This window comes from Flavobacterium sp. FG19, assembly GCF_057809475.1.
The window spans coordinates 1-57,671 of record NZ_JBMDKA010000027.1 but is presented as its reverse complement, the minus strand read 5'-3'; the positions used below and the strand labels follow the sequence as shown (position 1 = coordinate 57,671).

At 36.0% G+C, this 57,671-nt stretch carries 37 protein-coding genes, 1 tRNA gene and 1 pseudogene; 30 read left to right on the top strand and 9 right to left on the bottom strand.

The annotated features are described in order from the left end of the window. The first annotated feature begins 375 nt into the window (after nucleotides 1–375). From ACODST_RS22230 to ACODST_RS22180, 11 genes are all read left to right on the top strand, one after another. The gene (locus ACODST_RS22230) at nucleotides 376–2,631 is read left to right on the top strand and encodes a TonB-dependent receptor (RefSeq protein WP_488934283.1); all 2,256 of its coding nucleotides are present in this window, start codon (nucleotides 376–378) and stop codon (nucleotides 2,629–2,631) included. Between the two features lie 10 nt (nucleotides 2,632–2,641). Then, nucleotides 2,642–4,954, top strand: coding sequence for a glycoside hydrolase family 3 protein (locus tag ACODST_RS22225; protein ID WP_488934282.1), 2,313 nt, complete (start codon nucleotides 2,642–2,644; stop codon nucleotides 4,952–4,954). Nucleotides 4,955–5,035: 81 nt separating this feature from the next. Beyond that, nucleotides 5,036–6,073: a nucleoside hydrolase gene (locus tag ACODST_RS22220; RefSeq protein WP_488934281.1), complete on the top strand. Its 1,038-nt coding sequence runs from the start codon at nucleotides 5,036–5,038 to the stop codon at nucleotides 6,071–6,073. 10 nt (nucleotides 6,074–6,083) lie between these two features. Continuing rightward, entirely contained in the window at nucleotides 6,084–6,974 is an 891-nt protein-coding gene (locus ACODST_RS22215; RefSeq protein ID WP_488934280.1) for an alpha/beta hydrolase, read from the top strand. Between the two features lie 325 nt (nucleotides 6,975–7,299). Continuing rightward, a complete protein-coding gene (locus ACODST_RS22210; RefSeq protein WP_488934279.1) occupies nucleotides 7,300–9,750 on the top strand; it encodes a beta-glucosidase in 2,451 nt (816 codons plus the stop codon). A gap of 393 nt (nucleotides 9,751–10,143) precedes the next feature. Further along, complete coding sequence (locus tag ACODST_RS22205) at nucleotides 10,144–11,862, top strand: alpha-keto acid decarboxylase family protein (RefSeq protein WP_488934278.1); 1,719 nt, start codon at nucleotides 10,144–10,146, stop codon at nucleotides 11,860–11,862. 31 nt (nucleotides 11,863–11,893) lie between these two features. After that, nucleotides 11,894–13,888, top strand: coding sequence for a flavin monoamine oxidase family protein (locus tag ACODST_RS22200; RefSeq protein WP_488934277.1), 1,995 nt, complete (start codon nucleotides 11,894–11,896; stop codon nucleotides 13,886–13,888). 20 nt (nucleotides 13,889–13,908) lie between these two features. After that, nucleotides 13,909–15,417 (top strand): ferritin-like domain-containing protein, encoded by a 1,509-nt coding sequence (locus ACODST_RS22195; protein ID WP_488934276.1) that lies wholly within the window; start codon nucleotides 13,909–13,911, stop codon nucleotides 15,415–15,417. Nucleotides 15,418–15,433: 16 nt separating this feature from the next. Further along, entirely contained in the window at nucleotides 15,434–16,021 is a 588-nt protein-coding gene (locus ACODST_RS22190) for a hypothetical protein (protein WP_488934275.1), read from the top strand. Beyond that, entirely contained in the window at nucleotides 16,011–16,922 is a 912-nt protein-coding gene (gene bufB, locus ACODST_RS22185) for an MNIO family bufferin maturase (protein WP_488934274.1), read from the top strand. Before ACODST_RS22190 ends, bufB begins: the two co-directional genes overlap by 11 nt. Nucleotides 16,923–16,934: 12 nt before the next feature. Beyond that, the gene (locus tag ACODST_RS22180; protein WP_488934273.1) at nucleotides 16,935–17,774 is read left to right on the top strand and encodes an HvfC/BufC family peptide modification chaperone; all 840 of its coding nucleotides are present in this window, start codon (nucleotides 16,935–16,937) and stop codon (nucleotides 17,772–17,774) included. 210 nt (nucleotides 17,775–17,984) lie between these two features. On the opposite strand, the gene ACODST_RS22175 is transcribed toward ACODST_RS22180, so the two are convergent. Beyond that, a complete protein-coding gene (locus ACODST_RS22175; RefSeq protein ID WP_488934272.1) occupies nucleotides 17,985–18,632 on the bottom strand; it encodes a hypothetical protein in 648 nt (215 codons plus the stop codon). 181 nt (nucleotides 18,633–18,813) lie between these two features. On the opposite strand from ACODST_RS22175, the gene ACODST_RS22170 reads away from it, so the two are divergent. The 9 genes from ACODST_RS22170 to ACODST_RS22130 all read left to right on the top strand — a co-directional run bounded on the left by ACODST_RS22170 (nucleotide 18,814) and on the right by ACODST_RS22130 (nucleotide 34,467). Continuing rightward, on the top strand, nucleotides 18,814–19,515 hold the full coding sequence (locus ACODST_RS22170; RefSeq protein ID WP_488934271.1) for an outer membrane beta-barrel protein: 702 nt from the start codon (nucleotides 18,814–18,816) through the stop codon (nucleotides 19,513–19,515). 11 nt (nucleotides 19,516–19,526) lie between these two features. Beyond that, complete coding sequence (locus ACODST_RS22165; protein ID WP_488934270.1) at nucleotides 19,527–20,258, top strand: outer membrane beta-barrel protein; 732 nt, start codon at nucleotides 19,527–19,529, stop codon at nucleotides 20,256–20,258. A gap of 31 nt (nucleotides 20,259–20,289) precedes the next feature. Next, nucleotides 20,290–22,257 carry a T9SS type A sorting domain-containing protein gene (locus ACODST_RS22160; RefSeq protein ID WP_488934269.1) on the top strand — a complete coding sequence of 656 codons (1,968 nt, stop codon included), beginning with the start codon at nucleotides 20,290–20,292 and terminating at the stop codon, nucleotides 22,255–22,257. A 68-nt stretch (nucleotides 22,258–22,325) separates the two neighbouring features. Further along, complete coding sequence (locus ACODST_RS22155; protein ID WP_488934268.1) at nucleotides 22,326–32,135, top strand: SpvB/TcaC N-terminal domain-containing protein; 9,810 nt, start codon at nucleotides 22,326–22,328, stop codon at nucleotides 32,133–32,135. A gap of 1 nt (nucleotide 32,136) precedes the next feature. Continuing rightward, on the top strand, nucleotides 32,137–32,655 hold the full coding sequence (locus ACODST_RS22150) for a hypothetical protein (protein ID WP_488934267.1): 519 nt from the start codon (nucleotides 32,137–32,139) through the stop codon (nucleotides 32,653–32,655). 246 nt (nucleotides 32,656–32,901) lie between these two features. Beyond that, nucleotides 32,902–33,117 (top strand): hypothetical protein, encoded by a 216-nt coding sequence (locus tag ACODST_RS22145; protein ID WP_488934266.1) that lies wholly within the window; start codon nucleotides 32,902–32,904, stop codon nucleotides 33,115–33,117. Nucleotides 33,118–33,351: 234 nt separating this feature from the next. Continuing rightward, nucleotides 33,352–33,576: a hypothetical protein gene (locus ACODST_RS22140; RefSeq protein ID WP_488934265.1), complete on the top strand. Its 225-nt coding sequence runs from the start codon at nucleotides 33,352–33,354 to the stop codon at nucleotides 33,574–33,576. Nucleotides 33,577–33,707: 131 nt separating this feature from the next. Continuing rightward, entirely contained in the window at nucleotides 33,708–33,875 is a 168-nt protein-coding gene (locus tag ACODST_RS22135; protein WP_488934264.1) for a hypothetical protein, read from the top strand. A gap of 10 nt (nucleotides 33,876–33,885) precedes the next feature. Continuing rightward, the gene (locus ACODST_RS22130) at nucleotides 33,886–34,467 is read left to right on the top strand and encodes a hypothetical protein (RefSeq protein ID WP_488934263.1); all 582 of its coding nucleotides are present in this window, start codon (nucleotides 33,886–33,888) and stop codon (nucleotides 34,465–34,467) included. A gap of 230 nt (nucleotides 34,468–34,697) precedes the next feature. On the opposite strand, the gene ACODST_RS22125 is transcribed toward ACODST_RS22130, so the two are convergent. Beyond that, nucleotides 34,698–36,308: a serine hydrolase gene (locus ACODST_RS22125; RefSeq protein WP_488934262.1), complete on the bottom strand. Its 1,611-nt coding sequence runs from the start codon at nucleotides 36,306–36,308 to the stop codon at nucleotides 34,698–34,700. A gap of 466 nt (nucleotides 36,309–36,774) precedes the next feature. After that, the gene (locus tag ACODST_RS22120) at nucleotides 36,775–37,677 is read right to left on the bottom strand and encodes a Fic family protein (protein WP_488934301.1); all 903 of its coding nucleotides are present in this window, start codon (nucleotides 37,675–37,677) and stop codon (nucleotides 36,775–36,777) included. 617 nt (nucleotides 37,678–38,294) lie between these two features. Here ACODST_RS22120 and sov point away from each other — a divergent pair. Next, on the top strand, nucleotides 38,295–45,404 hold the full coding sequence (gene sov, locus ACODST_RS22115; protein ID WP_488934261.1) for a T9SS outer membrane translocon Sov/SprA: 7,110 nt from the start codon (nucleotides 38,295–38,297) through the stop codon (nucleotides 45,402–45,404). 291 nt (nucleotides 45,405–45,695) lie between these two features. Here the strand turns inward: sov and ACODST_RS22110 are convergent, their stop codons facing one another. The 6 genes and pseudogenes from ACODST_RS22110 to ACODST_RS22085 form a co-directional block, all read right to left on the bottom strand. Then, nucleotides 45,696–45,860, bottom strand: coding sequence for a LytR/AlgR family response regulator transcription factor (locus tag ACODST_RS22110; protein ID WP_488934260.1), 165 nt, complete (start codon nucleotides 45,858–45,860; stop codon nucleotides 45,696–45,698). Nucleotides 45,861–45,983: 123 nt separating this feature from the next. Continuing rightward, nucleotides 45,984–46,064 (bottom strand) — tRNA-Tyr (locus tag ACODST_RS22105). Nucleotides 46,065–46,532: 468 nt separating this feature from the next. Next, nucleotides 46,533–46,919: pseudogene (locus ACODST_RS22100) on the bottom strand (peroxiredoxin family protein); the annotation flags it as partial. Between the two features lie 18 nt (nucleotides 46,920–46,937). Continuing rightward, entirely contained in the window at nucleotides 46,938–47,699 is a 762-nt protein-coding gene (locus tag ACODST_RS22095; protein WP_488934259.1) for a DUF4369 domain-containing protein, read from the bottom strand. A 259-nt stretch (nucleotides 47,700–47,958) separates the two neighbouring features. Continuing rightward, a complete protein-coding gene (locus ACODST_RS22090) occupies nucleotides 47,959–48,399 on the bottom strand; it encodes a KTSC domain-containing protein (protein ID WP_488934258.1) in 441 nt (146 codons plus the stop codon). Nucleotides 48,400–48,737: 338 nt separating this feature from the next. After that, nucleotides 48,738–48,983: a hypothetical protein gene (locus ACODST_RS22085; protein WP_488934257.1), complete on the bottom strand. Its 246-nt coding sequence runs from the start codon at nucleotides 48,981–48,983 to the stop codon at nucleotides 48,738–48,740. 84 nt (nucleotides 48,984–49,067) lie between these two features. Here ACODST_RS22085 and ACODST_RS22080 point away from each other — a divergent pair, with 84 nt between their 5' ends. From ACODST_RS22080 to ACODST_RS22040, 9 genes are all read left to right on the top strand, one after another. Beyond that, complete coding sequence (locus ACODST_RS22080) at nucleotides 49,068–49,610, top strand: hypothetical protein (protein ID WP_488934256.1); 543 nt, start codon at nucleotides 49,068–49,070, stop codon at nucleotides 49,608–49,610. After that, nucleotides 49,610–49,750: a hypothetical protein gene (locus ACODST_RS22075; protein WP_488934255.1), complete on the top strand. Its 141-nt coding sequence runs from the start codon at nucleotides 49,610–49,612 to the stop codon at nucleotides 49,748–49,750. Before ACODST_RS22080 ends, ACODST_RS22075 begins: the two co-directional genes overlap by 1 nt. A 117-nt stretch (nucleotides 49,751–49,867) precedes the next feature. Then, complete coding sequence (locus ACODST_RS22070; RefSeq protein ID WP_488934254.1) at nucleotides 49,868–50,101, top strand: hypothetical protein; 234 nt, start codon at nucleotides 49,868–49,870, stop codon at nucleotides 50,099–50,101. Further along, nucleotides 50,073–50,471, top strand: coding sequence for a YchJ family protein (locus ACODST_RS22065; RefSeq protein WP_488934253.1), 399 nt, complete (start codon nucleotides 50,073–50,075; stop codon nucleotides 50,469–50,471). Before ACODST_RS22070 ends, ACODST_RS22065 begins: the two co-directional genes overlap by 29 nt. Nucleotides 50,472–50,577: 106 nt before the next feature. Beyond that, on the top strand, nucleotides 50,578–51,696 hold the full coding sequence (locus tag ACODST_RS22060) for a vWA domain-containing protein (RefSeq protein WP_488934252.1): 1,119 nt from the start codon (nucleotides 50,578–50,580) through the stop codon (nucleotides 51,694–51,696). 126 nt (nucleotides 51,697–51,822) lie between these two features. Next, nucleotides 51,823–53,286, top strand: a complete 1,464-nt coding sequence (locus tag ACODST_RS22055; protein ID WP_488934251.1) for an AAA family ATPase — start codon at nucleotides 51,823–51,825, stop codon at nucleotides 53,284–53,286. 105 nt (nucleotides 53,287–53,391) lie between these two features. Beyond that, the gene (locus ACODST_RS22050) at nucleotides 53,392–54,243 is read left to right on the top strand and encodes an EamA family transporter (RefSeq protein WP_488934250.1); all 852 of its coding nucleotides are present in this window, start codon (nucleotides 53,392–53,394) and stop codon (nucleotides 54,241–54,243) included. Between the two features lie 443 nt (nucleotides 54,244–54,686). Then, a complete protein-coding gene (locus tag ACODST_RS22045) occupies nucleotides 54,687–55,973 on the top strand; it encodes a Glu/Leu/Phe/Val family dehydrogenase (RefSeq protein WP_488934249.1) in 1,287 nt (428 codons plus the stop codon). Between the two features lie 115 nt (nucleotides 55,974–56,088). Further along, nucleotides 56,089–57,312, top strand: a complete 1,224-nt coding sequence (locus ACODST_RS22040; protein WP_488934248.1) for a sterol desaturase family protein — start codon at nucleotides 56,089–56,091, stop codon at nucleotides 57,310–57,312. Nucleotides 57,313–57,671 lie beyond the last annotated feature (359 nt).

The window sequence follows — 57,671 nt, the reverse complement described above, 5'->3', positions numbered from 1 at the left end:
AAATTTAAACTTTTTAATCCGTACGAGTCAAATTGTCTAAGTTTTTTCTGTCTTTTTAAAACACATCACAAATTTAGCCTTTGATGTGTTTTTTTTATTTCTCCTTTCAAAACGTTTTTGCGTTTTTCTCATTTTCAAATCTATTTTTTTCAACAATTACAATGCTTTACGCAAACGAGGTAGTTTTTTTGAAGTGTTAATTTAACATTTTCAAGATAATAGCTTTTAGTTGTTTTTATGGAATTTATAAAGGCTATTTTATGCGAAAATGAAAATAATAACAGTAATAATTTGTTGAAATGAGAAATAGTAATTAATATTGCTTCATTATGAAGCAATGAAAAATTCATAATGACAACCTAACTTAAACTACTCATGAAAAAATTAATTATCACGACCATCTGCCTGGCTTTTTTTCCAGCTTTTGATGCCTTTTCGCAAGAAGATAAAAAACAACAAGCCACAGATTCAATTAAAAAAACTACCAAAATTGTAGAATCAGACACTAAAGAAGAAAAAAATAGAAATGTTATGCTTAATGCGGCCAACAACACTGGCCCGCGTGATGTAAATATCGGGTTGCCGTCAACTGTGGGCGGTATCACGATTCAGGAAAATGATTTACCAGTGGTTTATTATTTCTGGCCAGAACTGCCAAACCGTACTTGGAGACAAAGCACGAGTTTAGGACGCACCGGATTATTAAAAATTGGAGAAGCAGCCATTACCACCGGAGATTTGGGATTTGCTGTTAATTCTTATACCAAACTCGGAACAGACAAACTGGAAGTCGTGGGGAATTTTTCAGGTTCCAGTTTCGGATGGATGAAAGGCGACCTAAATGTTTCCGGGCCGTTAGCAAAAGGCTGGTCCTATACAATGGGCGCTTATGCCAATTTTGATCCAAACTCTTTCGATTTAAAATTTGCCAAATATTCAGATCGTACACAAATTTACAGAGCAGGTTTAACCAAGAAATTCAATAACGGAAAAGGACAAATCAGCTTTTTGTATAAATATGCCAATTCAGCTTCGTTAACAAATTATGCTGTTTTCAGATACAAAGAAGGCGGAAAAGTAGAAGAATACAACGACTTTAAAATTGGACGTGATTCGTACATTGTTAATGACGGAATCATGAAGTTTAAAGACATCATGACGGGTGAAACGAAATTTGCAGATATGAGCGGAAGCGATGCAGCATCGACTTCTCACACTTTTGATATCTTAGGAAATTATGATTTAGCGAATGACTGGAAATTCAATTTCACAACTCGTTTTCGTTATGCCGAAGCTTCTCAGTTAATCGCTATTCCACTTGGAATTTTTGAAGCAACCGCTGCTGATAATTTCACCTACAAATCGAATGGGAATGCTTACGTTGGTAATGTAAATTCTATGCTGGGATTATACACAGACGGAACACCGACGAAAACGGCAATGTCAAGATTTGAAATCACCAAAAACGAAGAAAAACATAAATGGAGATTTGGTTTAATGGAATACTATTATCAGGTAGATGATTTTACGTCAAGCCGTTCTTTCTTTAACCAAACAGTAAGTGCCAACCCTGATAAATTGGTTCGTAACACACCAGGCGGAACTTCTAACACAGATGCTGACGGATTTTACAACTACAATGTCGGAGGTGAATACCACAATGGTTTCGAAAACAAATTATCCGGATATTTCTCCGATAACTGGACCATTACAGACCGTTTGAGTTTAGCTTACGGAGTGAATTTAAGATACCACAAATTAAAAGGAGACTATTACTTAACGCCAAGAACGCCAGATTTAATATTTGATCCAGGTCAGAAAACCTATTTTGATAACAATTGGTTTCATTTGGGAGGTTCTATTAATGCGGTTTACAAAGTAACCAAAAGAGCCGGAGTTCTAGCCGACTTTACTTACACAGAAAAAAACGGACAGTTAGAAAGTTATTCAGGAGCGGTAGCGCCTAATAATGCGAAATCAAAAAGTCCATTGGCAGCGTTCGGATTGTATTTCAATCATGATAAATTCAGTATCGTTTCTCAGGCAACTTATTTAACTCGAAATAATTATTTAGCAAGATTAAATTTAGTGAATCCGGCAGATGCCACTCAGTCAGAAGTAGCGACTGTTTTCTATGATATCCAGACTTTAGGATGGACAACAGATATTGTGGCAACGCCATTTAAAGGATTTAATCTGCATTATTTAATTACGTTTCAGGATCCGGTTTACAAAAATTATGATTTTGCTGCTTTTGGAAACAACTATTCTTATAACGATAAAAACGTATTGGAAATTTCTAAGGTTTTAATGGAAATTGATCCAAGTTATACGTATAAAGATTTCAAATTTTGGGCAAGTTTCAGATACTTCAGCAAGCAGTATGCGAACCAGACCAATGCCTTATATTTTGCGCCAAGATGGGAAACCTTTGGAGGTGTAAACTACAAAATCAACAATCATTTTGATATCGGCTTGACCGCAGTAAACTTCTTGAATCAGACAGGAGCAAAAGGGACAATCAACGGAGCAGAATTAATTACAGACGCTTCAGGTTATTACGATCAGCTTTTGGTTGGATCATACATTCGTCCATTCACTTTAGAAGCTTCACTTAATTTCAGATTCTAAATTTCATTCTATGAAAAAAATAGTCATAACTGCCGCTTTCGCTTTTTTTCTAAGCGTAACGATGCAGGCACAACAAGGAAATTTTACTATTGTTAAAAATAATAAAGGTGCAGATTTGGGATATTCTCCTGAATCTGGCATCAAAATATTGACGGTTAACGGTAAAAAGTTTAAGGATTTAAACAAAAACGGAAAACTGGATAAATATGAAGATTGGCGCCTTTCGGCAGATGAAAGAGCCAAAGATTTAGCTTCCAAAATGTCGGTGGAGCAAATTGCGGGATTGATGCTTTACAGTCGTCATCAGGCTTTACCAGCTGGAGTTTCAGGTTATAATGCAGGAACTTACAACGGAAAAATTTTTCCGGAAAGCAATGCCAAAGCTTCTGACTTAACCGATCAGCAGAAAGCCTTTTTAAAAGAAGATAATCTGCGTCACGTTTTAATTACAAGTGTTCAGACTCCAGAAACGGCGGCTTTGTGGAATAATAATATGCAGGCTTTTGTAGAAGGAATTGGTTTAGGAATCCCAAGTAATACCAGTACAGATCCGCGTCATACTGCGAATGTGACATCTGAGTTTAATGCTGGGGCAGGAGGAACGATTTCCATGTGGCCAGACGGATTGGGAATGGCTTCGACTTTTGATCCAAAAATTGTAGAACAGTTTGGACAAATTGCAGCTAAAGAATATCGTGCCTTAGGAATTGCAACAGCACTTTCTCCACAGATAGATTTAGGTTCTGAGCCAAGATGGTACAGAATTTCAATGACTTTTGGCGAAAGCCCAGCTCTAACAAGAGATATGGGAAGAGCTTACATTGACGGATTCCAGACTTCTTACGGAAAAGACGAAATCAAAGAGGGTTGGGGTTACAAAAGTGTAAACGCCATGGTAAAACACTGGCCGAGTGGTGGTGCTGAAGAAGGCGGACGCGACGGACACTGGGCTTACGGAAAATTTGCGGTTTATCCGGGAAATAATCTACAGCAGCATATCGATCCGTTTATTAATGGGGCTTTTAAACTAAAAGGAAAAACAAGCAAAGCTTCGGCAGTGATGCCTTATTATACCATCACTTTTGATCAGGATAAAAAATACAACGAAAACGTAGCCAATGGTTACAGCAAATATATTATTACCGATTTACTGCGAGATAAATACGGTTATGATGGCGTAGTCTGCACCGATTGGTTGGTAACGGGTGACGAAGGAAAAACACCGAATCTTTTTGCAGGAAAACCTTGGGGAGTGGAGAATCTTTCTATAAATGACAGACATTACAAAGCGATTATTGCGGGAGTAGATCAGTTTGGAGGAAATAATGATAAAATGCCAGTTTTAGCAGCTTATGAAATGGGCGTAAAAGAATTTGGAGAATCTTTTATGAGAGCTCGTTTTGAAAGATCGGCTGTTCGATTATTAAAGAATATTTTCAGAGTGGGTCTTTTTGAAAATCCCTATTTGAATGTAGCAGAAACGAAAGCAGTTGTCGGAAATCCTGAATTTATGAAAGCAGGATATGAAGCACAATTGAAATCGGTTGTTTTATTGAAAAACAAAGCAGCGGTTCTGCCTGTAAAAGAAAAGAAAACCGTTTTTATTCCAAAGATTTATACCGCTTCAACCAAAGACTGGTGGGGCGTTGCGAGTCAGCCAAAACTAGAAAATCCTGTAAATCTGGAATTGGTTAAGAAATATTACAATGTTACCGAAGATCCATCAAAAGCAGATTTTGCGATTGTTTTTGTAACGAGTCCGTTGAGTTTAGAAGGCGGTTATGATTTAAAAGACAGACAAAACGGAAGCAATGGTTATGTACCGATTTCCCTTCAATACGGAACGTATACCGCAACGGAAGCCAGAGCAAAAAGTATCGCGGCCGGAGATCAGGTTATCGATCCAACGATTAAAGACAGAACCTATAAAAACAAAACCGTTACCGCTGCCAATACAATGGATTTGAGAACGATTCTCGATACCAAAGACATGATGAACGGCAAACCGGTTATTGTTTCGGTTACTGCTTCAAAACCAATGATTTTTAATGAATTCGAAAAACAGGTTGACGGAATTGTATTGAATTTTGGAGTTTCTTCTCAGGCTGTTTTGGATATTATTTCAGGAAAAACAGAACCTTCAGGATTGCTTCCGGTACAAATGCCAGCCAATATGGAAACGGTTGAAAAACAATTCGAAGATGTTCCTTACGATATGATTCCACACAAAGACAGCGAAGGAAATGTGTATGATTTTGCTTTTGGATTGAACTGGAAAGGAGTTATTAAAGATGCTAGAACGGAAACTTACAAGAAGCAGTAATTTTTTATACCATTTTATTAAACCTGACAGGTTTTAAAAACCTGTCAGGTTTGCTCAGTAAACAGTAAAACCACAAGTAACATGAAAATTAAATATCCAATACTATTTGCTTTCAGTTTGCTTTTAAGCATTTGTTCACAGGCACAATCCACATCTAAAAATTCATTTTCTAAAGATTTAGTTGTGCCTAGAATGCGTGTTATAGTCGACAATGATTTTAGCGGCGATCCGGATGGCTTGTTTCAATTGGTGCATCAGATTTTATCGCCTTCGGCAGAAATTCGAGGTATCATTGGGTCACATTTAAAACCGGGAGATGGTTTTGATTCTTCTTCAGAAACAGCAACCAATGCGGTGAAAAAAGTAAAAGAACTTTTGGAAGTCATGAAACTTCAGAATTCTTTTCCGGTTTATGAAGGCTCCAATTTACAATTAAAAGATGCAAAAACACCCAATATTTCAGAAGGAGCAAAAGTCATTGTAAAAGAAGCGATGCGTGATGATGTAAAAACACCACTTTATGTGGTTTGCGGTGCAGGTTTAACAGAAATAGCAAGTGCCTATTTGATGGAACCAAAAATTGCAGAGCGTCTTACTCTGGTTTGGATTGGCGGTCCTGAATATATTGATTTGGCAACACCGCCACCAGGATATACTTCGTTAGAATATAATCTGGGAATTGATATTACAGCAGGACAAGTCATTTTTAATGATTCAAAAATTCCAATCTGGCAAGTGCCGAGAAACGTCTATCGCCAGACTTTAATGTCTTATGCTGAATTGTTTTTAAAAGTAAAACCACAGGGGAAAACTGGAGAATACCTTGCTGAAAAAATAGAAAGCCTGATGAAAAGAGTACAGCAATTCAACCTTCATATTGGAGAAACTTACATTATGGGAGACAGTCCGCTGGTTTTGCTGACGGCGTTGCAATCTTCTTTTGAAGCCGATCCGAGTTCGAGTTCTTATGTTCTGAAATCTTCTCCTTTGATCAATGCGCAGGGACTTTATGAAACCAATCATAACGGAAGAAATATTCGGGTTTACAATCAATTGGATACTCGATTAATGTTTGAAGATTTCTTTGCCAAACTGCAATTGTTTAAAACAACTAAATAAAAATCAGATTATGAAAATTATATACACATTTTTAGCAACAGGATTTCTGTTGTTGGGAACTTCGGTTCAGGGGCAGGAAACGATAAAATTATATCAGGGAAAAGCACCGGGATCTGAAAACTGGACCCAAAAAGAAGCGGAGATGTATTCGGATTTATTTAAAACCGAAGTAGTCTACAATGTAACTGATCCGACTTTAATCGTTTACCAAGTTCCAAAAGGAGTTAAAAATACAGGAACAGCCATTGTAATTGCGCCGGGAGGAGGATTTCAGAGTTTATCGATTAACAGAGAAGGAAAAGAACTGGCTGCAATTTTAAGTAAAAAAGGAATTACTGTTTTTGTTTTAAAATACCGTTTGAACAAAACGGAAACAAACGATCCAGCAAGAGAAATGATGGATAAATTAAAAGACAGAGCGGCTTTTGAAAAAAACTCTCTGGCGACAATTCAGCTGGCAGCACAGGACGGAAAAAATGCTTTGAATTATGTTCGTGCTAATGCATCAAAATACGGAATTGATACTAAAAAAGTCGGAATCATTGGTTTTTCAGCTGGAAGTACTGTGGCAATGGAAACGGTTTTAGACAACAAACCAGAACAGCTTCCAGATTTTGTGGCGAATATTTACGGTGGCCCAAGACCAGAACTTTTAAGTGTTCCTGCACCAGATAAAAAGATTCCGATGTTCGTTTGTGCAGCAAGTGACGATCAGTTGAAATTGGCTCCAAGAAGCATTCAAATGTATAACAAATGGCTGGATGCTGGTCAGACAGTCGAATTGCACATGTACTCAAAAGGTGGACACGGTTTTGGAACTGGAAAACAAAATTTACCAGTTGATTCCTGGGAAACCCGTTTTGAAGAATGGCTTTCGTTAGAAGGATTTTTAACTAAATAAGCAGAAAAGGTTTCACGCAGATTTAAAGGATTTAAGCAGATAAACGCAGCTATATTTTACAAGTTGGGTGAAACTAAAAAATAAATTTAAACACATAGAAACATAGATTTCAGTACTGAAAAAAGAGATACAAAAGAAACAAGTTTCCACACATAGTCAAACTATGTGCATTTAAATTAGTGAAACGCCTTTTTCAGACCTTCAATAGACTATGTTTCTATGTGTTGAAAATAATTACACCAGGCAGGCATATTTTAATTAAATCTGCTCAAATCCTTTTGAATCTGCCTGAAAATTAAATAAGGACTTAATAAAACTATATATTATGAAACATACAATTATAAAAACAGCCAGAGTAACGCTTTTGACAGCGTTAGTGCTTTCTAATTTATCATGGAATACCATTCCGAATGATGAAACGAATCCGCCTCTTGTTACGATTAAAGGGTTTACGTTTGCCGATTTTAACAGAAACGGAAAACTAGATCCGTGGGAAGATACACGTCTTACTGTTAATCAGAGAATTGATGCCATCATCAAGGAAATGACCAATGCAGAAAAAGTAGAATTACTAATCGGAACAGGAATGCCTGGAATCGAAGTCTTAACAGGGCCAGTAGGTGATTCAAAACAGGGATTGGTTCCTGGAGCAGCGGGGGGAACTGCAGCCTTTGAACGATTTGGTATTCCTGCAACGGTTGTAGCCGATGGCCCAGCAGGTTTAAGAATTGCGCCAACCAGAGAAAATGATTCAAAGACCTATTATGCAACAGCATTTCCGGTTGGAACAGCTTTAGCTTCGACTTGGAATAAAGCGCTTTTGGAAGAAGTAGGAAAGGCAATGGGAAATGAAGTGAAAGAATATGGAGTTGATGTTTTATTGGCACCAGCTTTAAACATTCATAGAAATCCATTAAACGGAAGAAACTTCGAATATTATTCGGAAGATCCGCTAATTTCAGGAAAAACAGCTGCGGCAATTGTAAACGGAATTCAATCGCAGGGTGTTGGAACTTCAATTAAACACTTTGCAGTAAATAATGAAGAAACCAATCGTTTAACGGTTAATGCACATGTTTCAGAAAGAGCGATTAGAGAAATTTATTTGAAAGGTTTCGAAATCACAGTTAAAGAATCTGATCCGTGGACAGTGATGTCTTCTTATAATAAATTAAACGGGGAATATACTTCTGCCAGAAAAGATTTATTGACAGACGTTTTAAGAAACGAATGGGGTTACAAAGGAATTGTAATGACAGACTGGTTCGGTGGTTTCCCAGGATTCGAATCGATTCAAAAAGGTTCAAATTCAGATGTTGTCAAACAAATGATTGCCGGAAATGATTTGTTGATGCCGGGAATTCCTGTTCAGAAAAAAGCGTTATTGGAAGCTTTAAATTCAGGTAAATTATCTCAGGAAGCAGCCAATACCAATGCGAAAAGAATTTTAGAATACATTTTCCGTACGCCGACTTTTGCTAAATACAAATACAGCGATAAGCCAAACTTAACCCAAAATGCAGCAGTAACCAGAAATGCGGCTGCAGAAGGAATGGTTTTGCTTAAAAATGAAAAAAATGCACTGCCATTTGCTGACAAGCAAAAAGAGGTTTCTTTATTTGGTGTGACTTCTTATGCCTGGATTACGGGCGGAACGGGAAGTGGAAGCGTAAACAACAAACATACGGTTTCTCTTTTAGAAGGTTTAACAGCTGCAGGATATAAATTAGACAAAGAATTGGTTGATTTGTATCAGCCTCACGCTGAAAAAGAAGTAGCAATTGAAAAAGAAAATAGAAAAGCAAGAGGAATTTTGGCTTTGCCGGAAAGACTTCCAGAACTAAAAATGGACGATGCTTTTATCGCTAAAAAAGCAGCAAGTTCTGAAATTGCCTTTGTAACGCTTGGAAGAAATTCCGGAGAAGGCGGAGATAGAGTGGTAAACAACGATTTTAATATGGCTGATGAAGAAATTCTAATGCTGGATAAAATCTCAAAAGCTTTTCATGCTCAAGGGAAAAAAGTAGTGGTGATTTTAAATATCGGCGGTGTAATCGAAACGGCTTCCTGGAAAGATAAAGTAGATGCTATTTTGTTAGCCTGGCAGCCAGGTCAGGAAGGTGGACATTCTGTAGCAGATGTGGTTTCAGGAAAAATCAATCCGTCCGGTAAATTGACGATGACTTTCCCAGTGAAATATTCGGATACTCCTTCAGCGAAAAACTTCCCTGGAATTCCAGCAGATAATCCACAGGAAGTAACGTATGAAGAAGGTGTTTATGTGGGATACCGTTATTTTAATACGTTCAATATTAAACCTTCATACGAATTTGGTTTCGGAAAATCCTATACTTCTTTTGAATATACGGATGTGAAATTGAGTTCAGCATCATTCAAAGATAAACTGACGGTTTCTGTTACGGTAAAAAATACAGGAAAAGTGTCAGGAAAAGAAGTAGTGCAGGTATATCTTGCAGCTCCTTCAAAATTTATTGATAAACCGAAAGAAGAATTAAAAGCTTTTGGTAAAACAAAAGAATTAAAAGCAGGCGAAAGTCAGACCTTAACTTTGACATTGTCTTCAAAAGATCTGGCTTCTTTCTTAGAGAGTAAAAGCGCCTGGATTGCCGAAGCAGGCGAGTATAATGTACTGGTAGGAGCCTCTTCCTCGGATATTAAAAAAACAGCAAAATTTTCTGTTGAAAAAGAAATAACAGTTGAGAAAGTGAAGAAAGCTTTTGAATTAGATTCGAAGTTTACTGAGCTTAAACCTTAATTAGTTATTGTTTGGTTAGTTAGCGAAAACCGTCTCAAGTTATTGAGGCGGTTTTTTTGTTTAGTATGGGTTTTAGTTATCTCTTCCTGATTAACTGCCGGGAAGCAGCTAGTACATCTGCTGCGAAATAGTCTTATGCTTTTATTTCGACCTTTCATGGAAAAAAAATCCGCACTCGTACCTTTTTTTTAATTTGAAATGTGGTGTTATAATACTTTTAATGTAGAAATGGGATAAGGTCTTTACGGAAAGATGCTTAAGAATCAATGTTTGGTAATAAGGATTTACTGTGTTGAAAATTAATTGATTACGTGGTTGAGGTCTCTGCAGAAGTAAACGAAAAAGATTTGAAGAAAACACCAAAAACAAACCTAACATATAATCACAAAAAAAATGAAACCTACAAAAGAATTTACGGTAGCAGACTATCTGCTTACCCGGCTTAAACAATTAAATGTCACCGAGGTTTTTCAAATTCCGGGTGACTATGTAAAACATTTTACACAGGCTTTGGAATATTTTGATGGTATTGAAACCATTGGAACTTCAAACGAACTTGATGCCTCCTATGCTGCAGATGCGTATGCACGAACCAGGGGTTTAGGGGCAGTATCCTTACAATACGGAGTAAGTACTTTTAGTGCCTTAAATGCTATCGCCGGTGCCTATGTAGAACGTAGTCCGGTTGTGGTCATTAGTGCCACGCCCGGAGCAGATGCAAGGCAGATTGGGAGCATGTACAACGTCTTGTATCATCATTCTACTGGTAATCTCAGTGCAGATCAGGAAGTTTATGAAAGAGTAACCGTAGCAGCCGAGACGCTGAGCAGTTCTGTAGACGCTCCTGAAAAAATAGACAAATTACTTGTTGCGGCACTTACGCATCAGCGTCCCGTTTATATAGCCTGTTATAAAGAAGTATGGGGCGAACCCTGTCCAAAACCATCTAATAAAAAATTGGAACCTCTGGTGATCAAGAGTGAAGCAGCGGCGCTTGAAAATGCGGTTGCTCAGGCATGGACTCAGATTAGTCAGGCAAAAAATCCTTTGATTTTGGCGGGAGTAGAGCTTTTGCGACACAATTTAACAAAGCAGTTAGAAGAACTTATTAAAGCCAGCGGAATGCTGTACACGACAACTTCACTCGGAAAAACAGTTCTGGATGAAAAAGGAGATAAATTTATTGGCACCTATTCTGATCAGGCTTCTATACCCGAAGTTATAAAACTGGTCGAAGCTTCAGATTGTATACTTTCCCTGGGAACTATTATTACCGATGATTATTTATGGCTGGTAGAAAATAAATTTCCTAATATGATTCAGGCAGATACTCAGGAAATAAGAGCTGGCTATTTTAATTATGCTGGTGTAACTTTAAAAGACTTTATTGAAGCTTTAACAGAATGTTTTAAAAAAGCTTCAGGATATCCTTTAAAAGTAAAAGCTCCTGCCCAGCCAAAATTTCCAGAACCCTGGCGCTCCAATTCTGATCCTAAATACGATAAAACTCCGGAAGTAATCACATTTAACCGTTTTTTTGAACGTGCTGTATTTTTTCTGGAAAAGCAAAAAATGCTGGACGACATCGTAATGACTTTTGGTGTTAGTTCCTCAATGTATGTAGCTACGAATATTTACGGTTTATCTCAGAACGCCTATATTTCTTCAGCTGCCTGGCAGTGTATTGGTTTTGAAACCGGTGCTGCTTCCGGTGCTCAGCTGGGTAGTGGTAAACAGGCATGGACGGTTGCCGGCGACGGTGGTTTTATGATGATTGCACAATCACTTTCGACTCTGGTAAAATACAACATTAACTCTGTCATTTTTGTAATGAGCAATGGTGTATATGCCATTGAACAGGTATATGTAGACATGGATTCGTTTAAAGCAGGTCCGTCTCATAAGTTTGATGCCTTTGATATTCTGCCAAAATGGGATTATCAGGCGCTTGCGAAAGCATTTGGAGCAAACAGCTATCGTGCCGAAACCGTTAAAGAGCTGGACGAAGTACTTCTGAAACTAAAGAAAAAAACAAATCTTCCAACACTGGTAGAAGTTGTGATTCCTCAAAAAGACCTGGCGCAGCAGATGGAAAGACTGGGAAATGAATAAAAACCTCTAACAAACCTAAAAACATACAATCATGAGCAAAAAAACATACTCTATTTTTGGAGCAGGTGCCGGGGGACTCTATACTGCGTGGCGATTACTGGAAGGAAAATCCAAACTCGAAAAAAACGAAAAAATGCTCGTTAAGGGCGATATACTGGAACTCTACGACTGGGGGAAATACGATTTTTCTATAAAGAATCCCGGAACCAGAGAACCGGGCGCGCGTGTCTGTACCTGGCATTATAAAGACAACAAAGACAATTCGTACCTGGAACTGGGAGGAATGAGATATTTATATTGGGACGGCACTCCTAAAGGTCCCGGACATCGTTTAGTGACAAAAACCATTGAAGAATTGGATTTAAAGAAAGATTCAGTTCCGTTTAATGAATCTGCAGATCCTTTAATGTCCCTGCGTTCTAAAAACATGTATATCTCAGATATCAATTCTAACCAGCCGGCTCCCTATTTCGCAAACAATTATGCTCAGGATGCTCCGCCAGATGATGGTTTTACAACGATACAATCTGTAGCCATCACACAAACATCAGGCCCGACTACCCGAAGAGAATGGTGTAAATTTTATGAAGAAGGAAGAATCAATATTGATATGCCGGACAGTTCCATCTTTCAAAAAGGAGATTTACTAAAAGAAATCGGCTATTGGAACCTGGGGTATGATATGCTGGGGCAGGAAGGATTTGGTTATTTATCTGATGGGAATGGTTATAGTTCAAACGTAGTAAACACTAATAGCGCCCAGTCATTTAACGTGAATGATGAATTTTTGCCGGGAACAGAATACAAAACTTTAATAAAAGGATATTCCAGCTTATTTGACAGCTTATTTGAAAAAGTTGAAAAATTGGCAAAACAAAAAGGAATCACATTACATTATTATCCGGATGTCAGGCTGCGTTCTATTTTGCATACCAAGTCAGGAGTCAATTTTACGACTGCAGCACGCAAAGATCCCGATGCACTTGCAGAAAGAAAAAAATGTGATGCCGCATTTCTTGCGATGCCCAGAGCAGCAATTGACTTAGTAGCGCAAGCAAGCAGATACAGTGATGAGGAAGGAATGGATGTATTGAATCATGAAAAAGTACAGTTGTATTTAGAATCTGTATTAATGGAACCTTCATACAAAATAGGGATGTTTTTCGATACACCCTGGTGGAGAACAACCGAGGCCGGAAGCCCGACTTATCCTGCTAAACTAACAAGTTATTTCCTGACACAAGAAGGAATTGAGAAATTAAGAAAAGAAAATTTCCCGGCTAACTATCTTAAAAAAATAGAATCGGCTAAAAATCCGGTCATTATTGCTAATTCATTTAATGATAAGGCGAGCTTTATAGCTGCGGTAGAAAATGCAGTCGAAGAACGTTTGACTTTTAAACAGGAAAAACAAATCTCGACTGTAGCCGAATTAGATACCATTGGCCCAAGTATTACCGATATGCCTATCAGACAAGTGGTATATTTTGGAGATAACGCCAGAGACGAAAAAGCAAAAAAAGTATACGGTGTTCTGGCCAGTTATGATGATATCCAATATACCACATTCTGGAAAGCTCTAGAACTGGGGCCGGGTGCAACGCGTAAAATTCCTGAATCCAGAGACTGCCAGCCGCTTGAAGGACCAAGAGAGGCCACTCCGGTAATGGTAAAAATGCTTCGTTCACAATTGGCAGCACTGCACTTTGGACCACAGGCTGATTATTCGTATGTACCGGAACCTTTAGAAACAAGATACATGGACTGGTCGCTTCCTCCTTTTAATGCAGGATACCATGCCTATAAATCGCACTATAATTTAGGCGATGTACAGAGAAAGATCAGAAAGCCATCTCAGCTTGTTCCAAAAACGGATTGTGAAATTTTTATAGTCGGAGAAACCTACTCAAACGATCAGGCCTGGGTAGAAGGTGCATTTTGTACGGCCGAATCTGTACTGAATGATTTTTTCGGTATCGAACCTATTATTGACGAAAAATACTATCCGTTTATCAGTCCCGAATAATCTACTTTAACCAAAAATAAATGAAAACAAAAAAACTATTTAAATTTTCTACTTCGGTAACAAAAGACAATATCAAAGAAGTTATGCAGCAGGCCATTGCGCTGGAACTTGCTACTATTCCCACGTATTTGTCTACCTATTATTCAATAAACAGGGCACAGGATCAGGATAAACTGTATGCGAAGCTTCAGGCACAGCTTTCACAATCCGGTGAGCGCACTGCTGCAGAAATTGACGCACTGGCACAGGATCTGAAACTGGATATACTGGTGTATTCGAATAAATCGGCAGCTCTTATTATGAGTGTTGTTATTGAAGAAATGCTGCATCTGGCACTTGCCTGTAATGTAAAACAGGCGGTTTGTCAGACAGCACCAGATCTTATGGGCATTGGAAAAGTACTGACATTTCCAACAGAATTAGACGGGCATATTCCGGAATTTCAAATTAATGCGGCAAAGCTGTCCCTGAAACAACTGACTACTTTTTTGCAGATTGAAAGTCCGGAACCGTTTACAGACCCTAACGCAAATGAACAATTGCTGAGTACAGTAGAATATCAGACCATTGGGCGTTTGTACGAAATGATTGTCAGCTGTATCAAAGAGGATTTTCCGGGACCTTATGAATACAGGCCGCAATTACTTCCTCCTGCTCAGCCGGAACGTCCAAGACCTTATTATTCTCAGAATTCAATGAATACCGTACATTATGACAGAGAGCACAATCCTCAGTTTGCCAATGCAGATGACAGCGGCGGCCTTGTTGGCGTACACGATGCTCAGTCTGCTATTGAAGCTATAGAACGCATTATTGATCAGGGAGAAGGAAAAAGTAAATATCAACAGCATACTTTAATCTGGGGCGAAGATAAAATGCCGGTACCTATGGATATTGTCGATGGCAAAGTAGATTTTTGGAAAGGTGACTATGATGATTCCGGAAAAGAACCGGCGCATTTTGCCAAATTCCTTGAAGCCTACAGCCTTGGCGGATATTATCAGAAAAAGTTTCGCGGTATTCAGGGACTGGATGATTTTTTCAGCTATTTTGTATATGATACCGATGCCAACCCCAAAACAGCCGATTACATTGCTTCCGGAAATCAGGCACTGGCACTATGTTCACAACTGGGTAATGCCGTTTTTGCTTATATTCTTTTAATGATTGAAGCCTGTTACTATAAAGATGAAAGTACACAATATGACTTGTTCATCTTTGGGATCCATAAATCAATGATCTGGCTTTTGAGCGGTGTTGGTAACCAAATTAATCAATATACCTATACCAAAGGCAATCAGGCTTATAAAGGAGCTTTAACATTTGAGCCTTTTTCTTTTGAGCAGAGTTTCTTAAGACCAAAAGCACAAATCATGAACCTGGTTGAGCAATTGGCCAAAGCCGATCCTGTTAATTGGGGCTGGGCCATTAAAAGCGAAAACTATTTCCCGTCTTTACCAGACGTAGGACTGGATTACAGTATCGAAGCCGATATGCCTAAAGTACCCACTACACCTTACAGACACTAATATAAAAAGATACAATATGTCAGAATTAATTACCAAAGAGCTTCACGTATGCATGGGGCTTAATTCATGCAAAAATGCGGGATATTCAGGAAATAATGATTGTGCAGGTAAAGGCGATTGTTCGACTGCGGTTGGTCATCCCTGCCATACCTTAAATGCCTGTAAAGGACAGGGAGGCTGTGGGATTTTTGGAACCACAGAAGAACTCTGCCATCCGGGTGAAAACGAATGCCGTTATCAGGGCAGCTGCGGGGTACCTATTTTGTCTTCCCGTTTTATGGCACAAGGACCTAATAAGGGACTTAGTGTATGGCAGTTAGCCAGAATACGCTTTGAAGAAAAAAGAAAAGAAAGCGGACTTCCCTTTGGTGAGGCTCCCCAGCAATACGGACCAAGTGATGATTATGTAAATACAGTTCGTGGTACTTCCGGTGTCGATTATTCTTCCTGCGGGCAGAGTGGTTCAAGATTTTGTTCCTATGCCAGCAATCCTGCCGACAGAAAGGCTGCAGCAACGCAGAGAGTTTTAAAAATGGAAGAAGAAAGTGCTGAAAAATTACCAGAAAGTCTTTCAAACTGCCAATCAAAAGACCATGGAAAATAGACTTGGACTGCCCAATTTAGGATTGGGTTTAGGACTCAGAAGCCAGCATTTTGAACATATACTCGAAAAGAACCCTGCTGTAGACTGGTTTGAGGTAATTTCTGAGAATTTTATGGATTCGCATGGGCGTCCGAGATATATTTTACATCAAATAGCAGAAAAATATCCCGTGGTCATGCACGGGGTATCGCTTTCTATAGGAAGCACCGATCCCTTAAATATGGATTACCTGAAAAGTTTAAAGCAGCTGGCCGCTGAGGTAAAACCTGCCTGGATTAGTGACCATTTGTGCTGGACAGGAGTTTTAACAACCAATTCACACGATTTGCTTCCGCTTCCGCTAAATGAAGAGACCTTAAAACATGTCTGCACCAGGATCAGACAGGTTCAGGATTATTTAGAACGGCCGCTGATTGTTGAAAATCCAAGTACATATGCCTCTTTCCATAATTCGACACTTCCGGAATGGGAATTTTTACGAATTATGACCGAAGAAACAGGCTGTGGATTACTTCTGGACGTAAACAATGTATACGTTTCTTCTTTTAATAATGATTTTGATCCGTCAGTATACATTAACGGAATTCCGCATGATAAGATTGTACAAATGCATCTGGCAGGTCATCAAAATTGCGGGAATTACATTATAGATACCCATGACAGGGAAGTAACCAGTCAGGTGTGGAAATTATTTCAACAGGCTTATCAACTGGCCGGTGAAGCATCGGTTTTATTGGAATGGGACGGAAATATTCCGGCTTTTGATGTGTACCATTCCGAATTACTGAAATCAAAACAATATATGGATGCCGCATTTGCCGGGCTTGAAAAAGAAGTTATTTCTATTGATAAAGAACAGGTTTCAAACCCGTTGAATCTATTTACGGTAAACCAATTTTAACAGGCTCCAAAGATGCAGAATACGGTAAAAATACCATTAAAAAACTTTCAGGAATGGATGCAGCAGCTTTTACTGGATCCTTACCAGCAGACAGGAGTGAACCCTGATGATTTACTTTCGAATGCTGTAAACGCAGCCTCAGTTGAAGATGTAATCTGTCATTCGGATAAACTTACAGCTCAGGAACATTTAGCGATCTACCAGCGGAGTTATATTGCACGGTTACGAAATTGTATGTCGCAGCAGTTTAGTGCATTGGAATATGCTTTAGGCGAAACCATTTTCTGCGCTTTTGCCGATGACTATCTCGCTTCAAACCCTTCGACTAATTACAATTTATCTTTTTTAGGAGCCCGTTTTGCAGACTATCTTGAAAATAACAGGCCCGATGCCAATGAAGATATCAAAGAGGACTGGATTGATTTTATGATTGAACTGGCCCGGTTTGAATATGCGATTGGTGTTCTTTTTGAAGAAAAAGCAGAAGAAAATTATCAATTGGCAGCAATTGATACACCCGAAGATCAACTAAAGTTAGTGCCCGTATTGGCCTTGTTTAAGTTTCAGTTTCCGGTTCGAAAGTACTATCATGAGTTCAGGAATGGAAAAAATCCTGTACTGCCTTTTGGTGAAGAAAGTTATTGCGTGGTGCTGAGACACAAGTTTAAACTGGCGATTTACGATCTGCACAAAGAGCAGTATGATTTTTTGTGTTTATTAAAAGAGCATGGTGCGGTTTCTGTGGTAAAAGAAAGGTTTAAGATGCATTATAAAGAGAACACAGTTCAGTTCGAACAGATATGGAGCAGTTGGAAAGAACGCTGGCTCGATGCTCATTTTTTTAGGTTGTAACGGATGTTATAAAATGTAGACAAAAAATAAAAAAAGCAGTATTCTCAAAGGATTATACTGCTTTTCTGTTTCAAAAGTACACTATATTTGTTTAAAACGAGTTACAGATCCAGTCTTAAAAACATCTTCGTTTTGTATTAAAAAAAGTATTTTCTCCCATAGATTCAGAATAGTATTCCGCATTGGAAAATGGTATACCTCGTAGTTAGATTACAAACATTTATTTTTGTTAAAAATGGCTTCAAGCTGTTCGATTACCGATTTAACTTTAAAATCAGTTTTATCTATAGTTTCTATAATTTTGGGACAGTCTGAAAATGCTTCTTTGGCCATCTTCCGAATTAATGAATCGGTACCAATTGCCAAATCACTTCCGCCAGATTTTGCATAACCAAATACCAGTTCTTCACTGTTTTTCTTTCCAAAAAAATAGGAAGTACTGCCGTATGTAATTACTCTGCTGGTTCCGCCGGCATTAGGTCTGCTGCTTCCTGCTTCAGTGATATAACCTATTTTAGCATTTTTATCATAAATAATATACATCCATCTTTTTTTTCCTGATCTTGAAAATTTTCCGGTTAGAAGATTGGCTGTTGTGGCATACAATCTCTCGGCAGTATATTTTACATTATTGGCATCAGTGAATTCAATTTTTTTGATATCGGTACTGGGAATCTTTTCTTTTTGTGCTGCTTCATCCGTTTTAAATTTTACTTTAGAATCATTGTATTCTACTTTTTCTGCCAATCCTTTTTTTACGGTGCCATCTTCCATATATATAACCGCTTTAATATATTTTGCATGAATTGTAGCAGTGAACAATAAAAGTAATGCTAAAAGTAAACTTGTTTTTTTCATAGTATTTTAAAATTGTAATAAGTGAAGTAAGGTTGCGTAATAAAAGGAGGTAAATGTATCGGTAATCTTTAAAATAAATAGTACCTGAAATCAGGTATCTTGTCGGTTTTTTTGTCTTTTAGTCGATTGTTTTGTCGTTTGAAGCTAAAATTAATACATATATTCGCGGAAATTTTTGTGAATGAAAGTACTATTACCCTTAATAATTTTTAGTTTTTTTTTTAATACCTCAGTTTATAGTCAAAACGAAACTAACATAACTTACGGATTAAAATTAGGAGCCCTTCAATCCAGTTTCAGCAATCTTCCTGAGAGTATAAAAGGAAGAGACAACACTTTTGATAACAGTGTTATGGAAAGTAAAGGTAAATTTGGTTTAGAAGGCGGTTTCTTTTTAAATTGTAAACTTCACGATACACGGGTTGCCATTCAGCCGGAAATCTTATTCAGGCAATCGGGAGAAAAAATTACTTACAAAGATGCTGTTGGAAAAGAGTTCGAACTTGGTTTAAATTATGCTTTTCTGCAAATTGGTGCTTTATACAAAGTCTATCCTTATGAAGGATTAAATTTTGGTGCCGGAGCTTTTTATGGGATCAATTTATCTCCAAATGATATTACATATACATCTAATGAAGCAGGCGGAATGTATGATGTAGCCACAAGGCAGTTCTATAAAGATGGTCTTGACGGCGACGACGATTTTGCATTATGTTTCGCATTAGGTTATGAGCTTCATCAAAGCATTCATTTTGACTTTCGCTACTATCTGGGCGTAAAAGATATGATCAAAAGTAATGCTTCTTCTTTTCAGTTTATCGAAAATCAAAATAAAAGCAGTGTCTTTTGTTTTTCCTTAGGCTATAGTTTTCATCAATGGTAATTTATAAAAAAATGAAAAAAATTGTTTTGCTTCTTTTATTAGTGAGCACAAAATCTTTATTGGCTCAGGGCGACAGAGAGATTACGTACGGTCTTTTTGGAGGAGGAATTTATTCTAAAATGTCAAATCTTCCTGATGTGATAGTACCAAAAGGTATTTACGAAGGTTACACTTTAAAAGAAGAAGGGAAATTTGGCGGAACCGGTGGTTTTTTCATTAACTGGAAATATCCTTACGCAAAAGTTGCTATCCAGACCGAAGTTTCATACTCGGGTCAGGGAACCGATTTGAATTATGAAGATGTAAAAGGGCTTAAATATAAAATGACATTTGGTTACAGCTATATCAATGTCGGCGCACAGTTTAAGTTTTATCCAACTGAAGGATTTTATATTGGAGTTGGTCCTTATGCAGGCTTTAATATTGCCAGTGATAACATCAAATATTCCTCCAATGCACAGCAGTTATTTGCCAATTCGGGAGTGTATTTTGAACCAGATGCCAATGTGCAGAAAGTACTAAAAGAATCTCTTACGGGGAAAAATTATTTCTACGGCGTTTTATCTGCAGGATATGAATTTAGCAATAATCTTTCTGTTGGAGCAAGATATTCTTTAGGGCTTACAGATGCTTTAACGACCGAAGAAAACGGACATCGCTACAGCGAAAACAAAAACAAAATCAATAGTATTTCATTAATTATTGGTTATTCTTTTGACTTTGATGATTTGGGTAATTTCTAAACCTGACTTATTGTAAAAATCACTTTACACCATGAATAAAAGGATTTTTTTATTGGTAAATATGACAGCGTTTCTAATTGGGAATGCAGCTTTTTCACAAAATAAAGTACTTCCCGGAGCAGTTTTAGAACCTTTTTTTTGGCTTAAATCCAGAAATGCAGGAGATAATTATTATTGGGAAAGTCTAATTAATAACAAAGAAGCAAAAATATCTGCCAGGAAACACGACGGAGCTTCTTTTAATTTTAATCCCAGTATCGTTATAGATAGTGCTCAGGATTCTTTAATTGTGCCATTGGGGCTCGAAAGTAAAAGACGTCAGACACTTTTTATGGTATATAAAGTAAAAGACAGTTTAAAAGAACAGTTTTTATGGACGATAAACGATCCTCAAAGAATAATTTCGGGAGCTACAAACAAACGTTTAGTCGATTTAAAAAAATATTCCTATCAGTCTTATCAGGAAAAAATAAAACCGCATAAAGCCAATATTCATTTTTTTCAGCAAAATGTAACCGATACGGTCGCAAAATTGTCTTCGCTGACTATTGGACAAAAGGCAAAAAATGAAAAACTGCCGCCACAGGATTTTAAAGGAAATATAAGTGAGATCGTAATTTATGATCGTGTTTTATCAGGTTTAGAAACGCAGAAAGCAGTAAGTTACCTTGCCATTAAATATGGAATCTCGTTATCAAATTTTGACAATAAAAATTATGTAAACAGTCAGGGAGAAACCATTTGGGATGTCGAAAAACACAAAGGTTTTACTTCATCAATTACAGCAGTCGGCCGTGACGATGCCAGCGGATTATTGCAGTTAAAAAGCAATAATATGATAGAGGAAGGGCTTATGACTTTTGAAGTAAAAAGCAAATCGAATACGTTTCCGAACAACTTTTTTGCCTTTTGGAGCGATAACGGAAAAAATCTCTTAGTAAAAAAACAAGAACAGGGAGAACCAATTGGTGTTTCCAGAGAATGGCTGCTCGATTATTCTAATCCGGGCGATTTGAGTCTGGACTGGACTTTTAATCCTGCGTTTATAAAAGGAACATTACCCAAAGATACCTATTACTGGCTTTTAGTAGATTATTCCGGTAAAGGCACTTACGATGAAAATGATTCCCAATACATTCGTTTAGGAAGTACTTCCGGCACTGAAAAATTGGTTTTAAAAGATTTTGACTGGAATAAACAAAAATCAGGAACAGCAAAATTTACCTTAAAAGTAGCACCGCAAATGTTCAGCAGAGTCTGGATAACCGAAGCACTTTGCGGGGTTTCAGGATCCGGAGAATTAAATTATACAATAGAAGGCGGAGAAGCTCCTTTTACCGTTACGGTTAAAAAAGAAGGAAGCGAAACGGTTATAAAACAATGGAACCAGGCAGCTAAAAGTAAGACAGGTGTACAGCTTTCATCGGGAACTTATGATTATATCGTAAAAGATAAAAACGGGAATATGTATTCAGAAACGGTTTTTGTTGCTGATAAAGAAGGAACTTTTCCAAACTTAAAATCAGATTATCTGCTTACCGATGGAAATGCGCTGCTTTTGGATGCCGCTAAGGATTTACCTTCCGGAAATTACCAATACCAATGGTTTTATGAAGGTAATTTTATAGATGATAATTCAAAAATCTTAATTGATCAGCCAGGTAATTATGAGATTCGGCTGATAAACGAACAAGAATGTAAAACGTCCAAAATGATTGCTGTGGCAAGTGATGGAGTAGAATTTACCAATTCAAGTGTTTTACTATTATATCCAAACCCCACTACTGATGGCAAATTTGCAATTGCGATGCAGTTTCCTAAAAAAACGGATGTTGTAATAAGCATCTATTCTGTCAGCGGATCGCTTTTAAATGAAAAGAAATACAGTCAGATGGAAACGTATCTGCATGAAGACATCATAAAAGGGCCATCGGGAATGTACCTGGTAAATGTGACTTCCGATTTTGGAAAGAAGACTTTTAAAGTAATTGTGAAATAATTTGAGATAAAAATTATCCGGATTAGAAAAATATAAAACCGATTTTTTCAAATCGATTGAACCTGCGTATGAAAAATAGAATAATAATATTGGTATTTTTAATAGGAGCTTTTTTGTTTGCCGCTAATATGGGCGAATATAAAATAGCCTCATTTTTTTCTGATAACAGACCGGAAGCAAAAACAGTTTCCGTTTTGGATTCGGCCATGGTTTTAAAAAATGAAAATAAAACTACCAGACTATTCACAGCGGATATTAAAGAAGGGATTATTGGAGTTTATAATTCTGAAGATATTGACGATGCGTATGATAACGTTTTTCATTTAAAGATAGATGAACTTCCGGCACAAAATGAAAACGCTTATTTAGAATATGAATTATTCGGTTACGATCAGGCAGCCTCTGTTTCGAGAAGTCTGAACAATCAGCCTAGTATTGGAGGGCAGTTTTTGTCTTACAGCAAATCCTGGACAGCGCAGTCAGAATTATTATCTGAAAAATCATTGAGAAAAGGAGATAATGTACTTTTATTTACAGCTCCTGAAGGAAATGCATATAAAATTAAAAATGTACGAATAGTATATAAAAACGGCAGCCGGAATTCTGATTTTACATTACTAAAAACCGCTGATAAATTATACATCAAAGGTGTAAATTTTCCTTCGCAGATTAAAAAAATGACCATTGCAGGAATTGCTGTAGATGTAAACCAGCCGGAATTTGAATTGGTTTTAGATTCCTCAAATGCAGGTGAATCAATTGCTGTTATAAAAGAAACGGTTTCAGGAATCATTGTAAATGAAAAAATAGAGACAGCACATTTTTTTAGAGCAGAAAGTTTCAGACCCATTGAAAATGCCAAAGAGCGTATTTCAAAAATGATCAGTTTTGAAACAGCCGGTTCTTTAGAATATAAAGATTTCCTGGCGGTTTTTCCGGCCGGAGCGTTAAAAAACAATGTAAAAGTTTCTGTAAGCGGTTTGCGTAAAATTGACATTGCGCCATTAAATTCAGCAATGGTCAATGTGACGGCTGTAAATGCAGGTTTTCGTTTATTGCCGCACGGTACTATCTTTGAAAAAGCGGTTACACTTTCACTTCCATACGACAAAAAAACAATTCCCGAAGGTTATACAGAGAAAGACATCAATGTATTTTATTTCGATGAAAACAAACGTCTTTGGCAGGAAGTAACCAAAGATTCCCTTGACATCAAACAAGGAATTATTAAGGCCAAAACCACTCATTTTACTGACTTTATTGCCGGGATTATAAAAATGCCCGAATCGCCTGAAACATCCGGTTATACGCCAACAAGTATTAAAGATTTAAAAGCGGCTAGTCCGTTAGTAGGAATTCAGTCTATTGCACCGCCTTCGGCAAACGGAAGAGGAACTATGAGTACTGGTTTTACTATTGTTATTCCGAATGGAAGAGGAGGAATGCAGCCATCATTGAATCTGCAGTACGACAGTGACGGCGGACACAGCTGGGCAGGAATGGGCTGGGATATTTCGGCACCTTCTGTTAATATTGAGACACGCTGGGGAGCACCCAGATACGATGCCGCCAATGAAACAGAAAGTTATAGCATTGCCGGCGAAGCTCTGATCCCGAATTCACACAGAGCCGAATGGATTGGCAGAACTTCTGACAAACAGTTTTATCCAAGACGGGAAGGTGCTTTTCAGCAGATTATCCGTAAAGGCTCATCGCCTAAAAATTATTATTGGGTTGTAAAAGATAAAAGCGGAGTGGCAAGTTATTATGGAGGAAATGCTTCCGGACTTGCTGTAAATGGTGTTTTGCAGGATGGCAATGGAAATATTGGACATTGGGCACTTTGTCTTCAGGTCGATTTAAAAGGGAATACAGTTGAATATGAATACGATAAACGTGATGGAGAATTGTATCTTAAAAAAGTATATTATACTGGTTTTGGATCACAAAAAGGGAATTATAGCGTCACTTTTGTAAAAAACTCAGATCTTGGCGAAGCAAACCGTTCAGATGTTCAGGTTTCGGCCAGATTAGGATTTAAACAGCTGAACAATCAGTTACTGCGCAAAATTGAAGTTCGGTATAAAAACGATATGATCCGCAGTTACGAACTGAAATTTAAAGAAGGCGCTTTCAAAAAGACTTTATTAGAATCAATTTCGGAGTATGATTCAGAGTCAAAATTGTTTTATACCAATACCTTAGAGTATTTTGATGATGTTCGTGATGCTTCAGGAAAATACAATCCGTTTGGACCGGAACAGAATTGGAATGTACCATCTGATAATATAAAAGAAGGTTTTACCGGAATTAAAGGTTTTGAAAGCAACAACACTCTTGCGGGAAGTACAAGCGGAACAAATACCTCTGTCAATTACAGGTTAGGGGTTGGTCTTCCTACTTTGGGTACATTTAAAAACAATACAATTGGTGCGCACGGTGCAAACGGATGGGGAAAATCAGAGACTTCTATTGTATTAGAAGATTTAGATGGTGATTCTTACCCGGATAAAGTTTTTAAAATTGGGAACGATATTTATTACAGAAAGAATCTGCATGCAGCGCAGCCCAATACATTTGGTGAAGCCATAAAAATTGCCGGAATAAAAAACCTTGGCGTATTTAAAAATAAATCTTTCAGCTGGGGTGTTGATGCAAGTGTTGGTTTTGGCGCAGCTTCTGCTAATGTTGGTTATGATGAACAAAGATCGACCAATAGAACGCTCAGTTATTTTATGGATTTTAATGGAGACGGACTAGTCGATTTTGTAAATAACGGAAGAGTATATTATAACCGAATTGTCAATGGTGTACCTGTGTTTTTAACATCAAGTTTAGAAACACCATCTCCGGTTTCGGGCGGCGGCGATTTAGCACTAACTAAACCGGACCGTACACAGGAACTTGAGCAGTTATTAGCTAAAAACCCTTTGCATGACGTGGTGCGTGTGTGGCAGGCTCCTGCAAAAGGTACAATCGTGGTGAATCAAAGTTTTCAGCTTATTGAAGATACTTCAGAAGAAAGACAGGAATACAAAACCAGAGACGGTGTTGATAAGGCCGATGGAGTGCATTTGTATTTTCAAAAAGGGGGTGTTTTATTATGGGATCAGGTTATTGGAGCAGTAGATTATACGGTCAAAAATAAAGCGACACAAACACTTAGTGTAGAGAAAGGCGAACGCTTGTATTTTAGGATAAGTTCTATAAAAGATGGAAATTATGACAAAGTAATATGGGATCCTAAAATAGTATATACACAAGTCGAAAAAAGGACTACGGCATCGAATTCTTTGGAAGCAGTAAGTGCATCGGCAAAAGATGCCAATTTAATTTCTTTACAGAGCTTTCACGCTTCAGCTGATTTTTTTGCCAGTCAGGCGAATTCAGTTGTAGTTCCAAAGGCGGGATTAATATCATTTTCCGGGAAATTTACAAAACCGGTAACGTCAGATCATGTTGCTTTGAAGATTGTGAAAAATGTGATTAATGTCGCAGGATCAACAATACTATTCGAAAGAAAGTTTTTAGCTTCAGAGGTAGTTGATTTTAATCTTGGATCGCTTTCTTTTTCAATTCCGGACGACAACACTTTTGTAACAATGACATTAGAATCGGCTGCTAATATTGATGTTAAATCATTGTTTAGCAATCCTTCTGTGACTTTACCAACCCTGGCAGATTCCAGACCGGAAGACAATATTCGAAAAGTAGATGTCGGACATAGTTTTTATTCTAAAATTGACGGAAATTATGTAATTGACGGTATAAAACCAGACGTAACCGGGAAATTAAAACTTTTCATTAATCCGGCAAGTTATACTTTAAGTAATCCAATTACCGGTTTTAAATATAATGGAAATGTAAATGTTACAGCAAAACAAAATGGTCAATTAGTTGGTAGAGTAACTTATGTGGTTACTAATGGAGTCTTAAGTCCTGTAACTTCTGCTTTCGATTTGAATTATAATTATGCCGAGACTCAAAAGAATGTTCCGTTAGATTTAGAAATTTATGTAAGCAATACCGCACTAAACGAAGTGATAACGGCATATCCAAAAGCCAATGCTTTAAAAATTACTTACGAAATAACGGACTCCGTTACTGATCCTGCCAATCCTGTTGTATGGACAAAAGATACAGATGATTTCTCCATTTTCACAGACTTAAACGAAACGGAAAATAATTTTGGGCTTCAATACAAAAACTGGGGACGTTTTGTTGTAAATGGAGATCTGGCCGGAAACCTTATTGATCAGTCTAAACTTAAATTTGAAAACAACAGCGGTATTGATCCTGATAATTTCCCTGATCCAAACAATCTGGATCCGGATAATATGCCTGGCGAGTTTGATACAGGAAAAGAATATTTTTTCCCAATGAGTGCAGTCTATTCTGATAATATTCTGTATGGAGGAGAAAAAGCCAGCTTTATCCAAAATGAGTTTATGGGAACCAACCGTTTGGGAGAAGATGACTTTGCAGAATATACCGATTTCTCATCTCCTTTGACCGAATTATTAGGTAGTGGCGAAACAGAGGCTTTGGATATGATTTCGGAAAGTAAAAGCCGAAGCATTGGCGGGGGTGCAGGAGTAGGAGGCGGTGCCGGAGGAATAAGCGGTGGATTGACAAAATCCAATGGTGATACTTTCGTTGTCCAGACCATGAGTGATATGAATGGAGACCGGTTCCCGGATTATATTATAGACAATAAAGTGCAGTATACTTCGCCAATTGGTGGTAAAACCAGTGAAATTACCAATATTGGAGATTTCAGCCATTCTAAGACGAGTAGTACAGGAGGAAGTTTGTCGGGAAGTTACAATCATGGTTCCCCTCAGAGTTCCCTGCAGATGACGGTAAGTAAAGGAAAAGTTAAGTTTTCTTCGGGTGCAGGCGGAAGTATTCAGGAAGCATTAAAAGCGGGAGGCACCGTAAGTTTAGGAGGGACAGTTGGAAAAGGAGAAGACCGTTCAGATCAAATTTATTCAGATATCAACGGTGACGGACTGGCAGACCGAATTGAAACTAATGAAATGGTATCCCTGAATACGGGGTATGGATTTTTACCTGCTGAACGCTGGGAAAACATGAATGTCATTAATAAAGGGACTTCTTTAGATATTGGAGGAAGTGCGGGGTACAGTGTTATGAACGGCTCTTTTTCAGGAGGACTAAATTATTCGCGCAGTACGTCAGATAATAGTCATTCATTTTTAGATATCAATGGAGATGGTCTGGCGGATAAAATTGAGTACAGAGATAATGAGGTTTCGGTACAATTAAATATGGGGAACACATTCGCAGCAGCGGTAAGTTATCCACGTTATGAAAAAATGACCCGAAATACGGGGGTAAGTTACGGAGGAAGTTTAGGAGCTTCTTATGATATTCCTTTGGTTCCGCCGTTCATTGTCATGAAGCTGACCCCGAGTTTTGGAGGAAGTTTTGGAGCCAGTACCTCCCGAAGTGAAGCTTCTTTCTCAGACATAGATGGAGACGGGAATCTGGACTATATTCTTTCTACAGATCAGGATAAACTTCTGGTCCGACTTTCCAACATCAAAAGAACCAACAAACTAAAAAGTGTTGCAAACGGTGCAGGAAATAGTTATACAGTTGATTATGAATTAGTAAAACCAAGTTACGAAAATCCGTCAGCCAAATGGGTATTGCAGTCTGTTGATGTTTTTGATGGACATACAGGCGACGGAATTGATCATTCTATTTCGAAATTCAGATACGAAGACGGATTTCAGGATCGTCGTGAAAGAGAGTTTTACGGATTTGGAAAAGTGATTGAGGAACAGATTGATGCCGCAGATAATTCTGTTTTTACGACTACCGTACAGGAGTTTTACAATCAGGATTATTTCAGAAAAAATCTTTTAAGATACAGTTATACTTTAGACAAAAACGGCAAAATGCGTCAGGAGTCAGAAAACGAATATAGTTTTGTTGATGTGGTTACGCAGGCGGGTGTTCCTGTTTCAGAACTGAATTTGCCTTCTTGTGATGCCAAAAGAATTTTCGTGGGATTAATTCATGCCAATCAGAAAGTGTATGAAGGAGGAAGTGAATTTTTAGAAACCAATACTTTCAATACATATGATGCCAACGGAAATATTATCCAGTACGAAGATTTAGGAAACGGTTCTGCCGATGATAAAGTAACAGCAAAAATCAGCTATTACGAAAGTACAACGCCCTATTACGGCGGAATTCCAAAACAGCTGGAAGTATTTACAACAGAAGGTTTAAAAAGAAAAAGAGCGACGACTATTAATACCACAACGGCTGAGGTTACACAGATTAAAAATTACGCTGCCGCAGATAAAATCGCCATTACGGATATCGAATATGATACCTACGGAAACCTGCAGAAAATTACAGGCCCATCAAATGATAAGGCACAGCGTATGACTTTGGAATATGTATTTGATACCGAAAATCATCAATACATGACCGAGATTAAAGATGCTTTCGGCTATCAAAACAAAATGGAGTTTGATTACCGATATGCAGCGGTTATAAAAACTACAGATAGAAATGACCAAAGCACTCTTTATACACTGGACGCGAAAGGACGTACGGCAACAATAAAAGCGCCTTACGAAATAGCTTCAGGCAAACCGTACACCATTGCGTATGAGTATTTTCCAGAAGCCAAAGTACCTTACGCCAAAACTAAAAATTACGATCCCGAGTTTGACAAGGATATTGAAACCTATACCTATACCGATGGATTAGAAAGAGCTTTACAGGTTAAAAAAACGGCCAGTTTGTTTACCCAGGCAGGCAGTGCTGACCAGGAAGCACTGATTATTTCAGGAAAAACAATTTATGATGGATTGGGAAGAGCAATAACAAACTATTACCCAACCACAAGCACAACAATAGACAATAATTTCAGTACAGCGGTATCAAATGTAACACCAACTAAAACAGAGTACGATGAGGTAAATCGTCCAGTAAAAGTAACATTGCCGGATGGAAGCACCAATACCACCGTTTTTGCAATAGAAAACTACGATGGTCTGCCTGTTTTAAGAACAACACAAACCGATGCCTTAAACAAAACAACAGAGACTTTTACAGATGCTACAGGACAGAATATTGCCAGTATGCACAACGATCTGACCACAAAGTTTGAGACCAATGCACTGGGCGAAGTGATTAAAGTAACCGATGCGATGGATCACCTTATCAAAAGTAGTTACGACTGGTTAGGACGACGTATAGAGTTTACTCATCCAGATGCGGGAACAACAAAAATGGAGTACGATTTAGCAGGAAACCTGATCACACGTGTCACACAAGATATTAAAAATACAGTTCCTAATGGCGGTGCTATACAATATGTATATAATTACAATCGTTTGGAAAGCATAAAATACCCTAAAAACCCGCAGAATAATGTACAGTACAATTACGGGAAAGCGGACGGTACGGCTTCGCGCCGGGGCAGATTGTGGTTTGTACAGGATGCCAGCGGCGGACAGGAGTTTTTCTATGGTAAATTGGGAGAGGTAGAAAAAGAGATTAGAACACTTCGTATTACGCCAACTGATATACAAACCTATATCTCGCAATATGAATATGATACCTGGAACCGTATTCAGAAGATGACCTACCCAGATGGCGAAGTGGTAGAATATACCTATAACCGCGCTGGAAACCTGCAAAGTATGCAGGGGAAAAAAGAAAGTCATACTTATGACTATATTAAACAATTAAGTTATGACGAATTTGAACAGCGTAAATATTTGAAATACGGAAACGACACCGAAACCAATTATACTTACGATCCTGTAATGAGACGTTTACAGCAATTGCAGGTAAAAAGCGGTTCAAGGCAAGTCATGAACAATTCTTATAGTTATGATTTGGTTGGAAATGTACTGAGTATAAAAAATACTGCGCCAATTGTTAATAATACATTGGGAGGAACTTCTGCGCACGAATACCAGTACGATGATTTTTACCGTTTAAAATCGGCAAAGGCCACGTATCAGGGTGAGTTTAACAAAGCCAGTTATGAGCTGAACATGAGCTACAACAAAATGCATAATATTACCAAAAAAGACTTGGTACATATGGTAAACAATGAGCAGAAAGGCTATGTGTTAGAGTATAATTACGATAATGAACTGCATCCTAATGCACCAAATAAAATTGCTGAGGCAGGAAAAGCAGAACCAAGACAATATGTTTATGACGGCAACGGAAACCCAACCAGTTATACCGAAGAAAAAAGTTTTAGAAAAATGACCTGGGACGAAGAAAACCGTTTAATGGGAATTAATGATAACGGAAGAATCCATCAATATACTTATGACGCAAATGGAGAAAGAGTAATAAAAAGTTCAGGTGATTCACAGAATGTTGCCATAAACGGAGAAACGGCAGCAACCATTGTGCATACTGATGATTACACGGGATATGTTTCTCCTTATTTTGTAATCAGCAAAGGAAAATTTACCAAACATTATTTTGAAGGAGCAGGACGTATTGTAAGTAAACTGGGTAACGGCGCTTTTGCACAGCCTTTAAAATTAACAGCGGGAGGCGTTAATTATGGCAAATTGACTGCAGAGCAGCAAAAGGCATTAGACACTTATGTTAAAAGTTTAGGAGTACCGCCAGGTCCGCCAACACAGCAGGGCATTTATGCCACACCAGAATTCACAGGCGATCCGTACCCAAGTGAAGTCATAAAACCGGTAGAAGAAAACCAGGAACCGCCTGAAGGCTGGCCAAGAAATCCTATATTCAATGCACCGGGCGATGTGCCGGGACCGCCTGTACAATTTGGTCCTCCTGTAGAGCCAGCCACCGTACAGTCAGGAGAAGGTTTTACCGGAACAGGAATGCCGGAGAATGATATTTTCTATTTTCATCCCGATCATTTGGGAAGCACTTCGTATATTACAACCAAAAACGGTTCTGTTTCACAGCACGTGGAGTATATCGCTTTTGGAGAGGTTTTATTTGAAGAACATAGTTCTAGTTTTTCTAATCCTTATTTGTTTAATGGCAAGGAATTAGATAGGGAAACGAATTTGAGTTATTATGGGGCCAGATATTTGGATATGAAGTCCAGTATATGGTTGAATGTTGATCCGTTGGCAGAAAAGTACCCAAATGTAGGGACATACATTTATACTTTTAATAATCCAATTAAGTTTTTAGATCCTGATGGAAGAGACCCTATTACTGCAGTTGTAGAGGCAATTTCTTCATTTGCTATGTCTGCGGGCACAGATTTTCTTACTAACTGGATACTTGAAGGGCAGGACTATAAAACAGCATTTAAAAACGTTGCTTGGGGTACAGCGGCTGTCGATGGATTGATTACATATGGACTATCAAGTTTTGTTTCTGGTGCAGGAACTGCAAATAGGGTTGCTAAAATTGCAAAAAGCAAAGGAGGGAAGTTTGCTATTGATGTAACAAAGTCGATGGTTACCAGTATTTTATCAAAATATGAGAAAGGGGAGATAAATGAACTTTCAGATGTAGATTTTACATCTGAATTTATTGAGGCTGTTTTTACAACACTTTTAGATAAAAAACTTGGAAAAAGAGCAGATGAACTTATGGATTCACTAAAAGAATCTAATAGAAAATTATATACAAAATTGGCAAAATTAGAGAGAAATATGCAACTAGGAAAAGGCGAAGCTCGTATTAAAAATGATTTAAATCAACTTAATATTGCTATCAAAAACTCAAAAAAGGCAGCAGTTGAGGCGGCAAAAGGAAATGCTAAAAAAGAAATAAAAAAGAAAATTGTAGTTGAAGGTGCTAAAAAAGGTAAGGACTACGTAAAAGAAAAAATTCAAAATAAGAATAATAATAAAAAAGAGGAATAGTATGTTACTAGAAAATAAGTTATTTTTGGGAGTATTAATAGGTGTAAACTTTCTGTTTTACCTTCTTTATTTAAATTTTATATTTACAACTTACCTGTTTTTTTTAGTTGTTATTTGTATTTCTATTATTTTTTATTTCATCTTTTTAAAACTAAACAAAAAGAAAAAATGGATTACTGATTTAAGTGTCTTTAATTCAATTATTATAATTTATGCTTTTTCTATTCTATTTAGCACCTTATTTATGTCTTATAATTTTTTCTCTATTAGTAAAGTTCAGAATAAAGACTATATAGTAAGTATAAAAGGATATTACACAAGGAAAGTTGATGGTGTAATATTTGATTTTCAAGGAAAAACTTTCGATAGACCATTTAATATTGTTAATAAAGTTTCTAAAGAGGAAAGTGAGAAAAAAGGGTTCTATAAAAAATACTCTTTAAAATTAAGTGTAAAAGAATTTAACTTTAATATGTACTATATTGATTCAATTCAATTAATTGATAAAGCATCAGATTAGACAAATGTAAATTATTGTGGTTAAGTAATATTTATTTTCCCAGCCCAGCTCTCCGAAGTGTTCACCTGAAAAGCTGGCAAATGTCACTGACTTTACGCAATTTTTTTTAGTTATTAGAATTTTGATACATCTCAAAAGTCTCCCGACTTTTTCCTTTCATGCCTTGTTAGGATTTTTGTATTATGAACTTTTGTTTTAATGTTAGAGGCTTTAAGAGGTATATGTTTTTAAGTATATTTGTTTGAAATGGCGCAAAGTCATGGACATTTACGCAACATTGCGAATAAGACTTTGCGTATCAGGGGTGATTTATTGAAATATAGGGCAGAAGGGAATGATGAAATTCTGGTTAAAGTACAGTATCCTACAAAAAATCATTCGACAAATGGCGGGACAGAGATAAAAAATACTCCTCCGTCTGCAACCGCTTCTCCATCAACTACTGGTACACCAACAAACTAATAAAAAAAATGAAAATTTTAATTGTAGTAATTCTAATTCCTTTCTTTAGTTTTTCACAACTTTTAGAGGTCAAAATGCAAAAAAAAAGAATATAATGTCAAAGAGGATATAGTTTTGAATGTCAAAAATAATGATAGCAAAAATAGATTTTTGAATGTTCAATTAGAAAAATATGATTGCAAAGAGCATATTTGGATATTATATTCGAAAGATGTTTTTTCTAAACCTTTTACAATGCCTTTAGAACTCACTTTGATTTCGGAAAGAAATGCAATTTTAGATTTAATGTTTAAAATTGAACAGCCGGAATTATTAGATTCTCCTAAATACACTAAAAAGAAAAATGAATCTATTAGGGAAAATTCGAAAAAAGGAAAGTTTAGCGTAAAAGTGATGAATGGATACGATGAATTCAATAAAAATGAAATATCGTATTCGGATGACTTTATAATAAAGTGATAAGTCTTTTTGACGAATTAAAAAAAGATTAATTTACCCTGCTCCCTCAGGAATCCTTTCATGTGGCGTAATGATAATCTATAGAGAATAGCCAAAAAAAACTCGTATGCTGTGAGGTTTTTTTATATTTTATGATAAAGCTTATTGCTTCTGTACCGACACAGCAGGTCATTTACGCTACGCCAGAGTTTACAGGTGCCCCGTACCCAAGTGAAGCCATAAAACAGGTAGAAGAAAACCAGGAACCACCGGAAAAAGCGGTTGATGAAGGTCAAAAGAAACTAAGAGGTGCAGCATAAATTTAAAAATATGAAAAGAAGAGAAAATAAAGTAAACAGCAAACTAACAATCGTAGATTGGTTTAAGTTAACAGGATTTGTATTGGTTTATTTTTTGTTTGTAAAATCAAAAGATGTCATTATAAATTATCCTTATTGGCTATTGTTTACCGTATTTGCAATTCTGTTAGCAAGTTGTACTATTCTGCAATTAAAAGAGATACTGAAACAATATAGTAAGCTTGAAAAAAAAGATAAATATTTGTTACTAGGAATACATATCTTTAAAATAGCCGTAATCGCATATTTTGTTTCAGGCATAATTTTAATTCCATTCAATTACTACAATATTTACAATTCAAAAAAACGCCCTTCACTATTAGAAAAATGTGAAATAACAGGCATTTCCACTTATTCAGAAAACAGAACTATCTTTTACAAATTTAAAGGAAGAATAAATGTTCAATATGGTTTTAAGCCAATAATGGAAAGTATTAAAGAGAACAATAAATTTGAAGACTATTATTTTGCAGCTGAAGTAAAAGGAGGCTTGTGCGGCACATACATACTTGAAAACTGGGATATAGTTCAAAAGAATAAATATCTTTTTTAATTTAATGTTACAGTAAATTAGTTAAAACGAGTATGATTAAAAGCGATAGAAAATACTAAAAAACCAAGCAGAAACTACCTCAAAAAAAGAGGCGCAACAGCCTCTTCAAATTCTTGTAACTCATTTATCGAAAAAAACATGTTTGCAGAATTTCAGCGGTTCCGTTCAATACCGGCTTCATTGTTCATGCTATACGCGGCAGCGAATCCTTTCGCTGTTACAGGCTGTTTTTAACTTTTCTTGAAAATTTTGTATTTTGGTTTTTCGTAATCAGTTATGTCCAAAACAATATCATAAACACCGGTTAAAATTTCTATATTATTTCCTTTTGGCATTATACCGTCGCTCATATCTTTTCCAAAATTTAAAGTCCAGTCGTCATTAAAACGAAATTTAAACTCTCCTGTTTTTAAAGTCACATTTTTAATTGTCCAAATTCCTTTTGTTTCAGTTTCAAAAAGTTTTGCATCAGGACCTTCCCAGCCTTTTTCTGTGGCACTTCCTACAATTCCCCAGGAAGGAAATATTTTTTTTGCTTTTTTTAGTTGATTTCCTACATGAAAACTTAAAGACTGTATTTCTGAAGTGTTGTTTCTTTCAAAAATTACATCACCCATTAATTCTTCAGCGTAAAATAAATTTTCTTTTACAGGATATAGAATAGTTGTGGGTCCGTTTCCACTTTGCAATTTTAATTTATTGTTTTCAGTTGTAAGGTAAACTACAAAATTGTCTTCTATTTGATAAGTTCCCTCATATTGATTTAAAGTTTCTGAGCTCATGTTGGCTACAACTGGTATTTTATAATCTTTATTGTATAAATTATACAAAGTTTTCATTATAGCATAAGTGGGAGTGTCTAAACCTCTTTCTGTATTTGTAAGCAGTATAATGCAGATATCATCTTCGGGAATTTGAACAAAATTGCTGCAAAAACCAGCTCCATAACCACTATGACCAACTGTCATTTTTTTAAACATTGGCCTTGTAATCCAACCATAGCCATAATTGTTTTTGAAAGGTGTATATGCTTTTTCTAAACTTTCTTTGGAGATAATTTTGTAGTTTTTTAGGCCATTATAATATTTGTTTAAATCTTCAACAGTTGAGTATATTCCACCAGCTGCAAAAGGCATAGGCGGATCATAAACAATCGATGGTTTTTGTTCTTTTTCAGAAAAAATCTCATAGCCAGTGGTTTTATTTTCACTTTTTAGATTTTTAAAAGCAAAACCACTTTGCTTCATTTTCAATGGTTTAAAGATGTATTTTTCAACTGCTTTTTCGTAACTCATTCCAGTAACTTTCTGAATTACATAGCCTAGAAAATAATATCCTGAGTTAGAATAACTCCAGTCAGTTCCAACTGGAAAATCCAAAGGTTTTGTTTTTTGAAATTCAATAAATGATTTTTCCGTTTGGTCTTTCATGTCATTTCCTCTGGTATAGTCATAAACTCCAGCGGTATGGGTTAGCAAACTTTCAATTGAAATAGCACTTGCATCGGGATAATCCGGATAGAACTTTGAAAGTTTATCCTGTAATGAAAGTTTTTTTTCTTCTATTAATTTTAAAATTACCGTTGCTGTAAAAGTTTTTGTAATGGAATATATTTGAAAAATGCTGTTAGCGTTATTTTCTTTTTTTAAATCGACATTTGATAATCCATAACCTTTATTTAGTAAAGTTTCTCCTTTTTCAGAAATAAAAACAGAACCGTTAAATAGATTTTGTTGATCGTAAAACTCAAAAAGTTGTTCTAATTTTTCTTTCTTACTTTGTGCAAAACCCAATTGTGTTATAAATAATAAAATAAAAGTGATGGATTGAATGGATTTCATTTTTTTGATTTTGGATTGAATTCTAACTAAGGGTCTGCCTTTTGTGACAGTTGCGTAAATTTATAATAAAAGATTACAAATAAAAATCCTTAACTGAATTTTCAAGCAAAATTCGGAGCACAAGCTAAGCTAACAATTGCTGGCAGCTGGCTTTTACTTTTTCAAGTTCCATTTGGTTATTTGTTCCAGAAATTATCCATTGATTTTAATCTCACTTAGTATCAAAAAGCAGCATAAAATAAAAAAACCTGCAAATCAAATTTACAGGTTTTGTGGGAGAGCAGGATTCGAACCTAAGGCTGGAAACCCGCACATTTCCTGCGTTTCTATTTTTAATAACTTGTGTTGCCATTAAAAATAAAACTGTTAATTTTTAAGTGTTAATGTTTTGTTTTTTAATAAGTTGTTTTGTTTTTTGTTGCTGTAATTCTTTTGGAGGTAAATTTAATTGTTTTGTCCTGTTTTTTTACCTGTATTTTATCTCGAAATAATTAAGTATTGATTTGTAGTTATCCTGAGCAGTGAGACAGGTGTCCATCAGATATTCTTTTACATTATTCCACTCCTGAAGCCCTCTGTAATAAAATAATTTAAGCTGTTCATCTATTATGAATGGCACTATATTGTTGGCCAGGCATTCCTTAAAAATGATTAATCGCCCTACACGGCCGTTTCCATCCTGAAAAGGATGTATAATTTCGAATTTATGATGAAAATCGATAATGTCTTCGATACTTTTATTTTTAATGACATGATAATCCGACAATAGTTCTTTCATCTTTTCAGCAACCTTTTTAGGAGGACAGGTTTCATTGCCTCCAACTTCATTTGGCATTCTTTTATATTCCCCAACATTAAACCAATCTTTTCCGCTATCAGAAGTTCCAGACTTTAATAAAAAATGAAGTTCCTTAATAATGGATTCGGTCAGCTTATTATTTGCTTTTTCAATAATAAAATCTATACAACGAAAGTGGTTGGAAGTTTCAATAATGTCATCTACGTTTAGACTTTCTTTAGATGCCCCAATTGTATTGGTTTCAAAAATATATCTCGTTTGATCATGGGTTAGCCTGCTACCTTCAATTTTATTCGAATTGTAAGTTAAATCTATTTGCGTGCGGTGGTAAATACCGCCTTTCAACTTCATATTCTTTTGTTCTTTCAGAATGTCCAGTAAAACATTTGCACTTCCTTTTTTATTTTCTTTTTGTGAAATTACGGCATCTTCAGGAATATTCCACGTTTTACCGGTTAGGAAAACCCCTTTTAATTTTCCTGTAGAACAATAATTGCGAACCGTCCTCTCAGACAGATTCAATTTTTTTGCAAATTCGACCACTGAAAGATACTTCATGTTTTTATATATGATTCCGTTATCGGCAAATATAAGTTAAAATTTTGCGTGAAATTTTTTTTTTTTTGCCGATACAGAAAATTTGCTAAACCAAACTCTTGTTCAAAAGTTAATAACTCACGGATTTTATACAATGAAAAACAGCTTCCTTTATTATAAAGTTTATTTAAACCGCCTTAGCATTTTGTGGTAAAATTGAAACCAGCTCCATTATTTTTGTTTAAGTTCTAGCTGCAAAAAAATAGTCGAACTTTCTGTCTTCGACATTATATTTATGTAATGTTTTTGATTCCTAATTAACAGGTTTAGCGATTTAATATTATTACCATGAAATCCTTTCATCGACCATACTCTTATTTTTGTATAGTCAAAATCTTCATACTTCTACTTTATTATATTATTTAGAAGCTAAATCTTTCCTTTGGCAAACAAATGGACAAAATCTGCTAAGAAATACTTTTAAAAGTAAACTGCAGAGTGTTCTAAATTCTGTACGCCTATTATAAAAAACTACTTCTGGTAATATTCAAAATGAACCATTTATAAAAGACAATTCCAATACATATGGGAGTGTTTGTTTTATCTGCATTCATTTAAAACAATAAATAAAGACTGCCGGAATATGGTACATGAAAAAAAAAATACTCTTTATTTTTCTATTTTACTATTCTTTAATTTCAAATGCACAAATAGTTCAGGACACAACTAAAAGTGGATTTGATTTAGGAAAGATAAAAATTGATAATCCTAAAAGTATTCTGTCAGGCTACACCTATGACCCTTTTACCGATATGTATGTTTATACCAGTTCGGTTGATGATTTTTCAATAAATTATCCTCTTTTTCTAACTCCTGCAGAGTATGAAGCTTTAGTTTTGAAAGAATCAAGAAGGAATTATTTCAGACAAAAAACGGATGCTATCGATGGCAAAAAGAAAGATACAGAAACGGCAAAAAAAGATCTGCTGCCAAGGTATTATATTAATTCCGGCTTTTTCGAATCCATATTCGGAAGTAATACAATTGATGTAAAACCAACCGGATCTGTAGAAATGGATTTAGGTTTGTTGTACTCGAAACAAGATAATCCTGCACTTTCGACCAGAAACAGATCAAGCCTTACTTTTGATTTTGACCAAAGGATAAGTCTTGGTTTAGTTGGAAAAGTTGGAACCAGATTAAATGTAAATGTTAATTATGATACACAGTCTACATTTGCGTTTCAGAATTTGTTCAAATTAGAATATACGCCCGATGAAGATGATATTGTTCAAAAGGTAGAAGTAGGTAATGTGAGTATGCCTTTGAACAGTACTTTAATTACCGGAGCACAAAATTTATTTGGTGTAAAAACAGCTTTGCAATTTGGAAAAACAACGGTTACCGGGGTTTTCTCTCAGCAAAAATCAGAAACTAAAAGTGTTAGTGCTCAAGGCAGCGGTGCCGTTCAGGAATTTAATTTATATGCACTGGATTACGATAGTAACAGGCACTTTTTTCTTTCGCAGTATTTCAGAAATAAATACGATGCTTCTCTTAAAAATTATCCTTTAATCGACAGCCGAATCCAAATTTCGAGAATCGAAGTCTGGGTAACCAACAAACAAAGCCGTGTTAATACAACCACAAACAATTTAAGAAATATTATCGCCATTCAGGATTTAGGTGAATCACAATTAACCGGACTTACAGATGATCAGGTTGTGGTTTTAAATCCTTCAGCGGGAATGTTTAACAATTTAGCAGATTCTCCTTCAGACAATTCAAATAATGATTATGATCCTGCGCAAATAAAATCCGGAAGCGGTTTATTGAATAGTAATATTCGCGAAATAGCTACTTCAAATTCGGGTTTTAATGTTACGGTAAAAGAAGGCCAGGACTATTCAAAACTTGAAAATGCCAGAAAATTAACTTCAACGGAATATACTTTAAACAAACAATTGGGGTATATTTCTTTAACCCAGAAGCTTTCTAATGATGAGGTTTTGGCTGTTGCGTATCAATATACTTCCGGCGATCAGGTATATCAGGTTGGAGAATTTGCCGGCGATGGAGTGGATGCCACGACGTTGACAAATTCTGAAACGGTTACAACACAAAGTTTAGTCGTAAAAATGCTGAAAAGCAGTTTAATAAATATCAAGAATCCGGTGTGGAATCTGATGATGAAAAACATTTACCAAATTCCAAATGCGTATCAAATTACGCAGGAAGATTTTAAATTTAATATTCTCTATACCAATCCTTCTCAGCTCAATTACATTACGCCTGTAACTGCTTTTCCTGCTAATCCTTCAGATGAAAACAAAGTTGCTGAAACGCCATTGTTAAAGGTTTTCAATATGGATAGACTGAATTCGACAAATGATCCGCAGGATGGAGGAGACGGATTTTTCGATTTTGTTTCCGGAATTACAATGGATAGTGCAAACGGACGAATCATTTTTACAACCAAAGAACCTTTTGGAGAGCTGATTTTTAAAAAGTTAGCGACAAGTTCTGCTGAAGATTATAACAATACAACCTCTTACAATGCCAATCAGAAAAAATACGTTTTTAGAAGTTTGTACAACAATACACAGACGGGTGCTTTGCAGGACAGTGATAAAAACAAATATTTACTAAAGGGAAAGTATAAGTCGTCTGGTTCCGACGGAATTTCGATTGGCTCGGCCAGTGTTGCAAAAGGATCCGTAATTGTCACCGCTGAAGGGCGGACTTTAACAGAAGGAATTGATTACAGTGTTGATTATCAATTAGGAAAAGTACATATTCTCGATGAGGCTTTATTAGCCTCAAATGCCAGTATTACGGTAACATTAGAAAATAATTCTGTTTTTGGACAGCAGACCAAAAATTTTATCGGGCTGAATATTGAACATAAATTTTCAGATCAGTTTACAATTGGCGCGACCTATTTAAAATATACCGAGAAACCCTATACACAAAAATCGGTATATGGTCAGGAATCTGTCGACAACACCATTTTTGGTTTAAATACTGCTTTTTCAAGCGAAGTACCTTTTTTTACCAGATTAGTTAATAAACTCCCAAATATGGATACTGACGTTCCTTCTAATATTTCGATACGAGGTGAAGTTGCTGTTTTAAAACCCAATACTGCAAAAGCAAGTAATTTTGAAGGCGAATCGACAATTTATATAGACGATTTTGAAACGGCTGCAACAACAATCGATTTAAGTTCAGCCTATTCCTGGAGTCTGGCTTCAACACCAGCAAACAATACTTCGAGCCTTTATAATTTTGGAGAAAGTGCCAATGATTTAAGTTATGGTTTTAAAAGAGCAAAGTTGGCCTGGTACAGTATAGATCCCGTTTTTTATACCTCTAAACCTTCCGGAATTTCAAATGACGACCTTTCCCTAAACTCAACCAGAAGAATATATAAAGAAGAACTATATCCAAACACGGAAACTGAAACTGGGCAGACTCTTGTTGTGAGTACATTAGATTTAAGTTATTATCCTTCAGAAAGAGGTCCCTATAATAATTCACTCAATTTTGCCTCTTCACCAAAAGAAAATTTTGGAGGGATTATGAGATCCTTAAATTCAACCAATTTCGAACAGGGAAATATTCAGTATATTCAGTTTTGGATTTTAGATCCTTATGTTGGAAACGGAAAAACAAATGCCGATAATTCAGGAAAACTATATTTTAACTTGGGAGAAATTTCAGAAGATGTTCTTAAAGACGGCAGAAAACAATATGAAAATGGTCTTGGAACAGATCAATTAGTAGTAACGCCACGCGGAATCTGGGGCGATGTTCCGGCTTCGCAATCACTTACGTATGCTTTTGATACTGACAGCAATAACCGTTCGAATCAGGATATTGGTTTAGATGGTTTAAAAAACAGTCAGGAAGCTCAGATTTATACTAATTATGCTTCAGAAACCGATCCCGCAGCAGATGATTATACTTACTATCTTAATACTGAAGGGAATGTATTAGAAAGGTATAAAAAATATAACGGAACCGAAGGAAATTCGCCAGTAAGTACAGACGATGCGAATAGAGGTTCTACTACATTACCTGATGTAGAAGATATTAATGGGGATTTTACCATGAATACAATCAATGCTTATTATGAATATAGTATTGATATGAAAGCGAATATGGAAATTGGACAAAATTATATTACCGATATCCGAAATACGCAGGTTACTTTGGCAAACGGAAATACTACAGAAGCGAGATGGATTCAGTTTAAAATTCCGATTTCTCAGCCCGAAAATACGATTGGGAGTATTTCAGATTTTACTTCAATCCGTTTTATGCGTATGTTTTTGACGGGTTTTAGTCAGTCGGTAACACTTCGTTTTGGTTCTCTGGATCTTCAGAAAGGCGATTGGAGAAATTATACCGAAACACTGGACAGTAATGATACTAATACCGAGGATGATAATACAGAACTGGATATTTTAGCCATTAATATTGAAGAAAATGATGGTAAATGTCCCATAAATTATGTTTTGCCGCCAGGTGTACAAAGAGAGCAAACGTACAGCAGTAATACTTTAATTTATCAAAATGAGCAGTCTTTGGGATTGAAAGTTTCGGGAAAAGGTTTAGAACCAAACGATTCGCGTGCGGTTTATAAAAGTATAAGCATGGATATGAGGCAGTATAAAAAGCTCAAAATGTTTCTGCATGCTGAATCATTAACAAATCAAACATCACTTACAGATAATCAGATGAGCGCTTTTATTCGGTTAGGAAATGATTACAACGAAAATTTCTATCAAATCGAAATCCCGTTAAAAGTAACGATTCCTTCTGGTTGTTCCCCTTTGAGCTCTGAATTGGTCTGGCCTGAAAGCAATGAAATCGATTTGTCTTTGTCATTACTTTCGCAGCTCAAAATGCTTTCTAAAAAAATAGCAGCTGCCGATTTACCTGCTGATGGAATTTATTATCTGGACGAAGACAATGAAAAATTAGATCCGTCATTAAGCAGTAAAACCAATAAGTTACGATTGGGAGTAAAAGGGAATCCAAATTTAGGGTATGTCCGAACCTTAATGATCGGAATTAAAAATAACGATTCGCATCAGGATATTAAAGGTGAAGTTTGGTTTAATGAACTCCGGCTAGCTGAAATGGATAATTCCGGCGGAATGGCGGCGGTATTAAATATTGACACTAACCTTGCTGATTTTGCTACTATTTCGGCAACAGGAAAAATGAGTACAATAGGTTTTGGATCGTTGGAACAAACTTCACTCGAAAGAAGTCAGGAAGATGTACAGCAATACAATTTGCTGACCAATGTAAATCTTGGAAAATTATTACCCAAAAATTGGGGCCTTAATCTGCCTTTTAATTATGCCGTATCAGAAGCCGTAATTACGCCAAAATATGATCCAGAAAATCCTGACATTACATTAAAAACAATGCTGGATACTGCAGAAAGTGAAAAAGAAAAAGAAAGTATTAAAAATAGAGCGATTGATTACAGTAAAACTAGAAGTATCAATTTTATAGGAATTAGAAAAGAAAGAAAACCAGAACAAAAAGCACATATTTATGATATTGAAAACTTTACATTCTCTCAGTCTTTTAATGAAACCTTCAATCATGATTATGAAAGAGAAAGTTATGTAGATCAAAGAACTAATACAGCATTAAATTATGATTTTAGTACTCAGCCAAAAACTGTTGAGCCGTTTAAGAAATCAGAATTCATGAAAAAAAGCGGTTATTGGAAACTTTTAAGTGATTTCAATTTTAACTTTATGCCATCAAATATTACCTTCAATACCAATATTTTCAGACAATACAACCAACAGCAATTTCGACAAACAGATATTGAAGGAATCGCTTTAGATCCCTCTTACAGTAGAAATTTTGAGTTTAATATTCAATATGGCATTACTTTCAATTTGACTAAATCATTAAAATTAAATTTTACTTCCTCGACCAGTAATATTGTAAAAAGCTATTTAAATAGTGATAACGAACCAATCGACGGGTTTAAAATTTCGGATAATTATTTTAATCTTGGGGCATCGAATAAACATGTTCAAAAACTGGTTTTAAACTACGAAATTCCAATCAACAAGATTCCTGTTTTTAGTTTTGTAAAAGCCAGCTTCACTTATACAGGAGATTATAACTGGCAGCGATCTTCTGAAGCATTGACTAAAATTGAAGTAGATGGTGTCAATTATAATTTAGGCAATACGGTTCAAAATGCTGGCGCAAGTACTTTGAATGCTTCATTTACTATGGAGACTTTGTATAAATGTTTAGGGATTTCTCAGACAGGAAATAATAAAAATGCGTCCCAAAAAATGACTACACTAAAACCTGGAGAAAAAATTGTAAAAACAAATAAACCAGAAAATAGTACCAAAACCACATTTGTAAAAAGTCTTTATGGGATATTGACAAGTATTAAAAATATCAATTTAAACTTTAGTGAGAACCGCGGAACAGTTTTACCAGGATATCTTCCGAGTTCAGGATTCATGGGCTTCTCAAAACCAACTTTGGGATTTATTTTTGGAAGCCAGCGAGATATTCGCGATGAAGCGGCAAGAAAAGGCTGGTTGACAAATTATCAGGAATTCAATCAAAATTATTCGACTTCTAAAAACCAGATTTTTAAAGGAATTGCCAGTATAGAATTGCTTCCGGATTTAAAAATTGATTTGCAGGCTAACAGATCTTATTCTGAAAATTTCTCCGAACAGTTTGATGTAAGTAATGGTGAATATAATTCGAGGTCTCCATATACTTCGGGGACTTTTTCGGTTTCAACATGTTTAATAAAAACAGCTTTTTTTGCCAGTGATGAAAATGGATCTGAAGTATTTGAAAAATTTAGGAAAAACCGATTAACAATTGCAAACCGGCTTGCCGAACGCAGAGGGATTAATTTAAATAACAGTGCCAATATTGGCACAGATGGATTTCCTTTAGGTTATGGAAGCACTAATCAGGCTGTTTTATTAGCTTCTTTTTTAGCTGCTTATACAGGAACCAATGCGAATGATGCTGCTTTGGGGATGTTTAGAAATTTCCCCATTCCAAACTGGTCTTTAAAATACAATGGTTTAATGCGTTACAACTTTTTCAAAGATACTTTCAAAAGGTTTTCTCTACAACACAGTTATCAGGCAGCTTACACGGTAAATGCTTTTAATTCCAATTATAATTATGCTAAAAATCCAAACGGAATGGACGACAATGGCAATTATTTCAATCAGACTATTACATCGAATGTGAGTTTAACAGAGCAATTTAACCCTTTTATAAAAGTAGATTTTGAGTTAAAAAACTCTTTTAAACTGCTGACGCAAATAAATAAAGATCGTACATTATCTATGAGTTTCGATAATAACAATTTGACAGAAGTAAATGGAATAGAATATGTTGTAGGTGTTGGTTATCGAATTAAAGATGTGATTTTCACTTCAAGATTAGCAGATAATCCCACAAACATTATAAAAAGCGATATTATTATCAAAGCTGATTTAACATTGAGAAATAGTCAAACTATTATACGTTATCTTGACTATGACAATAATCAATTGGCTGCCGGACAAAAAATATGGACTTTAAAAACCACGGCTGATTATTCGTTAAGTAAAAACTTAACAATGATATTCTATTACAATCATTCGTTTTCAAAGCCAGTTATTTCAACTTCGTATCCTTTAACGACCATTAGCTCAGGTCTTACAATACGATATATCTTTGGGAATTAATTACTAAAAACACCGAGTCAAATTTAAACAGTTTTAAAATTTACGTTCGGGCAGTTCTTCCTCTAAAGATTTAAGTTCATTAAAGTGAGAACAGCTCTTGGCTGATTTACAAGCTATATTTTGATGTAATTTTTTAAACCTTCAAAATATAAAACATCATCAATCTTGATTTTGAGTTGTTTGTATTCTGATTTTACAAATATTAAATCTTTGTTTGCTGTTTTTTCTGAAACACTTTTACGTTTTAGCCCAAACCATTCTTTTGTTTTTAAGGCGGCATTATAAAATTCTTCAATTGAATGGCTTCATTAAATAATCTAAAGCATAGGCTTTAAAACCATCAAAAGCATATTCACTGAAAGCCGTAGTAAAAATAATTCGGGTTTCTTTTGAAATGGTTTTAGAAAGTTCAATCCCCGTTAGTTCGGGTATCTGAATCCAGAAAAACCAGTTCAAAAATTGAAAACAACTCCAGGATATTTTTGCCACGATTCTGCCATAGAGATTTTGGGCAATTTTGAAAAAATACAAAAAACAACATAAAATAAAAAAACCTGCAAATCAAATCTGCAGGTTTCGTGGGGAGAGCAGGATTCGAACCTGCGAAGTTTTCACAGCAGATTTACAGTCTGCCCTCGTTGGCCGCTTGAGTATCTCCCCGAATCTCAGCGTTGTGCTTTGTTGTTCTAAGCGGTGGCAAAGATAGGAACTCTTTCTACATTTCCAAACAAAAAAAGAACTTAATTTTAAGTTATTTTAAAGTTATTTTTAATTCGTTGGAATTGAATAAAATAAAAATGAGCTAAAATATGTCTTTTTTAAGTTTGTTTTTAAAAGCAGGATTATTTTTACAGTAAATATTAGTTTTTACTTTGATTCTTTTTTTTAGAAAGCTGCCAGCTATTGTATTTATTGATTGCATTAAATTCTACAGTGAAGAAAAAACGGTTCAAAATTGTTTTACCATTGACTTATTCTGAGTTTATGGATATAAGTTATTACGATTAGATTTCTTTTGTAAAGAGGCTGTTTCTTTCTTATAAGTGAAGCTCTATTTTAAATTCCTGTCAGAACAGAAAACAAAAAAATCTCCGCAATGGGAGATTTTTTTGTTTGGAATACGTAGTATTATTTAGCTAAAAGCTCTATGATTTTGGCTTTCAATTCAGGACCTCTTAAGTCTTGTGCTACTACTTTTCCTGAGGCATCAAGAATAAAAGTAGCCGGAATTGATTCAACATTATATTGTTTAGCAATTGGTTCATCCCAGAACTTAAGGTTTGAAACATGTGTCCAGGTTAAACCGTCAGCTGCAATAGCCTCTTTCCAGTGTTCCGCATCTTTATCTAAAGACACTCCAATGATATTTAATCCTTTAGAATGTAACTCTTTGTAAATAGCAACAACATTTGGGTTTTCTTTTCGGCATGGTCCGCACCATGAAGCCCAGAAATCAACAATAGTTACTTTACCTAAACTTTCTTTAAGTGAAACTACTTTTCCCTGAGGGTTAGGAGCCGAAAAATCTGCTCTTCATTTAGCGCTGCCAACCGGAGGAGCTGTAGCACCAACTGCAGGCATTTTTGCTTGACCTAATCTGTTTTTAATTTCTTTACCAGGAGCTGTGTTTTTTACAGATTCGTCTAATGAATTGTATAAACTCTCAGCTTTTTTCATATCAGTACTTGGATCATTGATCATACCCTGAATAATTAAGGCTGAAATATATGATTTTGGGTGGCCTTCAGCATAAGCTAAATATTTCTTTTTGCTGTTTGACTGAACTTCTGTCTGGATCTCCATATATTGTTTCATCAGCCCATTGATAGTTGCTGTATCCTGAGCTTGTTGAGCCTGCTGCATTTTTTGAGTATTCTTTTTCTGAAAATCAATTAAACTTTTTTGAGTTTTAGTAAGATCCTCGTTGAATTTAGTATATTCTTCATTATTATAAGTTCCGGAAACTTTAGATTTGTGAATACTGTCTTTGTCAATTTCAATATTGATTTCACCAGTTTCCAGAATAAACGGGAATGGCTGATTAGCTCCCTGAAGAATTAAGGTATGGAAAGCCGGTTCAGTAACTTTTCCTTTTATTTCAAATTTCCCATTTTCAACTTTTACAGTATCAAGCGCAACTGTCATTCTTGTAGTAGGATCCTGGCCCTGAAGAATAATCGTTTTTCCGTTTTCAATTCCTTTTGCAGTACCAGTAATTAGGTATTCTCCGTCTTTAACTTTACTGCATGAAATGATAGCTGCAGAAGCTGTAAGTAAAAAAAGTATTTTTTTCATTATAAAAAATTAATTAGTTAATTGATTTGTGCAACAAAAGTATCTAAAATTATATAACATAAGGAATTTTGCAACCTAAAATTTTGTTATAGTTTTTTTTGACTTAAACTGCATGTAATCAGGTTGTTTTGGTTTGTAACTTCATTGAAAACTCCTGTTTCGCAATGGTTTGAAACACTAATACAGCCTTTTTCTAAGGATAGGGCATAAAAAAAACACTCCGTGTAAAGAGTGTTTTTTGAAATATTTTCGAATAAATTTATTCCTGATTAGTTTTCTTTCTCCAGGTAAAAGAGTTTAAAATATGTCTTTTTGCAAAGCGTCCAGGAGAATCAGCGTTTACCATTTTTACGTAAGTTGCTTTAGGGACACTAATGTATTCGTAAACACTTCCGTTTGAAAAATCAATAATCAAACGTCCTTCTACAAATTTATAATCTGTAATAGTACAAGTGGTAATTGTTTCGGTATACTCAGGTAAATTAAGTTTAATAGTATCAGGGTGAATGCTTACTAAAAAGTGATAAGCTTCAATGATCGTTTTACTTTTTTCTTCCGCAGCTTTTAAACCAGATTCATCTCCCACAAATTTATCAGGGTGAGATTCTTTCATCGCATTACGATAAATGGTTTTTAAATCTTTTAATTCTGCAGTTTTGTCTACGTTTAGTAATTTACGGTATTCAACTATTTTTTTCATAAATAAAGGTAACTACTTGTCTATTAGTTTGAAAGTGAATTGTTTTAGTTCAAATCGACAAATTTTTTGCAAAGGTACACTTTTTTTTAACTTTTCAGTTTTGATGGAAAAAATATTGAAAAAAGTTAACGGTAAGTTTATTTAACCCAAAAGAGGCAAAGATTTTTTTACGGCAAAGCGCACAAAGATTTTCTATTTAAGTTTATAAGTAAACGCAAAGTTCGCAAAGCGATATCAGCACGAAGCTTTGCGAACTTAAATATTCTTACGGTATAACTTCAGGCAAAAATAAACTTAGCGTATTTTGCGGTAAAAAAATAAGCGTTTCAACAAAAAAACTATTCCGGTTTATGGTTCGCTTTATCGAAGTTTCTGGATTTCTTAGGATATTGTTTGTAGCTTATATCACTTGGATTCTCTATAATTGATTTTATAGTGATCCAGTCACCTTCTTTAAATTTGGCCTGAACCATTTTATAATCCAAAAGATATTCCCCGCAGAAATAATTGTTGTTTTCATCCTTTTCAATAATACCGGTATAGACTCCCTTTTGTGGCATTTTTTCATGTATATCTTTAGACATATTTTTCGATTTAAATTCAGGAAGCAAAGTTAATCAATTTAGTTTGTTTTAGAGAGTTCGTGTTAATCTCAGTATATTTGCAGCATGCAGAAAAATTTTAAACCGCATCCCAATTCTTTTAAAAATACCTTTTGTGTTTTTCATGAGGTACTTTTTACTGAAGTTGAAGGGTTGAAAAAACAATTCGAAAGCAAGGCAGGAAGTGTTTACTATTATACAGAAGCCGGAATGTATCGCGTTTCAAACCATTGGGGAAGACTGGCTAACAGTAAATGGCGTTTAATTGCCCTTGAGCCTGAAACGCTGTCAAAAACAAAAACCGGGTTTGCGGCCTGGGAATCGTTTTACCCTGATAATGCCGAAGAAAAGCTCTATTATATTGAAGCTGATTTTGATAAAAATCTCGCCAATTATCAGCATAAGAACAATCCCGGGTATGATGGGAAAGCGCTTTTAAGAACCAGTTTTGAAACGACTAAACGTTTAAAACAGATCAGGAACCTGCAGCAGCTGACTTCATGGGCCAGACATTTTGATTATGAGGATATTGATGAGCTTAGAAAACAGCTTATAACAGAATTGATTTTTACAGATAAAAGCTTAGAACAAATTAAAAGGGAAGTGTAATGGGACGCAATAACGAACGAAATATTAAAATTCACAATGATAAACTGCACAAAGCCCAGGCTAAGAAAAAACAGGCAGAAATAGCCCGTAAAGAAAAACTGAAAGAAATTCTGAAAAAATTCAACGAAAATAAAGAGTAAGTATAAGCTGCCGCGAATTTAATGAATTAGCACGAATTGTATTTAAAATTTATGTTCAATGCAAATCAAAAATTAGCGAAAATTTGTGTAATTCGTGACGAAAAAAAACAAAACCATATGAATTCAAAATTTGAAACTTTAAAAGCGAGCGTACAGGAAATTATAGATTTAATTGCCGCTAAAAATGACAGAGAAGCTAATAATAAATTATTAGAAGTAAGTGAAGTATTAGATGAAATGATTGATTTTGCTGAGGAAGATGAAGAAGTGAGAGAAATTACCCGTTATCAGGTTTTATTAAATCAGCTTCATGTAAAAATTAATGGAGAAGAACCGGTCGATGGAGAATAAAAAATGTTTCTGCGACACAGGATTACTTTTTGAAAATTGCTGCGGGTTATATCTGAATGGCGGTCAAAAAGCGCCATCAGCATTAGCTTTAATGCGTTCAAGATATTCAGCTTATGCCTCTCATAATGCAGAATATCTTTTAGAAACTACTTATGTTTCAGAAAGAAAATATTATTCCAAATCTGAAATTTTAAGATGGGCCGTTGAAAATAAATGGCAGAAACTCGAAATTGTAAGTTTTACAGAAACTACAGTCGAATTTAAAGCTTATTTTTTCGATTCACTAAATAAACCGCAGGTACATTATGAATTTTCTACTTTTAAACAGGAAAATAATGCCTGGTATTATGTGGATGGAAAATTTGAATAATTGTTATATCTAACACTGTTAGTCTTTGATTTTGGTTACATATTTTAACTAAAAATTAATAAACGTTTCGTTTTTCATAATTCTAAAAAGATGTAATTTTAAAATTATGAAAAACGAATTTAAAAAAGGTTTTTATTTTAAGTCGTACGAAGCTCCGTTTCAGTCTCCGTTTGAAAAGCTTTTTGGGATTTTTAAAGAGCTTATCACTCATACTTCGGGAGATTTTGATGAAGCAATCAACTGGCTTCGCGAACTGGATAAAGAATATAAACTTACCGACGAGAACTACACTATCGATGATTTTATCGAAGATTTAAAAAAGAAAGGTTATATAAAAGACGAAGTCAAAAACGATGGTACAAATGGTTTTGGCATCACAGCTAAAACAGAACGTGCTATTCGGCAGCAGGCTTTAGACCAGATATTTGGAAATTTAAAACGCTCCGGAAACGGAAATCATAAAACCAAACATGCCGGAACCGGTGATGAACATACCGGAGAATTTCGCGAGTTTAATTTTGGTGATGGTTTAGAACGAATCTCATTAACCGAAAGTCTGCGAAATGCCCAGATTAATAACGGTACAGAAAGTTTTATGCTGACCGAAAACGATCTGGTGGTCGAAGAAACGCAGCATAAAGCACAAATGAGTACGGTGTTGATGATCGATATCAGCCACAGTATGATTCTGTATGGTGAAGACCGGATTACCCCTGCCAAAAAAGTTGCCATGGCGCTGGCTGAATTAATCACAACCCGCTATCCAAAAGATACACTGGATATTTTGGTGTTTGGAAACGATGCCTGGACAATTCCTATCAAAGATCTGCCGTATCTTCAGGTTGGGCCTTATCATACCAATACAGTAGCAGGACTTCAGCTGGCAATGGATATTTTACGCAGAAAACGAAATACCAACAAGCAGATTTTTATGATTACCGACGGGAAACCAAGCTGTGTAAGGGAACGTGACGGATCGTATTATATGAACAGTAACGGACTTGACGAATACATTGTAGACAAATGTTACACACAGGCACAGCAGGCCAGAAAGCTGCATATTCCTATTACCACTTTTATGATTGCGAGAGATCCTTATTTACAGCGGTTTGTCAATCAGTTTACAGAAGCCAATCAGGGGAAAGCATTTTATACCGGATTAAAAGGCCTGGGAGAAATGATTTTTGAAGATTATGAAACGAATAGGAAAAAGAGAGTCAGATAAGTGTTCAGTCTCAGTTTTCACACTGAGCGAAGTTGAAGCACTTTTTCTATTGGCTGGTGGTTAAATTACACAGTACGCTTATAATTTACAGTAGATAAAACAATAACAAAAACGATATTTCATACAATGGAAATAAACAATATAAAAACATTAGGACAGTTAAAAGCTGCAGGATATAAAAGCACAGGTATTAAGGATGAATTGCGGAAAAACCTTCGGGAAAAAATCAGGTCCGGAAAACCTGTTTTTGCAGGCGTGCACGGTTTCGAAAATACGGTTATACCGGAATTGGAGCGTGCTATTCTTTCCCGTCATAACATTAATTTATTAGGGCTTCGCGGACAGGCAAAAACACGTTTAGCCCGAAAAATGGTGGAGCTGCTGGACGAGTACATTCCGTTTGTAACCGGATCAGAAATCAACGATGACCCGTTAAACCCGATTTCACGTTTTGCAAAAGATTTAATTAATGAAAAAGGCGATGAAACCCCGATTTCCTGGCTGCACCGAAACGAACGTTTTTTCGAAAAACTGGCTACTCCGGATGTTACAGTTGCGGATTTAATTGGAGATGTGGATCCTATAAAAGCGGCCAATTTAAAACTTTCTTATGCAGATGATCGTGTGATTCATTTTGGAATGATTCCGAGAGCAAACCGCTGTATTTTTGTAATTAACGAATTACCCGATTTACAGGCCAGAATTCAGGTAGCCCTTTTTAATATCCTGCAGGAAGGGGATATTCAGATTAGAGGTTTTAAACTGAGAATGCCGCTGGACATGCAGTTTATCTTTACTGCTAATCCGGAAGATTATACCAACAGGGGAAGTATCGTAACGCCTCTTAAAGACCGAATAGGTTCACAGATTCTGACTCATTATCCGGAGAGTGTGGCCATTGCGAGAACCATTACAGAGCAGGAAGCTAAACTGGATCAAAATCAAAGCGATTTAGTATACGTTCCGTCACTGGCAAGAGATATTCTGGAGCAGATTAGTTTTGAAGCCCGTGAGAGCGAATATATAGATAATAAAAGCGGGGTAAGTGCCAGAATGAGTATTACCGCTTTTGAAAATCTGATTAGTACTGCAGAACGCCGTGCTTTAAAATCAGGAGCTGATAAAACCACGCTGCGTTTATCTGATTTTATTGGAGTTATCCCGGCGATTACCGGAAAGGTAGAGCTGGTGTATGAAGGAGAGCAGGAGGGAGCTGCTGCTGTGGCTCAGTATTTAATTGGTTCGGCAGTCAGAACTTTGTTTCCGGAGCATTTTCCTAAAATTGAAAAACTGGAAAAACCGGGAGAAAAAACACCTTATTCTGATTTAATTGAATGGTTTTTTGCCGAAAGCGGGTTCGAACTGTTAGACGATGCTTCAGATAAAGAATATCAGGCTATTTTGGATGAAGTAACACCATTGGATGTTTTATTAAAGAAATACCAGCCTCAGCTGGATAAAAAAGAGCAGTATTTTATGAAAGAGTTTGTTTTATGGGCTTTAGTAGAATATAAAAAACTGAGTAAAGACCGTTTTGCACAGGGGCATCAGTTTAAAGATATGTACGGAAGTTATATCAGCCGGCTTTAAAGAGCTTTTTCTTTTAAAATTTTAATCTGGTCTAGCCGGTTTTTTAAAACCGGCTGGGCCTTTTCAATTTTCAATAGTTAATTTTGTTTCTCAAAATATAAATTTATGCTGTTTCTTATTTTAAGTGTATTGTGCAGTGTCACGGTTGGTGTTATTTTTAAAATAACCCGTAAATACAATACCAATCCTATTCAGATTATCTCCTTTAATTATATAGCAGCACTGGCACTCTGTTATTTTACGTTTAGCCCTGATTTAACGGTTGTTCATACTGATGCGCCGTGGAGTATTTACGCGGCAGTTGGTATTTTATTACCTTTTGTTTTTATGTCTTTGTTTACCTCCATTAAACATATGGGAATTGTAAAAACAGATGCGGCACAGCGATTATCCTTATTTATTCCCATAATCTCCGCCTGGCTTATTTTTAAAGAAGATTTTAACTCTTATAAAATAACAGGTTTAGTAATAGGTTTTATTGCACTTTTATTTATTTTAAGCAAACAATCCGTAAACGATCAGAATAAATGGATATATCCTGCAGTCGTTTTTATTGGTTTTGGGATAATAGACATACTTTTTAAACAAATAGCCCTGTTTACGGCACTACCTTATACCACTTCTTTATTTATTGTGTTTGATATTGCTCTGGCTGTTTCTTTACTCATTGTGATTTATGATGTGGTGCTGAAAAAGGGGAGAATTAATTACCGGAATATTCTTTTTGGAGCTTTGGTTGGAATATTCAATTTCGGGAATATATTGTTTTATTTGAAAGCCCATAAAGCTTTTGCAGAAAACCCGTCGACTGTTTTTGCCGGAATGAATATGGGAGTAATTGTATTGGGAAGCCTTGTTGGTCTTGTTTTCTTTAAAGAAAAACTCTCCAAAATTAATTTTATCGGACTCTTTTTAGCCTTAATTGCTATCGTTTTTATTGTGAAATCGCAATTTTAATCTCTTTTTTTACTTCTTAAGTGTTTAATTAACAGTTGTTTTTAGGTATGTAACTGTTTTTTATTAAATAAATTCTACTAATTCTATAGAATTTATAAATAATATTTTATAGCTTTGTCATAACAATGAAAAACTATAGTCTGAATATCATCTTGTTTACCTGCAGATTGACGATGTGCTGCATGTCAAACTACGCGATGAAATGGCGTTAATAGAGAAAGTACTTGTTAGTTATTTTTTTTTTAGCCTTTCATGCACCATGAAAGGCTTTTTTTAGAAACCCTTAAAAACAAATAAAATGAGATCAAATAGAAATTTAAATAGTATGATGCACTGCTGCCTGATGAAAATTCCGTGTTGTATGTATACCTGCTGATTTTATTCAGATAAACATTTTATTGAACCCAAATCCATTAGTCTAAAAAAAATTAAAAGTAAATACGATGAGTACAGAAATTATAAAACAAAATCCCTTTCAGTCTATGATTGACAGGTTTACTATAGCAGCCGATATCCTGAATTTAGAAACATCTATCAGAGAAAAGCTGCAGCGTCCGGAAAAACAGATTGTCGTTAATTTTTCCGTGACTCTTGATAATGGAACCGACAGAAATTTTGAAGGGTACCGTGTGATTCATAATACCGCTTTAGGCCCGTCAAAAGGCGGCATTCGCTATGATGATGCCGTAAACCTGGATGAAGTAAAAGCACTGGCCGCCTGGATGACCTGGAAATCGGCTGTGACCGGGATTCCGTTTGGAGGCGCAAAAGGCGGAATTATCTGCGATCCAAAAACCTTTTCTAAAAATGAATTAGAACGAATCACACGTGCATATACCAAAGCACTGGCTGATATTTTCGGGCCGGACAAAGATGTTCCTGCCCCGGATATGGGAACAGGACCCGATGAAATGGGCTGGCTGATGGATGAATTTTCACTATTACACGGAAAAACCATTCATGCTGTCGTTACCGGAAAACACCTGCATTCCGGAGGTTCACTCGGAAGAGTAGAAGCAACCGGAAGAGGAGTCAGTATAATTAGCCTGCTGGCACTGGAAAAACTGAAATTAAGACCCGCAAGATCTACGGCTGCTATTCAGGGATTTGGAAACGTGGGACTGCATTCTGCCTTATTTTTATATGAAAAAGGAGTTAAGATTGTAGCCGTAAGCGATGTCTCCGAAGCCTTTTACAATCCGGAAGGAATTAATATTCCGGAACTCATTTTATATTATAACCTGAATAATAAAACCATAAAAGGCTATCCTAATTCAGTTGCCATCAAACATGAGGAACTGTTGCTTCTTGAAGTTGATTTACTGATTCCGGCTGCCAAAGAAGATGTCATTACAAAGAAAAATGCCCATGATATCCGTGCCAAAATCATTATTGAAGCGGCAAACGGACCGGTTTCTTCAGATGCTGATGCCATTCTTCATGAGAAGAATGTTTTAGTGGTACCGGATATTTTAGCCAATGCCGGCGGTGTAACGGTTTCGTATTTTGAATGGCTTCAAAATTCATTATTAGAATCCTGGAGAATCCATCAGATCAACAAACGTTTAGAAGATATCTTAGAAAAAGGTTTTGAAACGGTATTCAGGGTGGCGGCCAAACATGACGTGACACCAAGAATTGCCGCTTACATCATAGCGCTAAAAAAAGTAGCCGAGACACAGTCCGTCAAAGAAATTGCACCCGAAGTAAAAAAGTACAAACAAAATTGATTCTGACTGGATAACAAACCTATTTTCATCAGTGGATACCGTTCTGAAATGACAGGTATTGACTGATGAAAATCTCTTTTTAGTTTATTAAAATCAATAAAAGTAATTTTTAAAAATGAAAAACATCCATTTTCTTGCGTTTGCAATGCCCGCTTTCTTTCTTTTCCTGTTTTTGGAATACAAGCTGGCCCAGCGAAAAAAAAGACCTGAAATTTTTAATTATGAAAGTTCTGTTTCTAATATTAGTATCGGAATCGCAGAAAGGCTGATTAACCTGTTTATCGCAGCAAGTTTTTACCAGCTGTACTATTTGATTTATGATAATTACCGTTTGTTTGATATTCCCTCTGGTTTTTTAGTCTGGATAGCTTTAATTCTCGCTACGGATTTTGTCTGGTATTGGTACCACAGATTAGGACATGAAGTCAATTTTTTCTGGGCGGCGCATATTGTACATCATCACAGCGAAGAGTTTAATTTTACAGCCGCAGCCCGGATTACTACTTTTCAGGCTGTCATACGAACAGGTTTCTGGTGTGTTCTGCCTTTTATTGGTTTTCATCCCACAATGGTAATCACCATGCTGATTGTTCACGGGGCTTATTCTTTTTTTACCCATACACAGATTATCGGCAGGATAAAATGGCTGGAATATGTTTTTGTAACGCCTTCAGTACATGGTGTTCACCATGCTTCAGACGAAAAATACCTGGATAAAAATTATGGAGATATGTTTACTTTTTGGGACCGTCTTTTTGGAACTTTTCAGGAAGAAGAAGAAAAACCAAAATACGGATTAACACATCCGCTCAAAAGTTATAGTTTTCTGTGGCAGCATTTTCATTATTACTTCGAAATCTACGAACTGTGGAAACGCTCCAGGGGTTTTAAAGCCAGATGGAAAGCTGTTTTTGGAAGCCCGGCCGATATGGACCAGGACATCCGCCCCATATTAGAAAAACGTTTCCTTCAGGACAAAAGCAATCCGCACCAAAGACTTCGGTTTCGAAATTACCTCTATATTCAGCTGGGGATTTGTACTTTGCTGTTAACCGTTTTTACCTATTGTTTTGACACTTTAGAAGCATTTGATAAAGTCTTCGTTTTGTCTTTCGTTTTGATCACCTTAATTAACTGCGGCGCAATTTTAGAACAGCGAAAATGGATTTATTATCTGGAATACGCCCGCTTGTATATGATTGCGGTCTATTTCCTGTACGAAGAAAATTTAACTATATTTTTCTTTGTTCCGCTGGCCGTTATGATTTTTGCCGAACAATTGTTCTCACTTAGTAAATATTACCAGAATATGATCCTGCAGTTAGAATCTGCAGAATAAAAACAAAAGGAGCTGTCTCAAAAGGATAACCTCTTTGAATAAAAGATACTATTTGCTATAAAAAACACTATGATAAGCCCCAGAGGGGTTAGAATATTTATAGAAATCAATAATACGGACACAAAAGAGCTCCGGCGGAGCGAAATATTTCGGTATTGTAAAAAAATGTCGCTCCGCTGGAGCTTTCTCTTTGATTATAAATACAATTTCTATAAATATGGCGCTTCTCCGAAGCTTACAAAAAATGAGCAGCCTTTTGGGACAGCCCTTTTATTTAAAATTTATTTGCTAAAAAAATACTATAATAAGCCCCGGAGGGGTACAATATTTATAGAAATCAATAATACGGACACAAAAGA

What these genes read in the sequence shown, in the direction of transcription:
- ACODST_RS22230 (WP_488934283.1), top strand. Translation starts at nt 376, where the DNA reads ATGAAAAAATTAATTATCACGACCATCTGCCTGGCTTTTTTTCCAGCT.
- ACODST_RS22225 (WP_488934282.1), top strand. Translation starts at nt 2,642, where the DNA reads ATGAAAAAAATAGTCATAACTGCCGCTTTCGCTTTTTTTCTAAGCGTA.
- ACODST_RS22220 (WP_488934281.1), top strand. Translation starts at nt 5,036, where the DNA reads ATGAAAATTAAATATCCAATACTATTTGCTTTCAGTTTGCTTTTAAGC.
- ACODST_RS22215 (WP_488934280.1), top strand. Translation starts at nt 6,084, where the DNA reads ATGAAAATTATATACACATTTTTAGCAACAGGATTTCTGTTGTTGGGA.
- ACODST_RS22210 (WP_488934279.1), top strand. Translation starts at nt 7,300, where the DNA reads ATGAAACATACAATTATAAAAACAGCCAGAGTAACGCTTTTGACAGCG.
- ACODST_RS22205 (WP_488934278.1), top strand. Translation starts at nt 10,144, where the DNA reads ATGAAACCTACAAAAGAATTTACGGTAGCAGACTATCTGCTTACCCGG.
- ACODST_RS22200 (WP_488934277.1), top strand. Translation starts at nt 11,894, where the DNA reads ATGAGCAAAAAAACATACTCTATTTTTGGAGCAGGTGCCGGGGGACTC.
- ACODST_RS22195 (WP_488934276.1), top strand. Translation starts at nt 13,909, where the DNA reads ATGAAAACAAAAAAACTATTTAAATTTTCTACTTCGGTAACAAAAGAC.
- ACODST_RS22190 (WP_488934275.1), top strand. Translation starts at nt 15,434, where the DNA reads ATGTCAGAATTAATTACCAAAGAGCTTCACGTATGCATGGGGCTTAAT.
- bufB (WP_488934274.1), top strand. Translation starts at nt 16,011, where the DNA reads ATGGAAAATAGACTTGGACTGCCCAATTTAGGATTGGGTTTAGGACTC.
- ACODST_RS22180 (WP_488934273.1), top strand. Translation starts at nt 16,935, where the DNA reads ATGCAGAATACGGTAAAAATACCATTAAAAAACTTTCAGGAATGGATG.
- ACODST_RS22175 (WP_488934272.1), bottom strand. Translation starts at nt 18,632, where the DNA reads ATGAAAAAAACAAGTTTACTTTTAGCATTACTTTTATTGTTCACTGCT.
- ACODST_RS22170 (WP_488934271.1), top strand. Translation starts at nt 18,814, where the DNA reads ATGAAAGTACTATTACCCTTAATAATTTTTAGTTTTTTTTTTAATACC.
- ACODST_RS22165 (WP_488934270.1), top strand. Translation starts at nt 19,527, where the DNA reads ATGAAAAAAATTGTTTTGCTTCTTTTATTAGTGAGCACAAAATCTTTA.
- ACODST_RS22160 (WP_488934269.1), top strand. Translation starts at nt 20,290, where the DNA reads ATGAATAAAAGGATTTTTTTATTGGTAAATATGACAGCGTTTCTAATT.
- ACODST_RS22155 (WP_488934268.1), top strand. Translation starts at nt 22,326, where the DNA reads ATGAAAAATAGAATAATAATATTGGTATTTTTAATAGGAGCTTTTTTG.
- ACODST_RS22150 (WP_488934267.1), top strand. Translation starts at nt 32,137, where the DNA reads ATGTTACTAGAAAATAAGTTATTTTTGGGAGTATTAATAGGTGTAAAC.
- ACODST_RS22145 (WP_488934266.1), top strand. Translation starts at nt 32,902, where the DNA reads ATGGCGCAAAGTCATGGACATTTACGCAACATTGCGAATAAGACTTTG.
- ACODST_RS22140 (WP_488934265.1), top strand. Translation starts at nt 33,352, where the DNA reads ATGCCTTTAGAACTCACTTTGATTTCGGAAAGAAATGCAATTTTAGAT.
- ACODST_RS22135 (WP_488934264.1), top strand. Translation starts at nt 33,708, where the DNA reads ATGATAAAGCTTATTGCTTCTGTACCGACACAGCAGGTCATTTACGCT.
- ACODST_RS22130 (WP_488934263.1), top strand. Translation starts at nt 33,886, where the DNA reads ATGAAAAGAAGAGAAAATAAAGTAAACAGCAAACTAACAATCGTAGAT.
- ACODST_RS22125 (WP_488934262.1), bottom strand. Translation starts at nt 36,308, where the DNA reads ATGAAATCCATTCAATCCATCACTTTTATTTTATTATTTATAACACAA.
- sov (WP_488934261.1), top strand. Translation starts at nt 38,295, where the DNA reads ATGAAAAAAAAAATACTCTTTATTTTTCTATTTTACTATTCTTTAATT.
- ACODST_RS22095 (WP_488934259.1), bottom strand. Translation starts at nt 47,699, where the DNA reads ATGAAAAAAATACTTTTTTTACTTACAGCTTCTGCAGCTATCATTTCA.
- ACODST_RS22090 (WP_488934258.1), bottom strand. Translation starts at nt 48,399, where the DNA reads ATGAAAAAAATAGTTGAATACCGTAAATTACTAAACGTAGACAAAACT.
- ACODST_RS22085 (WP_488934257.1), bottom strand. Translation starts at nt 48,983, where the DNA reads ATGTCTAAAGATATACATGAAAAAATGCCACAAAAGGGAGTCTATACC.
- ACODST_RS22080 (WP_488934256.1), top strand. Translation starts at nt 49,068, where the DNA reads ATGCAGAAAAATTTTAAACCGCATCCCAATTCTTTTAAAAATACCTTT.
- ACODST_RS22075 (WP_488934255.1), top strand. Translation starts at nt 49,610, where the DNA reads ATGGGACGCAATAACGAACGAAATATTAAAATTCACAATGATAAACTG.
- ACODST_RS22070 (WP_488934254.1), top strand. Translation starts at nt 49,868, where the DNA reads ATGAATTCAAAATTTGAAACTTTAAAAGCGAGCGTACAGGAAATTATA.
- ACODST_RS22065 (WP_488934253.1), top strand. Translation starts at nt 50,073, where the DNA reads ATGGAGAAGAACCGGTCGATGGAGAATAAAAAATGTTTCTGCGACACA.
- ACODST_RS22060 (WP_488934252.1), top strand. Translation starts at nt 50,578, where the DNA reads ATGAAAAACGAATTTAAAAAAGGTTTTTATTTTAAGTCGTACGAAGCT.
- ACODST_RS22055 (WP_488934251.1), top strand. Translation starts at nt 51,823, where the DNA reads ATGGAAATAAACAATATAAAAACATTAGGACAGTTAAAAGCTGCAGGA.
- ACODST_RS22050 (WP_488934250.1), top strand. Translation starts at nt 53,392, where the DNA reads ATGCTGTTTCTTATTTTAAGTGTATTGTGCAGTGTCACGGTTGGTGTT.
- ACODST_RS22045 (WP_488934249.1), top strand. Translation starts at nt 54,687, where the DNA reads ATGAGTACAGAAATTATAAAACAAAATCCCTTTCAGTCTATGATTGAC.
- ACODST_RS22040 (WP_488934248.1), top strand. Translation starts at nt 56,089, where the DNA reads ATGAAAAACATCCATTTTCTTGCGTTTGCAATGCCCGCTTTCTTTCTT.